The organism is Mycolicibacterium nivoides, from assembly GCF_003855255.1.
Lineage (GTDB): Bacteria > Actinomycetota > Actinomycetes > Mycobacteriales > Mycobacteriaceae > Mycobacterium > Mycobacterium nivoides.
Window position 1 is genome coordinate 230,687 of record NZ_CP034072.1, and the last position, 57,382, is coordinate 288,068.

Here is a 57,382-nt window from a genome sequence, read left to right on the forward strand (position 1 = left end):
ACCGGTTCGCCGGCCACGCCATCACGGCGGAGAAGGCGGCCGACAAGATCCTGGCCGGGGTGGCGCGCAACCGGTTCCTGATCTACACCTCGGTCGACATCCGCGCCCTGTACGCCTTCAAACGTGCCGCGTGGTGGCCGTACAGCGTGGCCATGCGACAGGTCAACGTGTTGTTCAGCCGGGCGTTGCGGCCGAAATCCGTGCAGCCCTAACGTTTTCCCCAATGCCAGGACGGCGTGTTGAGCATGCCGAAGCCTTCCACCTTCGTCTCACCCCACTGCTTGTAGAGCTCCACCTCGATCGCCGTGCTCCGCTCCTCGTCGGCGGCCGGCGTGGTGTCCAGGAAATCCAGCAGTGCACGTGAGTGTGTCACCACGACCACCTGGGACTGTTTGGCGGCGGCCTTGATGAGGGCGGCCAGCGGCCGGACCAGATCGGGGTGCAACGACGTCTCGGGCTCGTTGAGCACCATCAGCGACGGTGGCCGCGGGCTGGCAAGCGCCGTCGCCCACAGTAGGAAACGCAGTGTGCCGTCCGATAATTCGGCCGCGCGCAACGGTCGCAGCATGCCGCGCTGGCGTAGTTGCAGGTCGAACAGCCCGTCGTTGACCGCAACCGACACGGTGGCCCCGTCGAACGCGTCGGCCACCGCGCGGGCCAGATCGTCGAAGGTCGTTTCGACGATCGTCTGAACTGCCGCGGCCAGATCTGAGCCGTCGTCGGAGAGCACCGGGGTGCGGGTACCGACGTGGGGCTGGCGGGCGGGCGCTCCCGCGTCGACCCGGAATCCGTCGTAGAACCGCCAGTCGCGCAGCCGGTCCGAGACGGCCGACAGCTCCGGCAGTGCGTCCGGGTGTGCGTATTCGGCGAGCACGCTGCGGTAGGAAGGCAGCGAGCGGGTCAGCTCATCGAAACCTCGGCCCGATTGCGCGGCGACCTCGGCATACTCGCGGGTGCGGCTCACCAGCGTCGAGGCCGGACGCAGCACCGGCCCGGCGAACACCACTTCCCGTTTGATCTCGGGATCCTGGGCGAATGCCGACGGCTCGCCACCCGATCCAGCCATCTGCGGCAGGCCCAGATCCACCAGGTACCCGAAATCGTCTGCGGCGAAGCCGAGTTCGAGCGACACCGGGCGAGTCCGGACGGTGCCCTGGGTCTGCTCGTTCGGCTGTTCGGGGCCAGCCCACAAGACCGACTGCAGGCCGCCCTCGCGGGCCAGCGAGCCGATCACCTGGCCCCGGCCGCAGTCCGCCAGTAGCCGCAGCGCGCGATAGATCGATGACTTGCCGGTGCCGTTCGCGCCGGTGACCACCGTGAGGTCGGTCAGCGGCAGGATCACCTCCCGCAGCGAGCGGTAGCCCCGGATCGCGATGGTCTGCAGCATGGGTTCGAGGCTATTGGTCGACTGTGACAACTTGGCCGGTGGGAATCCCGTCCATGGACAGTTCCAGCCGAACACCCAGCAGCCGGATCGGTCGGTCCAGCTCGAACTGGTCGAAAACCGCCAGCGCCGTCTCGGTGATGACGCCGGCGTCGGTGCTCGGTGTGGCCAGCTTGCGGATCTTGGTGCGCGTGTAGAAGGTGCTGGTGCGCACGGTGACCGCCACCCGCGTGACGATGCGGCCCTGTTCGACCACCTCGTCGAGCGTCCGGCGGGTCAGCTCGCGGATCGCGTCGTCCATCTCGCCGCGCTCGGTAAGGTCGGCGGCGAAGGTGATGACGTGACTGCGGGACCGCGGGATCCAGGGCTCGGAGCTCACCTCGGTGTCACCGCCGCCTTTGGCGAGCAACAGGATCCACAGCCCGGTGCTGGGCCCGAACGCCGAGGTGAGCACGGTCGCATCGGTGGCGGCCAGATCGGCAACCGTGGTGATGCCCAGCGTGGCAAGCTTTTTCGTGGTCTTTGGGCCGACGCCCCACAGCGCATCGGGCGGACGGTCACCCATCACCGACATCCAATTGGCTTCGGTGAGCATGTAGACACCCGGGGCCTGATCTGCTCCTCGCGTGCGCGTCGGCTTGGCCAGCCCGGTCGCGACTTTCGCCCGTTGTTTGTTGTCACTGATACCCACCGAGCAGGACAGTCCGGTCTCGGCGGCGATGACGGTGCGGATGCGCTCGGCCAGCTCGACCGGATCGCTGACCTCGGCGCCGAGATAGGCCTCGTCCCAACCCCAGACCTCCAACGGATGGCCGAGATCGCGCAGCAGACCCATCACCTGTTCGGACGCCGCGTCGTAAGCCTCCGGGTCCGACGGCAGGAAGGTGGCGTCGGGGCATTTGCGGGCCGCCGTGCGCAGCGGCATGCCGGCGTGCACACCAAATTCACGTGCCTGATACGACGCGCAGGTGACCACCTTGCGGGGTTCGGTCGGATCGCCGCTGCCGCCGACGATGACGGGCAGGCCCTCGAGTTCAGGGTGACGGCGCAGCTCCACCGACGCCAGGAACTGGTCCAGGTCGACATGCAGCACCCAGGCGGTCATGGTGCTAGTGGCCACACAACTTGCGGGCGGTGTCCTGCCACGCCGCTGTGAGCTGGTCGAGGCTCCGGCCGTGGGAGAGTTGGTGGGCCAGGTAGTCGGGGTCCAGGAGCGCGATCAGGGCGTCGGCTTGGGCATCGAGATCACCTGTGGTGCCCGCGGTTTCGAGCAGCATCCGGACGTGGGTGCGGTGCAGGGTGAACGGGCCGGTGTAGCGCAGGGCGGGATCGCGGATGGCGTCGGACAGCAACGCTTGGTGGCAGTGCACGAAGCGGAGGCGATCCGCGCCGTAGGCCAGTAGCCGTTCCAGCGGGGGCGCGCCGGGTCCCAATGGGGGCGGGCCGAACATGAAGGCGTCCTGTTCGGCGGTCTCGTCCTCGTCGAGCAGCACCATCATCAGCCCGGCACGGCTGCCGAACCTTCGGAACACTGTGCCCTTCCCGACGCCTGCCTCTACCGCGATATCGTCGGTGCTGACCGCGTCGGGTCCGCGTTCGGCGATGAGCCGGCGCGCGGCATCGAGGATGAGGGCACGGTTTCGCGCGGCATCGCCGCGCTCCTGTGGCGCCGGGTCGATGCCCGCGAGCTGGGTCGGGCGGTCGGAGGCTGCCACAACTGCACTTTAACTCAGATGGAATTAATCGGACCACAGTCCGGTTGATCGTTGCGAGAATCGGGTCAGACGAACAAGGGAGTGGTGAACATGGCCGATGTGAAGGTCCTGGTATTGGTGGGAAGCCTGCGTGCAGCCTCGATCAACCGGCAGCTCGCCGAACTGGCGGTGGAGCAGGCGCCCGACGGGGTGGAACTGCGGATCTTCGACCGGCTGGGGGAGCTGCCGTTCTATAACGAGGACATCGACACCGACGATGTGGCCGAGTCTGTGGTCGCGCTGCGCGCGGCGGCCGCCGAGGCCGCCGCCGCGCTGGTGGTCACTCCCGAATACAACGGCAGCATCCCGGGTGTGTTGAAGAACGCGATCGACTGGCTGTCGCGGCCATGGGGCAACGGCGCGCTCAAGGACAAGCCACTGGCGGTGGTGGGTGCCGCGCTCGGGCAGTACGGCGGCGTGTGGGCGCACGACGAGACCCGCAAGTCCTTCGCCATCGCCGGGCCGCGCGTGGTCGAGGATCTCAAGCTCTCGGTGCCGTCCAAGACGCTCGACGACAAGCATCCGAGGGAGAACGCGGAGGTGGCCGCGGCGCTGCGCGACATTGTGGGCAAGCTCACAGTTGAGGTCGACTGAGGGTTCGTCTTCGCGTTTTGCCGTTCGCGCCGCTTTGCGGCAAAATCTTGCCGCCGGCTGGGTCACTGCGACCCGGCCGGCGGCTTTGCTATTGGGGGGTCTTGCGCTTTGCGGCGGCCTGGCTTGTCGGTGGCTGGTGGTACATCTGGGGCTGCGGCGCGACACGGTCTGTCAAGTCGGGCACGACACGCCGTCGGTGTGGTTGCTGGCAAGCTTACGACCTGGGAATTTCAGAAATGTTATTCAGAACATGTTGTATGGCTTCGAACTGTCGGCCACTAGGTGTAGTGTCTGTGAGACCGACAGGCCACCACAGTTCGGGAGCCGGCCGGAGCGTAGCGAATCCGGCCGAGTCGGTTTCAAGACCAGCCGGAGAGCGGCTTCGACCGGCAGGAATTTTGGCGGCCCGAAGGTCGCTGAACTTAAGCGAAACGTAAGACCCGATCAGTTGCCAGTCACCTGTCTAGATTTTTTCACTTTCCGCAAGAGGAGCCGTACCGAAGATGACCGTCACCGTGTACACCAAGCCCGCATGCGTGCAGTGCAACGCCACCTACAAGGCGTTGGAAAAGCAGGGCATCGAGTTCGAGAAGGTCGACATCACCCTCGACAGCGAGGCCCGCGACTACGTCATGGCGCTCGGCTACCTGCAGGCCCCGGTTGTGGTGGCCGGCAACGACCACTGGTCGGGCTTCCGGCCGGATCGGATCAAGGCACTCAGCACGGTCGCGGCCAGCGCGTAACGGAAGGTCATCAACGGGGAGGACGGAGAACACGATGAGTCATCTCGTCTACTTCTCCAGTGTCTCGGAGAACACCCACCGCTTCGTTCAGAAGCTCGGGTGGCCCGAAGACCGAGTCACCCGGATCCCGCTCCACGGCCGCATCGAGGTGAACGAGCCCTACGTTCTGATCCTCCCGACCTACGGCGGCGGCCGTGCCACCCCGGACATCAACAACGGTGGCTACGTACCCAAACAGGTCATCGCGTTTCTGAACAATGAACACAATCGGTCGTTGATCCGCGGCGTCATAGCCGCGGGCAACAACAACTTCGGTGCGGAATTCGCCTACGCGGGCGACGTAGTTTCGCGCAAATGCGGCGTGCCGTACCTGTACCGCTTCGAACTCATGGGAACTCCGGACGACGTAGAAGCCGTTCGCACGGGGTTGAAAGACTTTTGGAAGGACCAGACGTGCCACCAACCGTCACAGCTGCAGAGCCTGTAACCACCGCCGCGCACGCGCTTCCCGGCGAGACGGATTACCACGCTCTCAACGCGATGCTGAATCTGTACGACGCCGACGGCAAGATTCAGTTCGACAAGGATGTGCTCGCCGCGCGTGAGTACTTCCTGCAGCACGTCAACCAGAACACTGTGTTCTTCCACAGTCAGGACGAGAAGCTCGATTACCTGATCGAGAAGGAGTACTACGAGCGCGAGGTGCTCGATCAGTACAGCCGCAACTTCGTCAAGCAGCTGCTGGATCGCGCCTTCGCCAAGAAGTTCCGGTTCCCGACGTTCCTGGGTGCGTTCAAGTACTACACCTCCTACACGCTCAAGACCTTCGACGGGAAGCGTTACCTGGAGCGTTTCGAGGATCGCGTCGTGATGGTGGCGCTGACCCTGGCCGCCGGTGACACCGTGCTGGCGGAGAAGCTCGTCGACGAGATCATCGACGGCCGCTTCCAGCCGGCCACCCCGACGTTCCTCAACTCGGGCAAGAAGCAGCGCGGCGAGCCGGTGTCCTGCTTCCTGCTGCGCATCGAGGACAACATGGAGTCCATCGGGCGCTCGATCAACTCGGCCCTGCAGCTGTCCAAGCGCGGCGGCGGAGTTGCCTTGCTGCTGACCAATATTCGTGAGCACGGCGCGCCGATCAAGAACATCGAGAACCAGAGCTCGGGCGTCATCCCGATCATGAAGCTGCTGGAGGATTCGTTCTCCTACGCCAACCAGCTCGGTGCCCGCCAGGGTGCCGGCGCGGTGTACCTGCATGCGCACCACCCCGACATCTACCGGTTCCTCGACACCAAGCGCGAGAACGCCGACGAGAAGATCCGAATCAAGACGCTCTCGCTGGGCGTGGTGATCCCGGACATCACCTTCGAGCTGGCCAAGAAGAACGAGGACATGTACCTCTTCTCGCCATACGACGTCGAGAAGGTCTACGGCGTGCCGTTCGCCGACATCTCGGTGACCGAGAAGTACCACGAGATGGTCAACGACGGCCGGATCCGCAAGACCAAGATCAAGGCGCGCGAGTTCTTCCAGACGCTGGCCGAGCTGCAGTTCGAGTCGGGCTACCCGTACATCATGTACGAGGACACGGTGAACCGGGCCAACCCGATCGCCGGCAAGATCACCCATTCCAACCTGTGCTCGGAGATCCTGCAGGTCTCCACAGCCTCGGAGTTCAACGACGATCTGTCCTACTCCAAGGTGGGCAAGGACATCTCGTGCAACCTGGGGTCGATGAACATCGCGAAGACGATGGACTCACCCGACTTCGCCCAGTCGATCGAGGTGGCCATCCGCGCGCTGACCGCGGTGAGCGATCAGACCCACATCTGGTCGGTGCCGTCGATCGAGCAGGGCAACAACAGCTCGCACGCGATCGGCCTGGGGCAGATGAACCTGCACGGCTACCTGGCCCGTGAGCGGATCCATTACGGCTCCGAAGAGGGCATCGACTTCACCAACATCTACTTCTACACCGTGCTGTTCCACGCGCTGCGGGCGTCGAATCTCATTGCGATCGAACGTGGTACGAGCTTCGGCGGGTTCGAGGACTCGAAGTACGCGTCGGGTGAGTTCTTCGACAAGTACACCGAGCAGGCGTGGGAGCCGGCCACCGACAAGGTCCGGCAGATCTTCGCCGATGCGGAGATCCACATCCCGACGCAGGACGACTGGAAGCAGTTGAAGGAGTCGGTGCAGAAGCACGGCATCTACAACCAGAACCTGCAGGCCGTCCCGCCGACCGGGTCGATCTCCTACATCAACCACTCGACGTCCTCGATCCACCCGGTGGCGAGCAAGATCGAGATCCGCAAGGAAGGCAAGATCGGCCGGGTTTACTACCCGGCGCCGTACCTGACCAACGACAACCTGGAGTACTACCAGGATGCGTACGAGATCGGGTACGAGAAGATCATCGACACCTACGCCGCGGCCACCCAGCACGTGGATCAGGGGCTTTCGCTGACGCTGTTCTTCAAGGACACCGCCAACACCCGCGAGGTCAACAAGGCGCAGATCTACGCCTGGCGCAAGGGAATCAAGACGTTGTACTACATCCGGCTTCGCCAAATGGCTTTGGAGGGCACTGAGGTGGAGGGTTGCGTCAGCTGCATGTTGTGACGCTGTAAGCACGCACGTTCAATGGCCAGTTATTGCACGCAGATTGCGAAAAAGCGTGTGGTAACTGGCCATTCGACATTCGGGAGACTGTGTGTAGGGCATTGAGCGGCTCTGAGGAGGAATGACGATGGCCGCACTGGCAGGACAGCTGCTCTTCTTCGCGATGGTCGCGACGCTGATCGGCTGCGTGATCTGGGCGGTGTTCGTGATGCGCGAGCCGCGCCAGCCGCTTGAGGACGACGACGATGATGACGATGACGATGACGATGACGATGGTGAGTGGTGACCCGATTCTCCGCGGCGAACGTGAGCACACAGGGACGGCCACGATGCGGAGGCACTGGAGCGGCAGTGCCGCTGGCAAACACTGAGTTTCACTCGGCAGCTATTATCGCGCGGTGACCGATAACGGCGTTCCTCCTCAGTACTCGCATGACCCCCAGAACCCGTACGGGGCGCCCAACCCGTATGCGGCGCAGAACCCGTACGGGGCGCCCAACCCGTATGCCGCGCCGAACCCCTACGCGGCGCCTGCACCGGGCCCGGCGGCCTTCGAGGTGCCCGAGAAGTGGCGCAGCCGCTTCGACTTCTTCTCACGCTACGGCCAGCCCGCGTCTTCGCCCGAGGCGACGGCCGCGTTCAAACAGCTGTCGTTCGGTCAGCGGATGCGGCTCGGAGCGAACGGTCCGGCGTTCTTCTTCGGCCCGATCTACTTTGCGATCAAGGGACCTTGGCGTAAGGGCCTGAGCCTCTTCGGATTATCGTTCGTCGTGGGCTTCATCATCGCCCTGATCGAGTACGCCCTGAACTTCACCTTCCCGCCGGCCGCCTACGGCGCCGCGATCGGCGCGCTCTACTCCAGCACCGCGAACTGGGCCTACTTCCTCCATGTCACTCGCGGCAGTACCAGTTGGAACCCGTACGAGGGCACGCCGCTGTTCCGCCGGAAGAGCTGACGTCCGCATGCTCGGCCACGTGGCCGCGAGGTAGACCTCTGGCACGCAGCTCGGAGGGGGAGAAGGTGTTCCGATGTCGACAACCGTTGAGGCAATCCTTGTCACCGCTCTGGTTTTCGGGATCGTTGTCGCGATATTCGGCCTGATCTATGTGTGGGAGAAGTGGGGCAAAGGCACGCGACTTGAGCAGCGCATCGATCGCTTCTTTGATCGCGTCAGCGACATCTTCGACCGCTAGTGGGCTTCGGAATCAGCTTTCGCGAGCCTGCTCCGCACGCTGCGCCTTCAAGCGTCGCTGTTCGGCCAGCACGTTCCGATAGCTCTCGCGCTCGGCGACCAGCCACTCCGGCTTCTCCTCGAGCAGCTGATCGATCTGCTCGGTGGTAAGGGCATCCCCGACGCCACCGCGCGCGAGGCCGGCGATCGAGATGCCCAGCTTGGCCGCCACGAGATTCTTCGGGTGCGGCCCGTCCTTGCGCAGATCCTTGAGCCACTGCGGCGGGTCCGCTTGCAGGGCGGCGAGCTCGGCGCGGGTGATCGCGTTCTCCTGGAACTCCGCAGGCGTCGCGGGCAAATACACGTCCAGCTTCTTCGCCGCCGTGGCGGGTTTCATGGACTGCGCGTTCGGCCTGCTCATGGATTCAGCGTATCGGTAACCTGATGCGGTGACCCCGCAGTCCCTCACCCTCGGGTATGTCCCCGGCGGGACGCCCGCGAAGTGGGCTCGGATCTGGGCGGAGCGCCACCCCGACGTGCCGCTTCAGTTGTGCGCTGTCGACGCGGCCGACGCGGCCGACGCGGTACGGGCCGGCACCGTCGACGTGGCGTTGCTTCGGCCGTCCGCCGACATGTCCGGGCTGGCCCTCATCCCGCTCTACGAAGAGACGACGGTGGCGGTGGTCCCGACCGATCACCTACTCAGTGCCGTCGACGAGATCACCGCCGCAGACCTTGACGGTGAGCCGACGCTGCTGCCACTCGATGATGCGGTCGCCTGGGCGGGCGCTCCCGGTACCCTGGTCGATCACCGGCCGGAGACCACCAAGGATGCAATAGAACTCGTGGCGGCGGGGATGGGCGCTCTCATCGTTCCCCAATCGCTGGCGCGGCTGTATCACCGCAAGGACCTCACGTACCGCCCGATCGTCGATGCACCCACCTGCCCGGTGTCACTCGCTTTCCCAGAAGGTCCGCAGCCGGAACTGGTTGAGGAGTTCATCGGGATTGTGCGGGGCCGCAAACCCGGCTCTTCGCGGGGGCAGGCCCAGCCAGCACCGAAACGCACCGCACGAGAGAAGACTCTCGCGAAACAGGCCGCCCGTGCCGCCGCGGGCAAGGTCGCCCGCAAGCCTGGCCCGGCCAAACGTGGGCGACGCTGACGAATCGGGCAAAGTCGGTGCCGCCGAAGGCACAGATTGACATTCTGTGGAGAGCAAGATTCCAGAGATTTGCCAAATATGGGACACGTCGTTTGTGCGGAGATTATCGCGGCATTCGAATAACGGACGTAGGGTCGGATCCGAGGGCTCCGGCCTATTCTTTACATTGCTGACGACTGGGGACTGCTTTCCTAATTCGGCGAGCTCTGGCGTTAGCAGTCAGGGCTTTTCTGCGGCGGCTTCGCCTCGCGACGGGTCGATCGAAACCCGCCTTGGCTGGCTGTACCTGCTACGTAATCCAGGTCTATTGCGGACTACGTGTCGGACTTCTGTTGTGTACGCGATGTTTGCCGCAAAGGAAGGAGCAATTGACCGGTCAGCAGGCCTGTAATTGCGTATGAATTGGCGAGTGCAAGTTTTCGCGAACGATGGATAGGGCACTAACTTCCACATTATTCTCTCCTGGGTACGGGAGGTTGTCGGCGCCAGTTGTGACGGGTTCGAAGACCGTAGCCGTCGATTCTCGGGGGAGGAATCATGAGTGGAGACCCGTCACTGCGATTACTGTCGATCGACTTGCTCGACGACGACGAGCACGACAGCTTGGACGTCTGGGGCAACCGCGCAATCCTGACTCAGCCGGCGGCCGCGCCCGCTTCAATTCCGGAGTTGTTCTCGGCTCAGGTGACCCGGACCCCGGCTGCGGCGGCGTTGGTATGCGGGGAGCGGTCGTGGACCTACCTCGAGCTGGACCGGGCCACCAACATGCTGGCGCACCTGCTGGCCCGCCACGGAGCAGGCCCGGGCGAGACTGTCGCGCTGCTGTTCACCCGTTCCGCCGAAGCGATCATCGCGATTCTGGCCGTGCTCAAATCCGGGGCCGCCTATCTGCCGATCGATCCGGCGCATCCTGACGCGCGGATAGCCTTCATGATCGCCGATGCCGCGCCGGTCGCCACGATCACGACAACTGATCTGCGCCCGCGGGCGGCCGAATTCGACATCCCGGTAATCGAAGTCGATGGAGCTGCCCACGGCGGCCTGCCCGACAGTCGATTGTCCGATCCGGCCCCCGAGGATCTGGCGTACCTGATCTACACGTCGGGAACGACGGGTGTGCCCAAAGCTGTTGCCGTGACGCATCACAATGTCACCCAACTGCTCCAGTCGTTACCCGCCGTCTTGCCGTCCGTGTCGGAACAGGTTTGGTCACAATGGCATTCGCTGGTGTTCGACGTGTCGGTGTGGGAGATCTGGGGTGCTCTGTTACACGGCGGTCGGCTGGTGGTGGTGCCCGAGTCAGTGGCAAGCTCACCGGTGGACCTGCACGGCCTGCTGGTCACCCAGAAGGTCACGGTGTTGTGTCAGACCCCTTCCGCGGCAGGCATGTTGTCCCCAGACGGTCTGGACTCGACGACGCTGGTGGTGGCCGGTGAGGCCTGCCCGGCTGATCTGGTCAGGCGCTGGGCGCCTGGGCGCGTGATGATCAACGCCTACGGGCCAACGGAGACCACGATCTACGCGGCAGTCAGCGCGCCGCTGTCGGGACACACGAGCGTGGTGCCGATCGGCCATCCGGTGCCGCGTGGCGCGGCGTTTGTGCTCGACGAGTTCCTACGGCAGACGCCCGAGGGCGCGACGGGCGAGTTGTATGTGGCCGGGGCGGGGGTGGCGGTCGGATACATGCGGCGGAGCGGCCTGAGCGCATCGCGGTTTGTGGCCTGCCCGTTCGGTGCGCCGGGGCAGCGGATGTACCGCACCGGGGACCTGGCGCGATGGGACGGCAACGGGCAGTTGGAGTACCTGGGGCGTTCCGACGAGCAGGTCAAGATTCGTGGTTACCGCATCGAACTGGGCGAGATCCAGGCCGTGCTGGCGGAGTCGGACGGCGTGCACCAGGCCGTGGTGATCGCCCGGGAAGACCGTCCCGGCGACAAGCGCCTGGTCGGTTACATCACAGGCACTGCCGATCCGGCCGGGATTCGCACCGAAATGGCCAACCGATTGCCGGCGTACATGGTTCCGGCCGCTGTCGTGGCGCTGGAATCGTTGCCCCTGACAATCAACGGAAAGCTCGACCGGCGCGCCTTGCCGGCTCCGGAATATCGCAGCGGCGCAGATGAATTCCGGGCTCCGAGCACCGAGCTCGAGACGATTCTGGCCGAGATCTACGCCCAGGTGCTCGGCCAGGAGCGGATCGGCGTCGACGACTCGTTCTTCGCCCTGGGCGGAGACAGCATCCTGTCGATGCAGGTGGTGGCGCTGGCTCGGGTGCACGGCGTGCAGTTCCGGCCGCGTGATGTGTTCGTCGAGCAGACCGTGGCTCGGCTGGCGGCGGTGTGCCGTGCGGTTGGTGTCGATGACATCGTCGACGAGGGCCTCGGCCCGGTGGCTCCCACACCGATCATGCGGTGGTTGCAGACCGTCAAAGGGCCTGTCGGACAGTTCAATCAGGCAGTGGTGTTGCAAGCACCCGGGGAAGCGCCCGAGGGCGACCTGATCGCTGTGCTCCAAGCCCTGCTGGACCGCCACGCGACGCTGCGGCTACGGGTTCGGGTGGAAGAAGACGCCTGGTCGCTGAGCGTGCCCGATACGGGTTCGGTGGATGCCCGTGACTGTCTGCGAACCGTCGAGACGCTGTCGGACGAGGTGCTGGCGGCGGCGCGGAACCGACTTGACCTGTCTGCAGGCCGAATGCTCTCGGCATTGTGGATGCCAGCTACCGGGCAGCTGGCGCTGCTCATCCACCACCTTGCAGTCGATGGTGTGTCATGGCGAATCCTCTTGGAGGACTTCAATATCGCCTGGTCTCAATTGCGGCGTGGTGAACCGGTGCACTTGCCGCCCGGTGGGACTTCGTTCTCCCGGTGGTCAGCGGTACTGAACGACTACGCCAGTAGCGCCGAGGTGGTCGAGCTGTCAGACACCTGGCGGCAGGTGATGTCGAATCCACCCGCCTTGCCCGGAATCGACCCCGCCCGCGACACCTACGCCAACGCCGGGCACCTGTCGGTTTCGCTGGATCCCAAGACCACCATCCAGTTGCTCGGTGCGGTGCCTGCTGCGTTTCGCGCTGGGGTACAGGACATCTTGTTGATCGCATTCGGAATGGCATGGAACGAATTCCTGGGAGCCGGCGCGGCACCTGTCGGTATCGATGTGGAAGGCCACGGCCGGCACGAAGAGGTGGCCTCCGATATCGACCTGTCGCGCACCGTGGGCTGGTTCACCACCAGGTATCCGGTCTCGTTGTCGACCGGGAATCCGAGTTGGGAGCAGGTCGCCTCCGGAGCGGCCGTTGTCGGCCCGATCGTCAAAGCCGCCAAGGAGCAGTTGCGTGCCGTGCCGAACGGACTCACCTACGGACTGCTACGACATCTGAACCCAGAGGTGAATCTGGATGGTTCGGAGCCGACCATCGGATTCAACTATCTGGGGCGGGTCGGTGCCGGTGGGGCGGAGGACTCGGACGGTTTGTGGCGCATCGACCAGGAAGCGCTGGCTGTTGCTGACGCGGCATCGACGGTGGCCGTGCCGTTGATGCACACGGTGGAACTCAACGCGGGCACCCAGGACAGCGATGCGGGCCCGAGCCTCCGGGCCACGTGGACCTGGGCGCCGGCGCTCGTGGACGAGGCGCAAGTGTTTCGACTGAGCCAGTTGTGGTTTGAGGCGCTGACCGGGATCTGTATGCATGTGTCCTCCGGAGGCGGTGGCCTGACTCCGTCGGACATCGTGCCCGCCCGGCTGAGCCAGCAGGAAATCGACGAACTGGAGCAGCAGTACCGCATCGCCGACATACTCCCGCTGACCCCGGTCCAGAAAGGACTGCTCTTCCACACCGGCATCGGGCATGGGTCTGACGCCGCCGCAGCGGCTGACGTGTACACGGTGCAGTTGGATCTCACCGCCACCGGGGTACTGGATCGCGACCGGTTGCGCGACGCGCTGCACACGGTGGTGGGCCGGCACCCCAACCTGACGGCCAGGTTCTGCGTCCAGACGGGTGAGCCGGTGCAGGTTATTCCCGGCGATCCGGTGCTCGCCTGGCGGTACCTCGATCTGCGGGAAGACGACCGCAAGCCCGACGCCGAGGTCGACCGTCTGTGTGCAGCCGAACGGGCCGCGGTCTGCGACCTGCGCGGCCGGCCCGCATTTCGGGCGGCGCTGATCCGGACCGGGGGCACTGAGCATCGGATAGTTCTGACCTTTCACCACATCGTCATTGACGGCTGGTCGCTGCCGATCCTGATGCAGGAGATCTGCGCCAGCTATTTCGGGCAGCGGCTGCCGGTGACCGGGGCGTACCGGGACTTCGTGAGCTGGCTGGCCGGACGGGACCGCGACGCCGCGCGGGCGGTCTGGCGCCATGCGCTGGACGGGTTCGGGCATCCCACCCTGGTCGCTGCACCGGCAGATCCCGGGCCGCGTGGTGTGGAGTCCTATCGGATTTCAGCCGAAGTCACGAAAGCCGTTGGGGAACTGGCACGCTCATGTCACACCACCGTCAACACCGTGCTGCAGGCGGCGTGGGCGCAGCTGCTGATGACGCTGACCGGCCGGCGTGACGTGGTCTTCGGCACGGCGGTCTCGGGCCGCCCGGCGGAGTTGGCCGGGTCCGACACGATCGTGGGTTTGCTGATCAACACCGTGCCGGTCCGGGCCTACGCCACGGCGGATCACACCGTCGTCGATCTGTTGCGCCAGTTGCAGAGTGCCCACAACGACACCGTCGAGCACGAACATCTGTCGCTGAGCGAGATCCATCAGCTCACCGGTCACGACCGGCTGTTCGACACGCTGTTCCTGTACGAGAACTACCCGCTGGACCTCAGCGCCTTCGTCGGCGCCCAGGAATTGGCGTTCACCGGCTTCAGCACCCGCGAGTTCAACCACTACCCGCTGTCGGTGATCGTGATTCCCGGCCACGAGCTCGGTATTCGGGTGGAGTTCGACTCGGCGGTGTTCGACGTGGCGAGCATCGACTTGCTGATCGAGCGGTTCCGGCGACTGCTGGGCGCCATGATCGAGGAGCCAGGTCGGCCGTTGTGCGCCATCAATGTGCTCGATGCGGCCGAGCGCGAGCAGCTCGACGAGTGGGCACACCAAGAGGTGTTGTCCGAGCCGTTGGGCACACCCACCTCCATTCCGCAGCGGTTCGCCGAACAGGTGGCGCTGACCCCGCAGGCACCCGCGGTGACCTTCGAGGGCCGATCCATGAGCTATCGCGAGCTCGACGAGTCGGCCGACCGGCTGGCGAACCAGTTGGCGGTGAGCGGTGCGGGACCTGGTGAATTTGTGGCGCTGATGGTTCCCCGCTGTGCCGACGCGATCGTGGCGATGCTCGCGGTGCTGAAAACCGGGGCGGCATACCTGCCGATTGATCCTGCGGTACCGCCCGCCCGGTTGAGTTTCATGATCGCCGACGCCGCGCCGATCATCGCGGTCACCACGAGAGAACTGCGTCCGCGGTTGGACGGCTTCGACATACCGGTCATCGAAGCCGACTCCGCGACCGGTGTCGTCGGCCGCGCCGCCGAACTGCATGCGCCCGTGCCCGGCGACGTCGCCTACGCGATCTACACCTCGGGTACCACCGGAACTCCCAAAGGCGTTGCCGTCACCCATCACAACGTCACCCGGCTGTTCGATTCACTAGATGTCGGCCTCGCGTCGGCGCCGGGGCAGGTGTGGACGCAGTGCCATTCCTACGGTTTCGACTACTCGGTCTGGGAGATCTGGGGAGCCCTGCTACACGGAGCACGGCTGGTGGTGGTCGCCGACTCGGTAGCCGCGTCACCGCGGGAGCTGCATGAGTTGGTGATCACCGAAGGGGTCACCGTTCTGAGTCAGACGCCCGCCGCATTGGCGGCCCTCGAACAAGCGGGTCTGGAATCTACGGCGCTGATGGTGGCCGGCGAGGAATGCCCGTTGGAGGTGGTGGGCCGGTGGGCCCCGGGGCGGGTGATGGTCAACGGCTACGGTCCGACCGAGACCACGATCTATGCCGCGATCAGTGCTCCTTTGACGACCGGCACGGCCGTCGTCCCGGTCGGGTCGCCGGTGGCCGGGGCGGCGTTGTTCGTTCTGGACGACTGGCTGCGGCCCGTGCCGGCCGGCGTGGTGGGCGAACTGTACGTGGCCGGACTCGGTGTGGCTGTCGGATATGTCCGCAGGCCCGAGCTGACCGCATCGCGATTCGTGGCGTGCCCGTTCGGCGGGTCTGGAGCGCGCATGTATCGAACCGGGGATCTGGTCAGGTGGGGCGAAGACGGGCAACTGCAGTATCTGGGGCGATCGGACGAGCAGGTCAAGATCCGCGGTTACCGTATCGAGCTGGGTGAGATCCAGGCTGCACTGTCAGAACTCGACGGCGTGGTTCAGGCCGCGGTGGTTGCCCGTGAGGACCGTCCGGGCGACAAGCGTCTGGTCGGCTACGTCACCGAAACATCTAACGGGAGAGTCGATTCCGCCGAGCTGCGACGTACGCTGACCGATAGGCTTCCAGCGTACATGGTGCCGGCGGCCATCATGGTCGTCGATGCGCTGCCGCTCACGGTCAACGGCAAGCTCGACAAACGTGCACTACCCGCGCCGGAATTCCAGAGCACCGATCCGTACCGAGCACCGGCCACCGAGGCCGAGGCGACGGTGGCCGGCATCTATGCCCAAGTTCTCGGAGTCGAGCGGGTCGGAGTCGACGATTCCTTTTTCGAGCTGGGCGGTGACTCGATCTCAGCGATGCGGGTTGTCGCAGCGGTCAACACTGCACTGGATGCAGACCTCGCCGTACGCACATTGTTCGAAACGCCCTCGGTGAGCGGTCTGTGCCGGCAGCTGGACCGCGAGGCCGAATCGCGTGTCCTGCCGGGTGCCCGCGGAGGCGACTTCGAATCCGTGCACGGCACCGGGAGCAACGAACTGCGGGCCAGTGACCTGATGCTGGAGAAGTTCGTCGACGGGCCCACGTTGCGTACCGCCCCAACCCTGCCGCGCCCCGGCCGTAGGCCACAGACCGTGCTGCTGACCGGGGCCACAGGCTTCCTCGGCCGGTATCTGCTGCTGGACTGGCTCAGTCGCCTGCGCCGCGCCGACGACGCTGTCATCTGTCTGGTCCGCGCAGACTCCGACTCCGACGCGCGATGCAGGCTGGAGGCGACATTCGACACCGACCCCGTCCTGTACCGCCATTTCCGCGAACTGACCGACGGACGGCTCAAAGTGATCGCCGGCGACAAGGGCGAACCCAATCTCGGGTTGGACGAACCCACCTGGCGTCAGTTGGCCGAAACCGTCGACGTGATCGTCGATTCCGCGGCGTTCGTCAACGGAATCCTTCCCTACAGTGAGTTTTTCCAACCCAATGTGGTGGGCACCGCCGAACTGATTCGGTTCGCGATCACCACGAAGCTGAAACCGTACACGTTCGTGTCGACCGCCGATGTACGCCAGCAGATCGAGCCCTCGGCGTTCACCGAGCACGCCGACATCCGCGACATCAGCCCGGTTCGTGCGCTCGACGGTAGCTTCGCCAACGGTTACGGCAACAGCAAGTGGGCCGGGGAAGTGCTGCTGCGCGAGGCCTACGACCTGTGCGGCCTTCCGGTCGCGGTGTTCCGCTGCGACATGATCTTGGCCGACACCACCTACGCGGGCCAGCTCAACGTGCCGGACAATTTCACCCGGATGGTGCTGAGCGTCGTGGCCACCGGACTCGCGCCGGCGTCGTTCTATCAACTCGACCCCGATGGCAATCGTCAACGAGCCCACTACGATGCGTTGCCCGTCGGGTTCGTCGCCGAGGCGATCACCACGCTGGGCTGGCAGATGGCCCGTGCAGGCTCGGCCGACTTCGAGACGTATCACGTGATGAACCCGCACGACGACGGAATCGGCATCGACGAATTCGTCGACTGGCTGATCGAGGCCGGCTACCAGATCGAGCGCATCGCCGATTTCGGAGAATGGTTGCAGCGCTTCGAGACTGCCCTACGCGCGTTGCCCGAGCGCCAACGCAGGCATTCGGTGCTACAGATCTTGGCCTCGCAGTTCACAAGGGATTTGGAAGCCCCGGAGCCCACCCACGGATCCTATGGCCCGACCGATCGATTCCGGGCCGCGGTGCGGGAAGCCGGAATCGGTCCTGACACCGAGAATCCAGATATTCCAAGCATCTCACCGCCCATCATCACCAAATACGTCACCGAATTGGAGCGGTTCGGCCTGCTTCCGCCGCTCGAATCGTCGGCATAGCGGGTTGTGCTCCTGAGGTGGGACTCGGGAGTTCGGGAATCGCGAGCCGGTGCGCACGGTTCGTCCACATATGACAACAAACGGCGATGTTGCGTCCTTCGGTCCTAACGCGCCCGGATACGTGTGGAAGTCGGCAACGGACGTCGAACCGATCGAAGTCTCTCCCGGAATCACCGTGCAGCCGCTCTGGCGGGGAGCCAACGGTGCGAAGGCGGCGGTGACAACCATCGCGGCGGGCGCTGTCTGGGACGGCGAAGACCTACATGACCCCGGGCCCGAAGAGGTCTACGTCGTCTCGGGCGTCTTCAATGACGGCGTCAACGACTACACCGCGGGAACATTCCTGCACGCCCCGGCCGGGTCGTGGCATGTCCCGCAGTCTGCCGAGGGGTGTGTGCTGTTCCTTTTCTACCCAGAAGGCTAGGTAGGAACCAGCATGGTTAACCCCCGATAGCAGAACGCCACTCGTCGTACATGGCCTCGATCAGTATCGCGACTTCGTCGTAGGTCTCCCAGGTATCCGGTGTTTCGTATGTCGAGTCGTAACGGGCGACGACGGGCACATCGCCAAAACGCCGAAGGTAGGGGCGGTAAGCGGCTGAGGTGAACGCATTGCCTGTATCGGTCAGCATGAACGGATCGATCTGGTCGACACAGTGCCGGCGTAGATATTCACCCGGGGTGATCATCCGCTCGTGGAGCTCTGAGGGGGCATGGTCGGGCTGCGCCATGCCGTGCAATGCAAGCCATGCCATGAACATCCCGATGTGGGTGCTGGCGGCCGCCGGCACCAGCCCGTTTTCGATCGCCGTGTCGTGATGCCAGCCGGCGTCGTCGTACGTCATGGGTCGAGGCTATGCCCTGCGAGGCGTGCCCCGCTGCACAGATTCTCGTTCTGCGAGGCTCGACGAATCAGGCCGGGAGCGCCTTCACGATGTCTGATGCCGCCCGCGTCCACGCTGCGACGTCGGGTGGCGCGGGGATATTGCCGGCCACGAGCACCACATTCGCCAGATACTTGTCGGTGGCTACCCGCATCGCCGGGAAAGCGTCTGGGCGCGTGAGTGGTTCGATGATCATGCGCTGTCCGATGCCGGGAACTTCCGTGGCTCCCGGTTCGCCGATGTCGGCGAGGAGCTGCTTGGTGATGAGACCGGTGGACGGTGATTGAACCTTGATGGTCGCCGTGAACGACAGAACGCCACCGGCGGTGGTGTAGTAGTTGCAGCTGTGCCCGGCGGTTCCGTCGGACCTCTTGATCTCGGTGTCCCGACCGTCATCGATCTCGACGCCTGCCAGGTCCGACATCTGCCGACCGCTGAGCAGGCAGTCGGTGGGCAGGACATGTTCACGCCACATCCCGGTGGGCGAGCGCTGAGCTGGTGCATCGTGAACCCCGGCGACTGGTTGCCCGGTCACGACGTGCGAACAGGCAGCGGCACACGCGAAGGCCCCGAGGGCCACAGCGAATCCGCATTTCCTGCCGAATCGTCCTGGCAAATGCACGTTGCCACGCTATCCGATGGATAGAGGAGATCGGGGCACGTGCGGTGGCGGAAAAATCAATGGCGGTCGCCGTGGCCAGCCCGCACGCTTGAGGTATGGAGGCCCACCTGCATCAGTCACCGGCCGAGTTCGAATCGGCGGAGCGGTCCGTGTACCGCCCGGACCCCGTGCTGTTCACCTTGGAGCTGACGACACTGCACACGGCGCCCTGGCCCGCCGAGCGAATACTGCTGTCGGTAGCCAACGGAAACGGTGTCGCGGGTGCGGCGGTCCAGACGCGCGACTCGGTGCTGTTGGTGAACGGCCTGCCGCCCGAGACTGCGTTGGCCGCAGCCCAGGCGCTGGCTGGCGCAGGGACGAACCTGTCTGGGGTGCGCGGAACACCGGCGACGGCAACGTCTTTCGCTCAGGCGTGGCATGCGGTCACAGGTGTGCAAGCGAGTGAGTCATCCCGCGACGTGCTCTACCGGCTCGGTGAACTGGTACCTCCGAGTGGTGTGGCCGGCGACTGGCGAACCGCCGAAACCGGGGACGCGGAGACCGTCGTGCGCTGGCTGAACGAGTTCTTCATCGAGGCATTCGGCGAGCCATCGAATGTCGAGGCGAGTCGGGCGATGCTCACCTCGATCGTCGATGCCGGCGACCATGTCCTGCTGTGGGTGGTGGACGGCGAACCGGTCAGCATGGCGCGGGTGCGCGCTGCCGTCGCCGGCGCCTCTCGTATCGGCCCGGTCTACACCCCGCCCGGACACCGCGGCCACGGGTATGCGGCCGCGGTCACCGCCGCCGCCGCGCGATTCGCGCGCAGCGAAGGTGCCAGGGAGGTGGTGCTGTTCGCCGACACCGACAATCCGGTGTCCAACCGGGTGTATCAGCGCATCGGCTTCGTGGCCGTCGCCGAGGACGTGCGGTACACGCTGAGCGGAGACTGATCGACTGCTCGTGTGCCGTGGCAGGCGACGGTGCATGGCACGGCACGGCACGAGGAGGCACCGCTACGGTGTCGGCACCTCCGGCGGTGCCGGTGCCGGATCCGGCATGTGCCCTGGCTCGTCGGGAAGAACGGTCTCCGCACGTACCTCGTAGGTGTCGTTACTGTTGACCTTGTCTTCGACCCAGCCGCCGGGGTAATAGGTGCAGTTGGTGCCAAAGTAGGAGTTGGAGCAGCTGCTGGTCGGGTTCTGATAGTGACGGGGAATTCCGATGAGTCGGTGCCTGGTCCACGACCCGTCCGGTCGGAGCGGCTCGTCGCAGATTTGACGCGTCTCCGAACCAAGGAAGCCCCACGGGCGTTTCTCGCAGTTCGGCGGAATTTCGGCACTTGCGGCGGGCGCGTAGAGCGTTGTGGCGCCGAAGGCCATCCCCAGTCCTAGTAGGAGAAGAGCACGGCCGGTGCCGCTTACTGTCATGGCGATCCTTTTCGATTGTCGAAGATTGAAGGCAGCGTCAATTTAATCGAAAGTGATGTTTGCCGCGGGTGAATCGGCGCTGGAAGGAATGGGTGCGGCCGCCAGGGCGGGCCGTGTCTCGACCCGATGAATCCATCTGCCCCTACTTCGCCCCTGCGATGAAGCGCGGCCGGCCCGTCAGTCATCCGCAGATGCGGACGCTTTGAGGAGTTTTCTCCCGTAGTGACGGTCGGTCTACATCGGCCTATAGCGGCCGGCGCAGAAATGTGAAGCCTCTGCGACAACATCGCAGAGGCTTCACATTTGGTGCTCGGAACGGCTAGGTGTGCTGTGGGCTCTGCGCCTTCTTGTACAGCGACTTGAGCAGCAGGTCACGGAAGGTGTGGTTGTCCAACGCCTTCAGGCCCGCGCCCGCGACCGCAGGGATCCCCGCGAGCTTGTTGAAGAAGCGGCCGCGCCGGTATTCCCGACCCCACGCGGCGCGCATCCGCTGCTCGTAGTTGGTGAAGTCGTCTGGGCCGCCGTTGGTGAGCGCGGCGATCGCGCACTCGCCTGCGGTCAAGCCGGATTCGAGCGCCTTGGAGATACCCGCACCGGACACCGGCTTGCCCGCACCCAGCGAGTCACCGGCGAACAGCACGCCCGGACGCCACGGCGGCCACGCCGTGAAGCCCATCGGCAATCGCCAGGCCCGCACGCTCTTGTTCTTCTTGAGTTCCTCGATCGGCGGCAGTTCCCATTCGGCAGGCAGGGTCCGCATGAAGTCGCCGAGGAACTGGGTGGCGTTGATCGACTGCCAGTTCTTGTAGCTGTTCACGTAGCCCAGGCCGATGTTGAACCGGCCCCCGCCCATCGGGAAGATCCAGCCGTACCCGGGCAGCTGATCACCCTGGAACATCAGCTTGAGGTAGATCTCGAAGGCATCGCTGTCGGGGCGGTTGGCGTGCATCTCGGACCGGATGGCGATGGCCGAGTAGCCGTTGTACTCCGAGTCGATCTTCAGCGCGCGCTTGATGGGGGAGTAAGCGCCATCGGCCGCGATGACCGCGTCGCCGTAGACCTTCTCACCGCTCTTGAGCACCACTCCGACCACGCGGCCCTTGGCGTCGAACTCGGGTCCGGCGACCTCGGCGCCCTGGCGCACCTCCGCGCCGGCCGACTCGGAGTGCTTGAGTAGCAGTGTGTCCAGTTCGGTCCGACTCACGGTGTGGCCGTGGTCGGGCATGCCGGGACGCCGAGGGAAGGACAGATCCCACTCGCTGGGGCTGTACACGGTCACCTTGTTGACCCGATGGAACTTGGAAACCTCGTCGGCCAGGCCCATCTTCTGCAGGTAGCTCACCGCGCGGGCGGTCAGCCCGTCGCCACAGGGCTTGTCGCGGGGGAACTCTGCCTTGTCCAGGACCAACACCTTGGCGCCGGTCTGAGCGGCCTGCCACGCCGCGGCTGACCCCGACGGGCCGCCACCTGCTATGACCAGGTCGTATCGCTGCGTCATGAGCCTCGTCTCATCGGTTGACTGTGGCTGCGATAGTACCCAAGCGAGCTGTCGGGGGCTTGACGGGCGAACGCCCGGGTCAAACGGTACAACCGCGTGTTGTGAGGCGGTCTGGGCAGGTCAGCGCTATCAGGGCGGGTACAGTGATCGCGTGCGGCGAACGTCGAGATCACATTCCAGCGATAGCCCGGGCGTCAAGGTTGACGCCCGTAGCGAGCGCTGGCGTGAGCACCGAAAGAAGGTGCGGTCGGAAATCGTCGACGCCTCGTTCCGGGCGATCGACCGGTTGGGCCCCGAGGTCAGCCTGCGGGAGATCGCCGAAGAGGCCGGTACGGCCAAGCCGAAGATCTACCGTCACTTCGCCGACAAGTCCGACCTGTTCCAGGCGATCGGCGAGCGGCTGCGCGACATGCTGTGGTCGGCGATCTTCCCGGTGATCAACCTCGGTGCCGATCCGGCCCGGGAAGTCATCCGCCGCAGCGTCGAACAGTACGTGCTGCTGGTCGACGAACACCCCAACGTGCTGCGGTTCCTGATTCAGGGCCGATTCGCCGAACAGAGCGAATCGACCATGCGCGCACTCAACGAGGGCCGCGGCATCACGCTGGCGATGGCCGACATGTTCTCCAACGAGCTGCGCGAGATGGAGCTGGACGGGGCCGCGATCGAACTGGCGGCGTTCGCCACCTTCGGTGCGTGCGCATCGTCCACGGACTGGTGGCTGGGCACCGAAGAGGACAGCCCGCGCCGGATGCCGGCCGAGGAGTTCGTCAACCACCTGACCACGATCATGGTCGGTTCCATCAACGGCACCTGTGAATTGCTCGGCATCTGGATCGACCCGGATCTGCCGCTTCACGAGGGTGTCCAGCGTCGCCAGCACGCCAGCTGATCACCTCGTTGACAGTCGGGTCCCAGGTCCGGAGACTGGGGAATATCCGGTACCGCCGTTCCCAGAAAAGGACCTGAGCTATGACGGCTGCCCAACCCTCGCCGCAGGGTCAGCAACCAATCCGCACCCGCGCCCTGATCATCGGCAGCGGGTTCTCGGGGATGGGGATGGCGATCGAGCTGCAACGCCGCGGCGTCGATTTCCTCATCCTGGAGAAGGCCGACGAGTTCGGCGGGACATGGCGCGACAACACCTACCCGGGGTGTGCCTGCGACATCCCGTCGCACATGTACTCGTTTTCCTTCGAGCCGAAGGCCGACTGGAGCCACATGTGGTCATTCCAGCCCGAGATCCAGGACTACCTGCTGGGCGTGGCCTCCAAGTACGGGCTGCGCCGATACACCCGGTTCAACACCCATGTGGACCGCGCGCACTGGGACGACCAGGAGCTGCGCTGGCACGTGTTCAGCGACAGCGGCCAGGAATTCATCGCCCAGTTCCTGGTCTCTGGCGCAGGCGGCCTGCATATCCCGCAGATTCCCGACATCGAGGGACGCGAGGAATTCACCGGTGCGGCTTTCCATTCCGCGGAATGGGACCACAGCGTCGACCTCACCGGCAAGCGGGTCGCGGTGATCGGCACCGGTGCCAGCGCCATCCAGATCGTGCCCGAGATCGTCCGGGACGTCGCCGAGCTGCACCTCTACCAGCGCACCCCGGCATGGGTCATGCCGCGGGTGAACAACAAGTTCCCGCAATGGATTCGGCGCACGTTCAGCTATGTGCCCGGCACCCGCGCCGCGATGCGCGCCGCCATCTACTGGATCCACGAGGGCGTCGGCTTCGCCATGACGCAGCAGCCGCGGCTGCTCAAGATCGGCGAGGCGATGGGCCGCTACAACATCAACCGCAGCATCAAAGACCCCGAGCTGCGCCGCAAACTCACGCCGAGCTACCGCGCCGGGTGCAAGCGAATCCTCAACTCCGACACCTACTACCGCGGGATCGCCAACCCCAAGACCCAGGTGATCACCGAGTCGATCACCCGGATGACCCCCACCGGCATCGTGACCGCCGACGGCGTCGAGCACCCGGCCGACGTCGTGGTGTTCGCCACCGGCTTCCACGTCACCGACTCCTATACCTACGTCGACATCAAGGGTGCCGGCGGCGAGGACCTGGTGGACCGCTGGAACCGCGAGGGAATGTCCGCCCACCGCGGCATCGCGGTCGCGGGGATGCCCAATCTGTTCTTCCTGCTGGGGCCCAACACCGCACTGGGGCACAACTCGGTGGTGTTCATGATCGAGCAGCAGATCCGCTACGTGGGTCAGGCGATCGCTGCCGTCGACAAGGCCAGGGCCGAGGCGCTCTCACCCAGCCCTGCCGCCCAGGCGGAGTTCAACGCCGAGCTGCAACGCGATCTGGCCGACACGGTGTTCAACACCGGAGGTTGCCGGAGCTGGTACATGGACGCCCACGGCGTCAACCGCACCCTGTGGAGCGGCATGACCTGGCAGTACTGGCTGGCAACGCGCAAGCTGGACCCGAAAGAGTTCGATTTCATCCATGAGGCGAGCGACACGAAAACACTAGATGCTGGGGTCCCAGCAGGTGCTTAGCCCCAGGGGTAGTGTCGTGAGTGCTGTTCGGCAAACAAAACGACCTGGTGAAAAGGGGTTCCGGTGAGCGAAGGCATGAAGCTGATCGACCGTGTCTCAGCGATCAACTGGAACCGTCTCCAGGATGAGAAGGACGCCGAGGTCTGGGATCGGCTCACCGGAAATTTCTGGTTGCCGGAGAAGGTGCCGGTGTCCAACGACATCCCGTCGTGGGGCACGCTCACCGCGCACGAGAAGCAGCTCACCATGCGGGTGTTCACCGGCCTGACGCTGCTGGACACCATCCAGGGCACGGTCGGCGCGGTCAGCCTGATCCCCGATGCGCTCACCCCGCACGAGGAAGCCGTCTACACCAACATCGCCTTCATGGAGTCAGTGCACGCCCGCAGCTACTCCAACATCTTCTCGACGCTGTGCTCGACGGCCGAGATCGACGACGCGTTCCGCTGGTCGGAGGAGAACCCGAACCTGCAGCGCAAGGCCGAGATCGTCATGCAGTACTACAAGGGTGACGAGCCGCTCAAGCGCAAAGTGGCCTCCACGCTGCTGGAGAGCTTCCTGTTCTACTCGGGCTTCTACCTGCCGATGTACTGGAGCAGCCGGGCCAAGCTGACCAACACCGCCGACATGATCCGGCTGATCATCCGCGACGAAGCCGTGCACGGCTACTACATCGGCTACAAGTACCAGCGCGGGCTGGCCCTGGTCGACGAGGAAAAGCGTACGGAGCTCAAGGATTACACCTATGAGCTGCTCTTCGAGCTCTACGACAACGAGGTCGAGTACACCCAGGACCTCTACGACGAGGTCGGGCTGACCGAGGACGTCAAGAAGTTCCTGCGCTACAACGCCAACAAGGCGCTGATGAACCTCGGCTACGAGGCGCTGTTCCCCAAGGACGAGACCGATGTGAACCCGGCGATCCTGTCCGCGCTCTCGCCGAATGCCGACGAGAACCACGACTTCTTCTCGGGGTCGGGCTCGTCGTATGTCATCGGCAAGGCTGTCAACACCGAAGACGAGGACTGGGACTTCTAGCTAGTTGGCGTACGGGTTGCGCCCCTCGCCGGTGTTGAGCAGCAGCGGGTTGTTCACATCGAGGGCATGGCTGCCGCCCGGGCTGAGGACGAAACCCGCTCCGTCATACGAGTTGCTGCACACCGTCACCGTGCCGTCGGTCCCGCACGTCACATCGCGGAAGCTGATGCGTGATCCGGGCAGCAGCCGGTTCGGCAGCTTGTCGAACACGAACAGCGGCCGGTTGTCGCTGACGAACGTGGGCAACCCCCGTTGTCCGCCCGTGACCGCGTTGGCCCCGTCTGGTGCTGCGGGCAGCGGGCCGCTGCAACCGTAATTGCCCGACCCGCGACTGATGGCGCATGCGATATCGCCCGGCACCGCAAATGCGTAGTACTCGCCGTTCTGCATCGCGAAGTCCGACGGCTTCACCGGCGTCAGGGCGTTGAGATTGAGCGGCGGTGGGGGTGGAGGCGGCGGCGGGTCCGCCGCAGCCACGCCGGGGAAACCCACGCCGGCGCCGATCGCCGCGCTCATCAGGGCCGCCAGCATCATTGTGCGCATCACGTCACCATAAGGCGTCACCACCTGGCACGCAGTACTGCCCGGGCGCAAAGTGCCTGCTTCGGTGACCGCGCTTTTCGATCGCTCACTCAGCGTTCGCCCAGTGAGCTGACAGTTGGCGTTGATATGAAATGAGCTGATGTACCAGCTCATTGCGCAGATCTCGCTGATACACGGCTGGTTCCCCGTCGTCGTGCAGCTGATCGCCGCGCTGCTGCTGGGAACCGCCGTGGGCTGGCGTTCGCCGCGCTGGCGCCTACGGATGTTGCCGGCGCTGGTGGCCGCGGCCGCGGTGCTGGCGGGCGTGACCTACTGGTACATCGATTCGATCGGGGTGGCCGGCAACGCCGGCCCGCCGGCGTTGTGGGTCTGGATCGCGCTGACCGCGCTGGCCGTCGGTGTGGCGCTTCTGGGGTGGCTGAGTGCCCGGTGGTGGCGGCGCACCGCGTCGGTGGCGGCGATCGGGGTGTGCGGGCTGGCTTGTGTACTGACACTCAACATGTGGGTCGGATATTTCCCGACCGTGGACGCCATGTGGAAGCAGCTCACGTCGAGTCCGCTGCCGGGGCAGACGGACCGGTTGACCGTGACGAAGATGCAGCTGGCCCACTTCCGGCCCACCAGCGGGGTCCTGGTCCCGGTGACCATCGATTCGACGGCGTCAGGCTTCACGCACCGCGGTGAACTCGTCTACCTACCGCCGGCCTGGTTCGCCAGCAACCCACCGCCGCGACTGCCGGCAGTGATGATGATCGGCTCGCAACTGAACACCCCGGCCGACTGGCTGCGGGCGGGCAACGTCCTGGGCATCATCGACGGATTCGCGGCCGCCCATGACGGCAATGCGCCGGTGTTCGTGTTCGTCGATGCCACCGGTTCGTTCACCAACGACACCGAGTGCGTCAACGGGACCCGGGGCAACGCCGCCGACCACCTCACCAAAGACGTTGTTCCGTATCTGATCTCGAACTACGGCGTGCGCGCCGACCGCGACGGGTGGGGGATAGCGGGCTGGTCGATGGGCGGCACCTGCGCGGTGGACCTGACCCTGATGCACCCGGATATGTTCCGGTCGTTCGTCGACATCGCCGGCGATCTGCGACCGAACACGGGAGACAAGACGCAGACGATCAACCGGCTCTTCGGCGGGGACACCGACGCCTGGGCGGCCTACGATCCGGTCACCATCCTGCGTCGCCACGGTCCGTACTCCGATGTCACAGCGTGGTTCGAGGTGCCCGTTTCCCAGCGCGGCGGAACCACTCACGATCCCACGGCGAATCCCGAGTCGCAGGATGTCGCTGCCACCACGCTGTGCAACGCGGCACGTACCGATGCGATCGCTTGCTCGGTGCAGACGGCTCCGGGCCGGCATGACTGGGCATTCGCCGCCAATGCCTTTGGCGCCGCACTACCGTGGCTGGCCGGTCAGCTGAACACGCCCGGCGTGGCAGCGACCGACCTGCCGCCGTCGACGGTGGGGCAGCAACCCACCAACGTCCAGGCCGCGCCGCGTTAGTTTGACTGGACGAGCAGACGCATAGGTACCCGAGAACGGTGAATTTTGGGTACTTCTGAGTCTGCTCGGCGAGACTACCGGCCCCGCGCCGGCTGAGCAGCAGTGGACGCCGAAGAGGACGGCAGCGTCGACGGACGCTCGATGATCGTCGAATTGGGCCCGCCCACCCGGTAACTGGCGCCACGGTGCTCGTCGGCGAGACGGTCTCCGTGGCCCAGCAGCTTGTTGCGCAGGCTGCCCGGTGCGTACGTCGACTGGTAGGCGCCGCGCTCGGTGAGGACCGGGACGACGTGCTCGATGAACTCCGCGAAGGATCCGGGCGTGATCGCGTAGGCCAGGTTGAAACCGTCGACGTCGGTCTCCTCGACCCACTCCTGCAGGGTGTCGGCGACGTGCACGCCGGACCCGACGATGCGCGGTCCCATGCCGCCGATCTCACCCCACTCGGCGATGTCGCGCACGTTCCACTCACCGCCCTTGTCCGAGGCGGACTGAAAGGCCTTGACCGCCGACAGGATCGCGTTGGAATCGACATTGCCGATCGGCTCGTCGAGGCCGTAGCGGGCCAGGTCCACGCCCATCCAGCCGGACATGAACACCAGCGCGCCCTCGGGATCGCCGTAGGCCAGGTATTCGGCATGCCTGGCGTGGGCCTCTTCGTCGGTTTCGCCGGTGATGATCGTGGTGAGGTTGAAGATCTTGGCCGAGTAAGGATCCCGGCCCGCCAACTCGAGTTCTGCCCGGATCGTGGAAACCGTCTCGCGTAGAAGAGCTTTGGTGGGCGCCGCGGTGAAGATCGCCTCGGCGTTCTCGGCGGCGAATCGCACCCCGCGCGGTGAGGAACCGGCCTGGTAGATGACCGGGGTGCGCTGCAGCGACGGCTCGGCCAGATGTACTCCCGGCACGCTGAAATGTGTACCGGCATGGCCGATGTGGTGCACCTTGGCCGGGTCGGTGAAGACCCCGCGCTCGGCGTCACGCACCACCGCGTCGTCTTCCCAGGAGCCTTCCCAAAGCTTGTAGAGCACCTCGAGGTACTCGTCGGCATGGTCGTAGCGTGCGTCGTGTGCCGGCTGGTCCGTCTGGCCCATGTTGCGTGCTGCGGCAGGCAGATACCCGGTGACGACGTTCCAGCCCACCCGGCCGTTGGTCAGATGATCGAGGGTCGACATGCGCCGGGCGAACGGATAAGGATGCTCGAATCCGGTTCCGGTGGTGATCCCGAACCCCAGGTTCTCGGTCACGAGAGCCATCGCCGACACCAACAGCATCGGGTCGCCCACCGGGATCTGCGCGGCCTGGCGGATCGCCGCCTCGTCGCTGGCTCCGTACACGTCGTAGGTGCCCAGCACGTCGGCGATGAACAAGCCGTCAAAACGGCCGCGTTCCAACAACTTCGCGAGTTCGGTCCAGTAGGTGATGTCCCTGTAGCGCCAGGACTGGTCCTCTGGGTGGCGCCACAGGCCCGGCGACTGATGGGCGACGCAGTTCATGTCGAAGGCGTTGAAGCGGATCACACGAGTCACTGTGCCGAGCATGCCGGGATGCAGCGAAAAGGTCAGTGGTTGCGCTCAGCGGGATTGTTTTTGGCGATGAACCACGAATGAATGGCCCACCAACTGTCGGCTCCTCCAGTGGTGGGTTTGCCGGTCAGCCGCGAAACTTACCGCGTGTCAACAAAGTCGCTGCTGATCTCGGTCCTGAACTGGTTGCGTGCCGGTTACCCGGAAGGAGTGCCGGGAACCGATCGGGTGCCCCTGCTCGCGCTGTTGCGGGCCACGCCACTCACCGAGGAGCAGGTGGCCGAGGTCGTGCGCAATATCGCTGAGGCCGCCGCGCCCGCCGACGTTGACGATCCCATCGAACGCGACGAGATCGCGGAGTTCATCGCCGAAGTCACCGACCACGATGCGGGTCCGGAGAACATTGCACGGGTGGCGGCCAAACTGGCCGCCGCGGGTTGGCCGTTGGCCGGCGTCGAACTGCAGTCGGACGCGGGCCAGGACTCAGAGGCCGGATAACGCGTTACGCCGCGGATTGCGGTCACATAGTGACCGCAATCCGCGGCGTTGACGACTGGGATCTAGCCGCGCAGCGAGGCGGTGTCGATCACGAAGCGGTACCGCACATCGCTGGCCAGTACACGCTCATAGGCCTCGTTGATGTAATCGGGCTGGATGACCTCGATCTCCGGGGTCACGTTGTGCTCGGCGCAGAAGTCGAGCATCTCCTGGGTCTCCGGGATACCGCCGATCATCGAACCGGACAGGCTGCGGCGGTAGGCGCCCAGCGGGAAGAACGGGACCACCAGCGGCTTCTCCGGCGCGCCCAGCTCCACCAACGTGCCGTCGGTCTTGAGCAGGCCCAGGTAGGCGCCGAGGTCGAGATTGGCCGACACGGTGTTGAGGATGAGGTCGAAGCTGCCGGCCAGCTTGCGGAAGGTATCGGGGTCGCTGGTCGCGTAGTACTCGTCGGCGCCCAGCCGCAGGCCGTCTTCCATCTTCTTCAGCGACTGCGACAGAACGGTGACGTGCGCACCCATGGCGTGCGCGAGCTTGACGCCCATGTGGCCCAGGCCGCCGAGTCCGATCACGGCGATCTTCTTGCCCGGACCGGCGTCCCAGTGGCGCAGCGGCGAGAACAGCGTGACGCCGGCGCAGAGCAGGGGAGCGGCCTTGTCCAGCGGGATGCTGTCGGGGATGCGCAGGACGTAGTTCTCGTCGACGACGATCGCGCCGCTGTAGCCGCCGTAGGTCGGGGTGCCGTCGCGCCCCGTCGCGTTGTAGGTGCCGATCATGCCGCCGCCGGTGCAGTACTGCTCCAGCCCGGCCTTGCAGTTGTCGCACTCCCGACAGGAATCGACGAAACAACCGACGCCGACGTGGTCGCCGACCTTGTACTTGGTGACCTCCGAGCCGACCGCGGTGACGACACCGGCGATCTCATGACCGGCCACGACGGGGTAGTTGGGGGTGCCCCACTCGCCCTTCACGGTGTGGATGTCGGAATGGCAGATGCCGGCGAAATGGATGTCGAAGGCCACGTCATGGGGCCCTACCTCACGGCGGGTGATGGTGGTCTTGGCCAGCGGTTCGGTCGCCGAATTGGCGGCATAGGCATAAACAGTGCTCATCAAAGCCCTCTTTGCTCGTCGTCTGTGCGTATCCCGGAAAAGATTAGTCCGGTTAACTGACTACTGCCTGAGACGGCAGTGCGTAGCGTGCAACGACGCAGGCGGCGGCGATAATCCCGCTACCAGGTGTGACATATCTCCCGGGGCAACGCCGGGCGTGGGTCACAACCCGGGCGCGCGGAACGCCCCGTTGAAGGAGGTGCGTTCACATCGGATCAGCCCGGCCAGGGTGTAGGGATCGCGGGCGATGACATCCTCGACCTCCTCTTCGCTGAGGTCCCCGGTGACGAGCACCGCTCCGGTCGCCGATTCCAGACGTCCGGCCAGCACGATGCGGCCCGCGGCCACTTCCTCCTCGAGCCACGCGATGTGGGCGGGGCGGGTCTGGTCGACGACGTCGATGGGTTGCACGTAAGTGGTGGTGAGGACGTGGAACATGCCATGCAGACTACGGGTCGGATGAGCTGTTCTCGTTATGCCTGTCGATTTCGCGGTGGCTACGCGAACGCAGGGCCGCGGCCGCATCGTCGGGGATGCCCAGGACGCGCATACAAGCATCTGCCACGTGGAACGGCATCTCGCAACGTTCCGGACCGGGCGGCATCGACCACACGTTGACCAACGATTCGACGAGCCGGAACGGGAGGTCGGCGGCCGCTTCATGAACGCCGGTCCGCCGGCTCAGCGCGCGACTCACAGACAGATAGTGCAGCCGAAGCCGCTCCCGGTCCGACCAGAACGGTTCAAGCTTGGCTTCACGCAGTTCGGGCAACAGATAGAGCGCACCGAGATTCCACCGGCCGGACATCAGTTGGGCGCCGTCGAACGCCGCCAAGGCGTGCAGATGTTCATCGGCGGTCAATGCGGGTTCGGTGCCCAGCAGGCTCGGGATGAACCCGAGGGTCGGCGCAACGGTCTGCTCGAGCAGCGCGCACAGGATGTCGTCCTTGGTCTTGAAGTAGTGGTAGAGGGACGCCTGGCGGACGCCGACCGCTTCGGCGATCGCCCGCGTCGATGTTCCCGCGTAGCCGGTAGCGGTGAACAATTCGCCTGCGGCGTCGAGGATTTCGTCACGAGCGGTGTGCCCCTGCCGGCGCTGGGCGTGTACCCGTGGTCTTCCTGCCATAGGGCCATGGTTGGCTCTTCGGCCGCGAAGGGCCAGCGCACGGGGTATCGGTCACTCGATAGAAACGCGTGACACGTGACGGTTACCGGGCCCGTCAATTCCTTTACACCTCATTAACGCCTGCGACACCCAGCGACGCGGCCTCCGGTGAAAACTGTCGCTCGACAGGCTGCGGCACACGGAGGTGGCGCGGAATTGCCAAATCGCTTCTGGGAGGCCCACGATGGCTGAGGTCACGATCGACATGACCTTCCCCGCGGATCTCGGCGCAGATGACCCCGCGACTGACGACTCGGCGATACGCGCTGAGACGGTGTCACTCTCACCGCCACAGCAGGTTGCCGCCATCGACGACCTGCGCGTCACCTTTCGCCGCAACGGCCGCGACGTCCACGCGTTGCGCGGAGTCTCTCTCGCCATCGCCCCGGGCGAGATAGTCGGCCTGGTCGGTGAATCCGGTTCCGGCAAAACGGTTCTTGGCTTCACGATGCTCGGCCTGCTGCCCAAGAGCGCCAAGATCGACGGTTCGGTCCGGGTGGCGAACTCCGACATGGTCAACGGCGGAACCAAGGCGCTGCGCAAGGTGCGCCGCCTCGACCTCGGAGCGGTGTTCCAGGATCCGATGACCTCGCTCAACCCGACGATGCGGATCGGCAAGCAGGTGGCGGAGGCGGCAGGCAGCGAGCAAGAGGCGCTGCGACTGCTCACCGCGGTCGGCATCCCGGAACCCAAGCGCCGGATGCGGGCGTACCCGCACGAACTCTCCGGCGGGTTGCGTCAGCGCGTGATGATTGCGATGGCGGTCGCGGGTGACCCCGAACTCGTCATCGCCGACGAACCGACCACCGCGCTCGACGTCACCGTTCAGGCCCAGGTGTTACGGCTGCTGCAGCGGTTGCGAGACGAGATCGGTTGCAGCATCGTGCTGATCACCCACGACCTGGGCGTTGCCGCGCAGATCTCGGACCGCATCGCGGTGCTCTACGCGGGGCGTATCGCCGAGATCGGCCCCGCCGCCGACGTGCTGGCCCGCCCCGCCCATCCCTACACCAAAGGACTCCTCGGCAGCCGGCTCACCCTGGACACCGCACGGGACCGGAAGCTCGCGGCGCTGCCCGGCGCGGTGCCCAGCCCGGCGTCACCTTTGCCCGGATGTGCCTTCGGGCCGCGGTGTACCGCGGCCACCGGAGAATGTTCGACGTCACTGCCGGAACCCGTTGTCGTTGCACCCCAACGGGTCAGCGCTTGTATCCGGCCGATGGCGGACATCGGCGGTACGGTGGCATCGTCGGCCGTCGGCGAGCTGTTCCCGGTCAAGGAGCCTGCCAGCGACGAGCAGCCACCTGCCGTGGCGCTGGCCAATGTCGCCAAGACATTCGCGGTGTCTCGGCGGTGGCTGGACCGTTCGGCCGACAATCACGGAAAGCTGCACGCGCTGCGCGGCGTGACCATGCGTGTGCGCCAGGGCGAATCCGTGGCACTGGTCGGGGAGAGCGGTTCGGGCAAGTCGACACTGTTGCGGATCATCGCCGGACTGGAGACTCCGACCTCGGGATCTGTTCAGGTGGCCGGCGGTCAACGCCCGCAGATGGTCTTCCAGGACGCGGGTGCCTCACTGACACCGTGGCTGTCCGTCGGTGAGCTGATCGCCGAGCGGTTGCGGGCCACAAAGATGTCGGCGGCTCAGCGCCGTACCGCCGTGGCGGAGGTACTCGAACGGGTCGGTCTGCCGGTCGAGGTGGCCAAAGCGCGCTCGGGAGAGCTGTCCGGCGGTCAGCGCCAACGGGTTTCGCTGGCGCGGGCCACCGTCGTGCCGCCGTCGGTGTTGCTGTGCGACGAGCCGACCAGCGCGCTCGACGTGTCACTGGCGGCGTCCGTCCTCAACCTGATCGGGGATCTGCGCCGCAGCCTGGACATGTCCGTCGTCTTCGTCACCCACGATCTGTCCGTCGCCCGGGTGGTGGCCGACCGGATTGCCGTGATGTACCTGGGTCGCATCGTCGAGATCGGACCCGCGGATCGTGTGATCGGCGACCCGGCCCATCCGTACACCCAGGCACTCGTCGATGCGATCCCCGACCTGGGCCGCGAATCACACGTGCTGCCCGGCGAACCGGCCAGCCCATTGTCCCCGCCGGATGGCTGCGCATTCCACCCCCGATGTCCGATCGCGGTACCGGCCTGCGGCGGTAGCGAACTCGACGTCCGGTTGGAGGGCACACCGGGCAACCCTCATCACGTTGCGTGCATCGAAAGGCGGGCGGTCTGATGGCGATAGCCGTTGCGTTCCCCACGCTGGCCGACGGGCGGACCCGCCTGCGGTTGTCGTGGTCGTGGCCACGGTCCACGGTGCTCAACTGGGCCGGATTCTCGATGGTGATCGTGTTGACGATGCTCGTCATCGCGGTGCCGCTGATCGCCCCGCACGACCCGCTCACACCGGTGGGGATGCCGCTGCAAGCGCCGGGAAAGAACGGGTTCTTGCTCGGCACCGACAGCGTCGGCCGCGACATCCTGTCCCGCGTTCTCTACGGCGCGCGGTCCAGCTGGTTCGCGGCGCTGGTCGTGGTCGCCGTCGGCCTGGCGATCGGCGGGCTCGTCGGCCTGATCGCCGGCGCGTCGGGAGGCTGGATCGACTCCCTGTTGATGCGCATCACCGACGCGTTCCTGTCCTTGCCCGCCCCGGTGCTCGCGATCGCCGTGGTCGCCGCGCTCGGACCGAGTTTCGTGCACACCCTGATCGCGGTGTCGATCGTCTGGTGGCCGTTCTACGCCAGACTGGTACGCGGCGAGGTTGCGCGCATGGCCGCCCGCCCACACGTCGAGGCCGCCAAACTGGCTGGGGTGAGCCGGTTCCGGCTCGCGACGCGCCACCTGCTTCCGGGTGCGGTGCCGAATGCCCTCGTCGCCGCCAGCCTGGATCTGGGCACCCTGATCCTCACCGTGGCCGCACTGTCGTTCCTCGGGCTCGGGCAGGCCGCGCCTGCGCCTGAGCTGGGTGCCGACTCGGCCCGAAACCTCAGCTATTTCCTGCAGCAGTGGTGGATCCCGGTGATGCCGGGTCTCGGTGTCCTGGTTCTGGCGCTCGTCGGAAACATCGCCGGGGACTGCCTGCGCAACCTGATGAAGAACCGGTGAGTGAGAGGAGTTCTTGAGTGAAGACTTTCGTTGCTTCCCGCCTGAGTGCGATGGTGGCGATCCTGATCGCCCTTACCGGAGTGATGTTCGTTCTCCAGCACGTCTCGCCGCTGGACCCCGTGAAGGCGCAGTTGGGCGCGCAGGCTTCGGCGCAAGCGGTCGCCGCCAGGCGCGAGGAACTCGGTTTGAACCAGCCGGTGCTCGTACAGTTCTGGCACTACCTGACCAATGCGGTGACCGGTGATCTGGGAACCTCCTACCGCACCCGTCACCCCGTGTTGTCGGACCTCGGCAGCTTCCTGCCTGCCACCTTGGAACTCGCGATGTTCGGGATCGCCATCGCACTGGTGCTGGCGGCCCTGCTGGCATTCAGCACCACGTTGAAGTGGCCTGGTGCCCAGGTACTTCGGGCGGTCTTGTTCACCGGCGCGGCGGCACCGATGTTCCTGCTCGGCATCCTCGGGCTGATCGTGTTCTACCAGAACCTGGGGTGGGTTCCGGCCAATGGGCGTATCGCGGTGGCGAATCCACCCACCGGGCCGACGGGCCTGCTCACCGTCGACGGACTTGTGCACGGCCGCTTCGACGTGGTGGTCGATGCCGTGCAGCACCTGATGCTGCCCGCCCTCGTGATCGCGATCGGGCCCGCTGTGGCGATCGGGCGGGTGCTGCGCAGCAGCCTGATGACCGATATCGACAGCGACTACGCGCGGACAGCCCGGGCCAAGGGGTTGTCCGAGGGCCGGATCATGACGCGCCACGTGCTGCGCAACTCGGTCGGGTCTGCTTTGTCGATGACCGGTCTTCAAGTGGGCCTGATGTTCTCGGGCGTGCTCGTTGTGGAGCAGGTGTTCGGGTGGCCCGGCATCGGCCAGTACATCGCGCAGAGCATCCCGGTCGCCGACTTCCCGGCCATCGCCGGCGTCACCTTGATGTTGGGTGCGCTCTATGTAGTCATCAACACCGCCGTGGACCTGCTCCAGGCGGCAGCCGATCCCCGTATCGCAGTTATAGGAGGTTAGGTGCCCAAACAGCCACTCATCGTGGGTAATCCAGTTCTTGTCGTGGTCGACATACAGGAGGGCGGTGCAATGTCGGCGCAGGACGCCGGGATTCCGGTGATGCCCGGTCATGCCGAGCGCGTCGCCGTCGCCGAGAAGCTGCTCGCCGCAGCGCGTGCGGCGGATGTACCGGTGGTGTTCTTCCAGGAGGTGCACCGGCCCAGCGGCATCGACTTCGGCCGCGAGCTCGACGGCACCGAGGGCGTCCACTGCGTCGAGGGTCAGCCCGGCACCGACCTGGAACCCACCCTGCGGCCGCTGCCCGACGAGTTCCACATCGTGAAGCGGCGTTACTCCGGTTTCATCGGAACGGATTTCGAGATCGTGCTGTCAGGCCTCAAGGCCTCGACGCTCATCCTCATCGGCGGACTCACCGACGTGTGTGTGCACTACACCTTCGCCGATGCGCATCAGCGTGACTTCTACGTCCGCGTCGTCACCGACTGCGTGGGCGGGTCGTCGCAGTACCGGCACGATGCCGCGCTCGATGCCATGGAGTACCTGCAGACCGGTGCACTACGAACCTCCGACGAGATCCTCGCCGCCTTCTCCGAACTCGCCACGTCCCAACCCCTTCTCGAAGGAGCCGCCCGATGATCAAGCGATGGAAGACCATGGCCGCCGTGAGTGCGGCGGCGGCATTGCTGCTGAGCGCCTGCGGAGGTTCGGATTCCGGGAGCGGCACACCCAGCGCGGCGCCGACCGACAAGGTGCTGCACCTGTCGTTCCTGCAGGACCCGGGCCAGCCGCCCGACCCTGACATCTACTACGCCGGCCAGGGTCTGCTGCTGACCACGAATATCTACGAGGGCCTGCTGCAGTACAAGGCGGGGACCGACAAGCCCGTGCTGGAACCTCTGCTGGCCACCGAGTGGAAGGTGTCGCCGGACAACAGGGTCTTCGATTTCAAACTGCGCGAAGGCGTCAAGTTCCATGACGGCACCCCGTTCACCGCGGAAGCTGTCAAGGCGTCCTTCGATCGCAGACTGGCGGTCAACCAGGGGCCGGCCTACATGGTCAAGGACGTGGAATCGGTTACCCCACACGGTGATTACGACGTCACCGTCACCCTGAAGGCGCCCAACGCGGCGTTTCTCGACTATCTCGCGTGCGCGTACGGGCCCAGGATGCTGAGTCCTCAGGGACTCCAGCAGAACGCGGGCTCCGATCACGCACAGAGCTACCTGACCAACCACGATCTGGGGACCGGCCCGTACACGCTCACCGCGGCCGAGGTCGGATCGCGCTACGCGTTGGCGTCATTCCCGGAGTATTGGGGCGCCAAGCCGTACTTCGAGAAGGTCGAGATGCCGGTGATCACCGACGTTTCGGCGCAACAGCTCCAGTTCAACAACGGGCAGCTTGCCGCGATCCTGCATGACCTGCCCTCGTCAGCGGTCCAGTCCTATTTGGACAACAAGGCATTCGCGAACTACTCGCTGCCGACCATGATGTCGAACTACCTGTACGTGAACCCGCACAAGGGCATGATGACCGATGCGAAGAACCGCACCGCGGTGCTGCAGGCGATCAACGTCGACGAGCTGGTCAAGCAGACGTACTTCGGGCGCGGCGATGTGGCCGGACAGATCTATCCGCCCAACATGATGGCCTCGGACTTCGCCAATCAGGATGTGGCTCACGATCCGTCGGTGCTCAGCGGCATCGCAGGGGGACTGCCCGCCGACCAGAAAGCCATCACGATCGGCTATGACTCGAGTAATCCCGACAATCAGCTGGTCAGCAATCTGCTCCAGACACAGCTTGCCGCTGCGGGATTGACCGCAAAGGTTCAGGCCTACCCGACGTCAGAAATCTACGGCTGGGTCGGTACCGACGGTCAGTCGGCTCCGGAGATCTTCACCGCCCTGGCCTGGCCGGACGCGCCCTCGCCGTACACCTGGGGGCACATCTCGTGGGATCCCGACGGCGGGCTGAACTACCTGGGCTGTTCGGCACCACCGGTCACCGATGCGTTGGCCAGTGGCTTGCCCACCGGTGACTCCGCGGTGTTCTCGCGGGCCGGGCTGGAAGCTGTGAAGACCGGCTGCTGGCTCAACATCGCCGACGTCAACGACTTCATGGTGGCCCAGCCCTGGCTCAAAGGTGTCGAACAGTCCCACGTGGTGACCAACCCCAACTCCCTGCGGCTCGCCGCGCTGTCGGTGGGCTGATGGCGACGCTGGTCCGCAAGAGCGGAGTCCGCCACATCATCCTGCTCACCCTGGGTTGGGAGGAACTTCCGAAATCGGTGTCGGTGTACGGGGCCCCGGCCGCGGAGCGCATGCGCGAACCCGTTCCGGGCGTGTTGCTCCAGACCGATGGGGGCTGGGTGCTGCTCGACACGGGATTCAACACCGCGCTCGTGCGTGACCCCGCGTTGTACCGGCGGTTCTTCCCGACGGTGGAATACCGACCGGTGCTACCGGGGCCCGGCGAGCCGATCGAGCAGCGGCTCGCCGAGGTCGGGGTGGACTTCGACGACATCCACACCGTGGCGGTGAGCCATCTGCACCACGACCATGCCGGCGGGCTCAAGCTGTTCGCAGGCAAGGTCCCGGTGCACGCCCAGCGCCGCGAGCTCGAATACGGTCTGTCGAACCACCCTGAGCCGGAACGCAATGCGATCGTCCGGGTGGACTTCGACGATCCGAACATCGACTGGCGGCTGGCCGACGGCGAGGCCACGATCGCCCCCGGCATCTCCGCGATCCCGACGTACGGACACACGCCAGGGCATCAGAGTTTCGCGGTGGAGCTCGACGAGTCCGTCGGCGGAGGCGGGTTCGTGTTCGCGTTCGATGCCGCGGATCTGACCGAGAACATCGAGCACGAGCTCCCGATCGGCGGGTTCATCGACGTCGAGCCCGAGGAAACGGTCGAACCGATCCGCAAGCTCAAGAAGCTGGCGCGCGACAAGCGATATCAGTTGATTCCCGGCCATGACCCGGAGGTGTGGCCGGGCCTGACCGAGCACTTCCACGAGCGCTTCGGGCCCGTCACCTCGGAAGCCCATCATGGCTGACCTCGTGCTCCGGGCGCAGCGGGTCCTGCTGGACGGCGAGCTGCGGCCGGCGTCCGTGGCCGTCACCGGCGGAGTCATCACGGACGTCGGGACTGTGGATGCCGATGCGCGGGCACCGATCCAGATCGATGTCCCGGCCCACGCGGTGCTGCTGCCCGGCTTCGTCGACACCCATGTCCACGTCAACGAACCGGGCACGGATTGGGAGGGATTCGAAACGGCGACCGCTGCGGCGGCCGCTGCCGGGATCACCACCATCGTGGACATGCCGCTGGATTGCCGTCCGGTGACGACCACAGTGGCGGCGTTGCGGACCAAACAGGCAGTGGCCGAAGGGAACTGCCGTGTCGACGTCGGGTTCTGGGCGGGCGTGGTGCCGGAGAATCTGGGGGAGTTGGAGTCGCTGGCAGCCGCGGGCGTCCGCGGGTTCAAATGCTTCCTCGCCGACTCCGGCAACCCCGACTTCGGGTACCTGACTCCCGGGCAGTTCCGTACCGCGATGAGCCGGATCGCCGAAGTCGGTTCGGTGCTGTTGGTGCACGCCGAAAGCCATCGGGTGATCGCCGGCAGCGCACCGCCGCACGGGCGGCACTACTCATCATTCCTGCGATCCCGTCCCGATGCCGCCGAAGAGGATGCGGTGGAACTGGTGCTCGATACCGCGGCCGCGAGTGGCGCGCGAGCCCACATCGTGCATGTGTCGAGCGCGAACGTGCTGCCGATGCTTGCCGACGCCAAACGCGCGGGCGTCGCGGTGACAGCCGAGACCTGTCCGCACTACCTGACGTTCACCGCGGAGGCGATTCCCGACGGCGGCACCGAGTTCGCCGCCTGCCCACCTGTCCGAGACGCCGCCAACCGTGACCGGCTGTGGGACGGCCTGCTGGACGGGACCCTGGACATGGTGGTGTCGGATCATTCACCGTGTTCCCCGAAGCTCAAGGCGGACGGGGATTTCGGGCGGGCCTTCGGCGGTGTCAGCTCATTGCAGGTCGGGCCGAGCGCGGTGTGGGCACATGCGGCGCAACGAGGGTTCGGACTGCCCGATCTGAGCCGCTGGATGGCGCAGCAGCCCGCCGCGCTGGCCGGGTTCGCCGACCGGGGGAGCATCGCACCTGGTCTGCGGGCCGACCTGTGCGCCTTCGATCCCGATGCGGAAACACCCGTGCACAGCGATGATCTTCGCCACCGTCACCGCGTGAGCCCGTACGACGGCGTGACGGTCCGGGGAGCGGCGCTGCAAACCTGGGTGGCCGGCGTGCCGGTGCTGGAGACGGTGGCGGCATGAGGATTCTGATACTCAATCCCAACACCTCAGGGTCGATGACCGCCGAGGTCGCCGCAGCGGCCGCCGAAGTGGCTCATACCGACACCGAGATCATCTGTCTGGCACCGCGGTTCGGCAGCGTGGCGATCGACTCGGCCGCCGAGAGCTACCTGGCTGCCGTCGGCATGATGGACCTGGTCGTCAGGCTGACCCAAGCCGGCGAATTCGATTTCGACGCCGTCGTCGTGGCCGGATTCGGTGAGCACGGCAGGGATGCACTCGCCGAAATGCTGACCGTGCCGGTGTTCGACATCGCCGAATGTTCGGCTCACGTCGCGCATCTGATCGGCCGGAGGTTCTCCGTCGTGACCACGCTCGCCCGATCGATCGCCCCGATCGAAGACCGGCTGCTGCTGGCCGGGCTCGACGCACACTGTGCGTCGGTGCGGGCCTGCGGACTGGACACCGCCACGGTCGATGCCGATCCGGAAGGCGCGATCCAGGCCATCGTGGATGAGGCAGCGCGAGCGGTCACCGACGACGGGGCCGACGTGATCTGTCTGGGGTGTGCGGGGATGTCCGGGGTCGTCGACGCGGTCACCGCCAAGCTGGGCGTGCCCGTCGTCGACGGGGTTGCCGCGGCGGTCGGTCTCGCCCAGGCCGTGGTCGGACTGGGGTTGTCGACCAGCAAGGCCGGGGTCTACGCACCGGGCCCGGACAACCCGCGCAGCCACTGGCCCATCTCACATGCCCTTGGAGTGGACGGATGATCCCGGCAGTACCAGGTGTGGACCTCGCCTCACGGGTCGTCGGCGGCAGCGTGGTGGCCGCCAGCGACGAGTCGTTCGGCTTCAAGGAGCGGCTGGTCGATCCGGCCGAACCGGCGTTCGTGCCGGGCACCTTCGATCTGCGCGGGGAGATCGTCGACGGCTGGGAGACCCGCCGCCATGCCGGGCCCGGTGGCGACTGGGCGATCGTGCGTCTCGGTTCGCCGGGGCGGCTGTGCGCCGTCGATGTCGACACCCGCTTCTTCTCGGGCAACCATCCGCAAGCCTGCCGCCTGGACGCGGCTGTGCTCGCACCCAGCGCCGACGCGACGGATCCCGACGTGCAATGGACCACCATCGTGGAACCCACCGCGTTGAAACCCGATTCGAACAACCTGATGACGGTGACCGACCGCCGTCGCTGGACGCACATACGGCTGTCGCTGGCGACCGACGGTGGTGTGGCTCGGTTGCGTGCCTATGGCGAGGTGATACCCGACCCGGCGTTGTGGTCCGACGTCACCATCGAGGTATCCGGCCTGGAGCAAGGCGGCCGCGTCGAATGGTGCAGCGACGCGTTCTATTCCGACGCCGGTTCGCTGGTGGCCCCCGACCGGCCGCGCAACATGGGCGATGGCTGGGAAACGCGCCGCCGCCGGGACATCGGCCCGGAGGATCACGACGCGGTGGTGATCTCCTTCGCCGTACCGACCGATCTGAAGCGCATCGAGATCGACACGTCCTACTTCGTGTTCAACGCGTCGCCGGAGGTGGCCGTTCTCGGCGCCGGGGTACGTGCGGACGACGAACGCGGCTGGGCGGCGGTGCAATTCGACATTCCTGTGCTCAGCCGCGTGCGACTGGCCGCCGACGCCAGGCAGGTTTTCGTGGTTGATGCCCGTGGCGTCACCGCATTGCGGGTGCAGGCGTATCCCGACGGCGGCATCGCCAGGGTGCGCGCGTCGGGCACACCGACCGTCCAAGGGCTGCAACAGCTTCGAGAGAAGTGGACGGAGTGCTCGTGAGCGATGTTCTGGCGTCGGACTGCGCGGGATTGTGGCGGCGCACCTTGCTGATCGAGGCCGACGGAACGCGTGACACCGGGACGGACGTCGTGTGGTTGCAGGCCGGTAGCGCCTACGTCGACTCCCGCGGCTTCGGTGGTGAGCTGGTCCAGCGGGGCACCGTGTTCTCCTGGCGACGTGACGTCGAGCTGGTGCCGTCGGGCCCTGCTCCCGACGAGGGTGAGATGCGCTGGGACGGGGACACTCTGATCGAGACCGGCGTGCATGAAGACTACGTCGAGCATTGGGTGCGCGATCCCGGTCCGACAACCCCTCGCGGCGGGTTTTTCCTGCGTGCACCCGACGGAGGCCAGGCCCTCCTGGTGCGGGTCGGGCCGATCTTCGGGTGGCTGGGCGCCGGTGAGGCGGTGATCGACACGGTGGGCGGACCGCGATGGGCCGCACTCGCCGTCGAATTGGAAGGTCAGCAGATTCAGGCCAACGGCGTGCTCTGGGTCGTGGAACGAACTGAAGGGACAGTGAATCTGTGAGTGGCACAACATCGTTGGCGGCGTTCATGTCCGTGCCGATCATCGACATCAGCGGGCTGCGTTCGCCCCGGCGTGACGAGCGGGAACGGGTCGCGGCCGAGATCGGCGCGGCGGCCCGCGAAGTCGGCTTCTTCTACATCAGCGGATCCGGCATCGAGGAGTCGGTGTTCGAGCGGATGCTCGCTGCCACCAAGCAGTTCTTCGCACTGCCGCTGGAGGAGAAGATGCGCAGCTATATCGGGCTGTCGCAGTGTCACCGCGGTTATGTGCCGGTAGGGGAGGAGGGCCTCGAATCCGACAGCCCTCCCGACCTGAAGGAAGCCTTCGACACCGCGCTCGACCTGCCGGCCGACGACCCCGACCATCTGGCGGGCAACCCGATGCTCGGACCGAACACCTGGCCCGATCTGCCCGGATTCGCCGAAGCGGTGACGCCCTACTACCAGGCTGTGATCGACGTTGGCCGGCAACTGTTGTGGGCGTTCGCGGTGGCGCTGGGGGAGGACCCCGAGGTGTTCTCCCGGCACGCCACGAAGACACCCAGCCAACTGCGGTTGATGCACTACCCGTACAACGCCGACGCGCAGGACGGACAGGGTATCGGCGCACACACCGACTACGAGTGCTTCACGCTGCTCAAGCCCACCGCGCCCGGCCTGGAAGTGCTCAACGGCGCCGGCGAGTGGATCGACGTGCCACCGGTGGACGGGACGTTCGTCGTCAACATCGGAGATCTGCTCGAACTGTGGACCAACGGAACGTTCGTGGCGACCAGTCACCGGGTGCGCCGCGTGGCGCAGGAGCGCTACTCGTTCCCACTGTTCTTCAACGTCGACTATCACACCGAGGTGAAACCGCTGCCCCGGTTCGTCGCGACCGACGGGCCCCAGCGCCAGCCACTGCGAGCCGGTGAGCATCTGTTCGCTCAGACCGCGCAGACCTTCGCGTATCTGCGCCGCCGGATGCAGGCGGGGGAACTGGTGCTACCCGACGGGTCCCTGGCCACCGGGCAATTCGGTCAGCAGGCCGTGTACGGAGTCGATGGCCGGATCAGTTGATCGGGGCGTTCACCCAGCGCAGGTCATCGAGGATGCCGCGGGCGGCCACGATGTTCTGACCGGTCTGCCAGACCTCGTTGTTCACCACGAACACCCGGTTGTCCTTGGCGGCGGACAGGGCCCGCCACGCCGGGCTCTGCAGGATCTTGGGTGCGTTGTCCCTGGCCGCCTCGGATGCGAACGAGACGTAGACGATGTCCGCGTCGGCGATGCGGTAGTCGGCGTCGGTGGTGCCGAGCTCCTCGTAGGGTTTGTCGGTAAACCGTTGCGCGGCAGGTCGATCCAATCCGACTGCGGCCAGCACGCTGCCGGCGAAGGTGTCAGTGCCGTACACGCGGACGGTGTTCTCGGTCAGCTGCACCACCGAGGCCTGGAAGTGCCCGGCGTCATTCTGCGCTCCGGCGTCGCGGGCGGCATCGTCGAATTTCGCGATCAGGTCCGCCGCGGCGTCCCTGCGACCCGTCGCCTCGCCCACCGCACGCAGTGTGTCGCGCCAGGCGGCCCCGGGCGCCCCGGTGAACACGGTCGGGGCGATCGCCGACAGCGCGCCGAACGACGCCGGAGTGAGGCTCGCGGAGCCGAGGATCAGTTCGGGGTTGGCCGACTTGATGGCCTCGAGGTCCGGCGCGTTCCGGGAACCGGCCGGGGCGACCCCGTGCACGACGGCTCCCAGATAGGAGGGCTGCTCGGACGAACCGTCCGGAAGTGCGGCCGCGACGATGCGGGACTGCAGACCCAGCGCGCACAACGCATCGAGCTGGTCCCCGGACAGCGCGACGATGCGCTGCGGATCGCCGCGCACCTCGGTGGACTCCGAGATATCCGAGCTGTTCGCTCCGCCTCCTCGGGCATTGCGGACGTCGCGCGCCGACTGATCGGCCGCGGCCGGCTCGGCCGCGCAGGATTCGTCGGGGCGGCGCTGATTGCCCAGCACGCCGGAATCGGCGATCTTGGTGACACTGGTCGTCATCGACGTCTGCGCCTGCTGCGTCTGCTCGGCAGAGCCGCACCCGCTGGCGAGGGTCGCGGCCGCGGCGATCACCGCGACTACGGCGCGGGGTCGGTTGGTCAGCACCGGGCGACCGTAACATTCACCGCTTTGTCGCTGGTCAGGACCTCGCGGCCGAAAGACGCGACGCTGCGGCGCCACGCAGTACGACAGTTTGTAGGACCCAGGGACGCCGAGGCCGCCGGGAGCGTTAGGATTCAGTTCGATAAGCGGGATTTCCCGACGAATCTTTGGAGGATCTCTTGGTAGCCGAAGCGCCCCCAATCGGAGAACTCGAGGCACGTCGTCCTTTTCCGGAACGGATGGGCCCCAAGGGCAACCTGATCTACAAGCTCATCACCACGACCGATCACAAGCTGATCGGCATCATGTACTGCGTCGCCTGCTTCGCCTTCTTCTTCATCGGCGGGCTGATGGCGCTGTTCATGCGTACCGAACTGGCGATGCCTGGCCTGCAGTTCCTGAGCAATGAGCAGTTCAACCAGCTGTTCACCATGCACGGCACGGTGATGCTGCTGTTCTACGCCACCCCGATCGTGTTCGGGTTCGCCAACCTGGTGCTCCCGTTGCAGATCGGCGCGCCCGACGTGGCGTTCCCGCGGCTGAACGCCCTGTCGTTCTGGCTGTTCCTGTTCGGCGCGCTGATCGCCCTTGGCGGCTTCATCACGCCGGGCGGTGCCGCGGACTTCGGCTGGACGGCCTACTCGCCGCTGACCGACGCCATCCACTCGCCGGGAGCCGGCGGTGACCTGTGGATCCTGGGCCTGGCCGTCGGTGGTCTTGGCACCATCCTCGGTGGCGTCAACATGATCACCACCATCGTCTGCATGCGTGCGCCCGGTATGACCATGTTCCGGATGCCGATCTTCACCTGGAACATCCTGGTGACCTCGATCCTGGTGCTGATCGCGTTCCCGATCCTGACCGCGGCGCTGTTCGGCCTGGCCGCCGACCGCCACCTGGGCGCACACATCTACGACCCGGCCAACGGCGGTGTCCTGTTGTGGCAGCACCTGTTCTGGTTCTTCGGTCACCCCGAGGTGTACATCATCGCGCTGCCGTTCTTCGGCATCGTGTCCGAGATCTTCCCGGTGTTCAGCCGCAAGCCGATCTTCGGTTACACCACGCTGATCTACGCCACCATCAGCATCGCGGCCCTGTCCGTCGCGGTGTGGGCACACCACATGTACGCCACCGGTGCGGTCCTGCTGCCGTTCTTCTCCTTCATGACGTTCCTGATCGCGGTCCCGACCGGTATCAAGTTCTTCAACTGGATCGGCACGATGTGGAAGGGCCAGCTGACATTCGAGACGCCGATGCTGTTCTCGGTCGGCTTCCTGATCACCTTCCTGCTGGGTGGCCTGTCCGGCGTGCTGCTGGCCAGCCCGCCGATCGACTTCCACGTCACCGACAGCTACTTCGTCATCGCGCACTTCCACTACGTGCTCTTCGGCACCATCGTGTTCGCCACCTACGCGGGCATCTACTTCTGGTTCCCGAAGATGGTCGGACGTCTGCTCGACGAGCGCCTGGGCAAGCTGCACTTCTGGCTGACCTTCATCGGTTTCCACACCACGTTCCTGGTGCAGCACTGGGTCGGTGACGAGGGCATGCCGCGCCGCTACGCCGACTATCTGCCCACCGACGGGTTCACCACGCTCAACGTGATCTCCACGATCGGTGCCTTCATCCTGGGCATCTCGACGCTGCCGTTCGTGTGGAACGTGTTCAAGAGCTGGCGCTACGGCGAGCCCGTGACCGTCGATGATCCCTGGGGTTACGGCAACTCGCTGGAGTGGGCGACCTCGTGCCCGCCGCCGCGGCACAACTTCACCGAGCTGCCCCGGATCCGTTCGGAGCGCCCGGCGTTCGAGCTGCACTACCCGCACATGGTCGAGCGGATGCGTGCCGAGGCCCACGTCGGCCGCACGCATCATCCAGAGCTCGAGTCTGCGGACAGCTCCAGCTGACGGGTGGCAGCATCCGGGGGTGAGCACGTCGAGGATGTTTCGATGATCGGTGCTCCGCGAGAGCGCTCGTCGGTACTGATCACCGTCACCGGAGTCGATCAGCCCGGTGTCACATCGGCGCTGTTCGAGGTGCTCGCCCGCCATCAGGTCGAACTACGCAACGTCGAACAGGTCGTGGTCCGCGGCCGGCTCACCCTGGGTGTGCTGGTCGCGGCGCCGGCCGAGACGGTCGACGGCGATGCGCTCCGCAGCGACGTCGAGACGGCGATTCACCGGCTCGGCCTGGACGTGACGATCGAGCGCAGTGACGACATGCCCGTCATGCGCGAGCCTTCGACCCACACCATCGTGGTGCTGGGCCGCCCGATCACCGCCGAGGCGTTCAGTGTGGTGGCCCGTGCGGTCGCGGGTCTGGGCGTCAACATCGACACGATCCGCGGAGTGTCCGACTATCCGGTGACCGGCCTGGAACTCCGGGTCTCTGTGCCGGCCGGAGCCGCGTACAGCCAACTGCAGTCGGCGTTGGCCCAGGTGGCCGTCGACGAAGGCGTCGACATCGCACTCGAGGACTACAGCCTGGCCCGGCGGGCCAAGCGGCTCATCGTCTTCGACGTCGACTCCACCCTGATCCAGGGTGAGGTCATCGAGATGCTGGCCGCCCGGGCCGGTATGGAAGCCCAGGTGGCCGCCGTCACCGAGGCGGCGATGCGCGGCGAACTGGATTTCGCCGAATCCCTGCACCGCCGGGTGGCGACCCTGGCGGGTCTGCCCGCCTCCGTGCTCGACGATGTCGCCGAACAGGTGGAGCTGACGCCCGGTGCCCGGACCACCATCCGGACCCTGCGCCGGCTCGGCTTTTACTGCGGTGTGGTGTCAGGCGGCTTCCGACAGGTCATCGAGCCGCTCGCGCACGAACTCATGCTCGATTACGTGGCCGCCAACGAACTGGAAGTCGTTGACGGCAAGCTGACCGGGCGGGTCATCGGCCAGGTCGTCGACCGGCCCGGAAAAGCCAAGGCGCTTCGCGATTTCGCCCAGCAGGTCGGCGTGCCCATGGAACAGACCGTGGCCGTGGGCGACGGGGCCAACGACATCGACATGCTGGCGGCAGCGGGCCTCGGTGTCGCGTTCAACGCCAAACCCGCGTTGCGTGAGGTCGCCGATGCGTCGCTGAGCCATCCCTACCTGGACACGGTGCTGTTCATCCTCGGTGTCACCCGCGGTGAGATCGAGGCCGCCGACGCCCAGGACGGCGTGCTGCGCCGCGTCGAGATCCCCGAGGACTGACATCGCGGAGGGTGAACCGGCAGCCACCCTGAAGTAGGGTGTGGGCATGGCGAACCTGAAGCACACGGTCGTGGTTGGCGCGTTCGCCGTTGCGGCAGTCCTGGGACAGTTGGCGGTCGCGGCCCCGGCCGAGGCCAAGCGATGCCCGTCGGGGACGGTGCAGACAAAGTTCGAGGGTGTGTGCGTGGCCGGTTCGTCCGGCGGCGGGATGGGCGCGGTGGCGCCGCCCGTGATGGCGCCGAGCGCCGGGGGAACCAACATCACGAACCAGCCGGGCCAGCTGCCGACGGTGAACGGGATTCCGTGCACCATCGAGCATTACAGCACCTGCTACGCGATGTCGCAGCAGCCTTGATCGCCGACTAGACCACCAGCGTCTGTGGCTGCGCGCTGAGCGTGCCGGTGATGCTGTGCCAGGCCCGCACCAGTAGATTCACGGCCTCTTCGAGTTCAGGTTCCGGCAGCGCATAGGGCAGCCGGATGAACCGCTCCAGCGTGCCGTCGACACCGAACCGCGGCCCCGCGGGCACATCCAGACCCAGCCGCATCGCCGCGGCCGACAACGCCGTGCTCATCGGCGCGGGGAGCTTCACCCACAGTGACATTCCGCCGCGGCCGTGCCCGGGCTGCCAGTCCGGGAGTTCCCGGGCCAGCAGTGCCACCAGGAACTCCCGCCGCGCCCGGATGATCTCGCGCCGTTCCGGCAGTACCTCCGTGCGCATCGCGAGCAACCGCGCTGCCGCGAGTTGTTCCAGGATCGGGGTGCCGAGGTCCACCGAGGGCCGGATCGCGGCGATGGTGGCCAGCGTGCCGCGCTCGGCGCGGATCCAGCCGACCCGCAGGCCGCCCCAGAACGACTTCGACATCGAGCCGATGGTCAGCACCAGATCATTGCGGGGTACCGAGGCCGCCAGCGGCTCGGGCGGCGCGGCGTCGATCCACATGTCGACGATCGATTCGTCGACGATGGTGCGGGTGCGGGTATCGGAAATGATCTGCCCCAACCGCTCTCGCTCGGCGGCCGGCAGGGTGAACCCGGTCGGGTTGTGGCTGTCGGGAACCAGGTAGGCCAGGCTCGGGGCGAGCTGCCGCAGCGCGGCCTGCACGGCGTCGAGCTCCCAGCCGTCTTCGGTGAGCGCGACCGGCACCGCTCGCGCTCCCGCGGTCGAGATCGCCGACAGCGCACCGTGGTAGGTGGGTTGCTCGACGAGTACCCGGTCGCCGGGCTGGGTGTGGCTGGCCAGGATCAGTCCGATGGCGTGCTGGGCGCCGCTGGTCACCATGATCTGACTCGGATCGGTGGGCAATCCTCTGGCGCAATATCTTTCGGCGATCGCCGCGCGCAGTGGACCGACGCCCATCAGTTCGTGACCGGGCTCGCGCAGATACGGCGCGATATCGCGGGCGGCTTCGGCGAACGCCTCCAGTACGGCGGTGCCGGGTGCGGACAGTGCGGCGGCGGCCAGGCTCACGGTCGGTGTGGTGGCGTCGGGCTCGATGTGGCCGGCGGCCGGCAGGGCGGTGATGCTGCGGGCCCCGCGACGGGCGTGCAGATAGCCGTCGTCGCGCAACTGGGCGAAGGCCGCGGTGACCGTGGTGCGAGACACCCGCAGCGACTCCGCCAGCGCCCGTTCGCTGGGAATGCGTGATCCGACCGGGACCCGGCCGTCCACGATCAGCAGCCGAATGGCGTCGGCCAGGCCGAGATAGGCAGGTCCACTTTGGCTAGAGGTGCGCCAGTTACCCAGTTCGCGGGCCAACAGGTCTACATCGAGGGCGCGAGCGGCCATATCTGTCGACATAATCAGGCCAGTATGTGCTAACTGGATATTGATAAGCAAGCCACATGGCCATGATCATGGATGCATGGCTCGGAACTGGATTTCCCGATTGGCGGAGAATCTCCGCCGTGTGTACGACGCCGGCAACTACGCCCGAGAGTGCGATGTCGACGCCCGCCGGGTGCGCAGCGAGCTCGACGCGATCCGCGTCCGATTCCCCGATCACTCATGAGGGCGGGATTCAAACGTGGTGCCCTGCTCCTGATCGGCCTCTGCGGCTACGGCGCGTCGATGGCGATGATGGTGCGCGCCGGGCTCGGCCTCGATCCGTGGGACGTCTTCCACCAGGGTCTGACCCGGCACACGCCGCTGTCCCTCGGGATGGCCTCCGCCGTCGTCGGCGTCGTCGTCCTGCTGGCCTGGATCCCGTTGCGTAACCGGCCCGGGATCGGGACCGTCGCCAACGTCATCGTCATCGCCGTCACGGTGGACGCCACGTTGGCCGTCCTGCCCGCGCCCTCGGCACTGCCGGTTCGCATCGCGATGATGATCGGCGCCGTCGTGCTCAACGCCATCAGCACCGTGCTCTACATCGGTGCCGGCCTGGGCCCCGGACCCCGCGACGGCCTGATGACCGGACTCGTTGCCCGCACCGGGTTGTCGGTGCGATTGGTGCGCACCGGAATTGAGGCGACCGTACTGGCCGTTGGCTGGCTGATGGGTGGCACCGTCGGGATCGGCACCGTCGTCTACGCGGTCGGGATCGGGCCGCTCGTGCAGCTGTTCCTGCGGCTGATGCCACGATCACTGTTGTTCCACGATTTCAGCGGCGGGCGTGCCCGAGCGGATCGGAAACCGGTCACTACGATGAGCGAGTGGCCTCAGGGGAACGCACCGACTCGACAATCACCGATGACGAAGACGGAACCGACCCCGACCTGTTGATCGACTTCGCCAGGGTGACCCTGCGGCGCGGCGGCAACACCCTGGTCGGGCCCATCACCTGGGCCGTCGAACTCGACGAACGCTGGGTGGTGATCGGCCCCAACGGTGCAGGCAAGACCTCGCTGTTGCGGATCGCCGCCGCCACCGAACACCCGTCATCGGGCACGGCCTACGTGCTCGGCGAACGGTTGGGCCGCACCGACATGTCCGAGTTGCGGGCTCGGGTCGGCCTGAGCAGCTCGGCACTGTCGCAGCGGATCCCCGACAGCGAGGTGGTGCGCGACTTGGTGGTGTCTGCCGGCTACGCCGTGCTGGGCCGCTGGCGCGAGGACTATGAGGACGTCGACTACGCCCAGGCCATCGACATGCTGGAGAGCGTCGGTGCCGAACACCTGGCCGAGCGGACCTACGGGACGCTGTCGGAAGGCGAACGCAAACGGGTCCTGATCGCCCGGTCGCTGATGACCGACCCCGAACTTCTGCTGCTCGACGAGCCCGCGGCCGGCCTCGATCTGGGCGGCCGCGAAGAGCTGGTGGCCCGGTTGACCGACCTGGCTGCCGACCCCGATGCACCGGCCATGGTCCTGGTCACCCATCATGTCGAGGAGATTCCGGTCGGATTCAGCCACGCGCTGATCCTCTCGGAAGGCAAGGCGGTTGCTTCGGGTCTGCTGACCGAGGTGTTGACTGCTGAGAACCTCTCCAAGGCGTTCGGCCAGTCGATCGCCCTGGACACGATCGACGGGCGCTACTTCGCCCGGCGAACCAGGACCCGAGCGGCGCACAGGAGGCGTGAATGACAGGCAGCGACGATCCGTTGGTGCCCCGGCCGGCGGCGACCGTGATGCTGGTCCGCGATGTGCGCCGCGGTGGCTCAGCGGACATCGAAGTGTTCATGATGCGCAGGCATGCGGCGATGGAGTTCGTGGCCGGGGTGATGGTGTTCCCGGGCGGGGGAGTCGACGACCGCGACCGCAATGCCGACATCGCCTGGTTCGGACCCGAACCGAGCTGGTGGGCGGAGCGCCTCGGTGTGGAAACCGGGCTGGCCGAGGCGCTAGTGTGCGCCGCGGCCCGGGAGACCTTCGAGGAGTCCGGTGTGCTGTTCGCCGGGCCTCACAGCGATTCGGGCGATCCGGGCATAGTCTCCGACGCCTCGGTGTACGGCGATGCTCGTGCCGCCCTGGCCAACCACTCACTGTCCTTCGCCGACTTCCTGCGCGACGAGAAACTCGTCCTGCGCGCCGACCTGCTCCGGCCGTGGGACAACTGGATCACCCCCAAAGAGGAACGCACGCGCCGCTACGACACCTTCTTCTTCGTCGGCGCGCTGCCCGAGGGCCAGCGGGCCGACGGCGAGAACACCGAAACCGATCGGGCGTTCTGGAGCACCCCGCAGGCGGGTCTCGACGACTTCGAGCAGGGCAACTCGTTCCTGCTGCCGCCGACCTGGACCCAGCTCAACTCTCTCCACGGCCGTTCCGTCGCCGACGTGCTGGCAACCGAACGCAAGATCGTCGCCACCGAGCCCAACCTCTCCCTCGGCGAAGGGAGCTGGCAGATCGAGTTCTTCGACAGCGGCCGTTACAACGCGGCCAGAAACCACCGGTCCCCGTTGGGCCGGGGTGACGCGCCCGAGGAATCGGGTTCGGCGGGCAGGAGCGAAGCGACCGGGGAATCGACTCAGTGAACGAGTTCGTCAGTGTGATCACCGGGGTGCCCGAGCAGGACGGCGTCGGCACCTTGATGTTGTCACGGCCCCCGACCAACGCCCTGACCCGGCAGATGTACCGCGAGATCATCGCGGGCGCCCACGAGCTCGGCGAACGCACCGACATCTCGACAGTGATCCTGTTCGGCGGGCACGAGATCTTCTGCGCCGGCGACGACGTTCCGGAGCTACGCACGCTGAACACGGGCGAGGCCGCCGCCGCGGACGCGGCATTGCGCGAGTGCATCGAGGCCGTCGCCGCCATCCCCAAGCCCACGGTGGCCGCGATCACCGGCTATGCGCTGGGCAGCGGGCTGACCCTGGCGATGGCCGCCGACTGGCGGGTCAGCGGCGACAACGTCAAGTTCGGAGCGACCGAGATCCTGGCCGGCCTGGCTCCCCGCGCCGGCGGCGGTGCGCGGCTGGCCGAGGTCATCGGCGCCAGCAAGGCCAAGGAACTGGTGTTCAGCGGCCGGTTCGTCGGCGCCGAGGAGGCGCTGGAACTCGGGCTGATCGACCAGATTGTGGCACCCGACCACGTCTACGACGAGGCGCTGGCCTGGGCGCGGCGATTCGTCGACCATCCGGTGGACGTGTTGGCCGCGGCGAAGGCCGCCGTCGACGGACAGGTGGACCGGCCCTGACAACCACCCCACCCGGGCCGTTAGGCTGCCCTGCATGACTGACATCAAGGATTCCGGTATCGACGCCGATATTGCCGGCATGCCGACTCCTAACCCGCACGCCACGGCCGAGCAGGTCGAAGCCGCGATGCATGACAGCAAGCTCGCGCAGGTGCTCTACCACGACTGGGAAGCCGAAACCTACGACGAGAAGTGGTCGATCTCCTACGACCAGCGGTGTATCGACTACGCCCGCGGCCGCTTCGACGCCATCGTCCCCGAATCCGAGCAGCGTGAGCTGCCGTACGACCGGGCCCTCGAGCTCGGCTGCGGTACCGGATTCTTCCTGCTCAACCTGGTCCAGTCCGGTGTGGCGCGGCGTGGTTCGGTCACCGACCTGTCCCCGGGCATGGTCAAGGTCGCCACTCGCAACGGTCAGTCACTCGGCCTGGACATCGACGGACGGGTCGCCGACGCCGAGGGCATCCCGTACGAGGACAACACCTTCGACCTGGTGGTCGGGCACGCCGTGCTGCACCACATCCCTGACGTCGAGCTCTCGCTGCGTGAGGTGGTCCGGGTGCTCAAGCCGGGCGGCCGTTTCGTCTTCGCCGGTGAGCCCACCACGGTCGGCAACAAGTACGCCCGTGAGCTGTCCACCCTGACCTGGCACGCCACCACCAACCTGACCAAGCTGCCCTGGCTGAGCAACTGGCGCCGGCCGCAGGCCGAACTCGACGAGTCCTCCCGCGCCGCGGCGCTGGAAGCGGTCGTCGACCTGCACACCTTCGACCCGGCCGATCTGGAGCGGATGGCCACCAACGCCGGTGCGGTCGAAGTGCATACCGCCAGCGAGGAATTCACCGCGGCGATGCTCGGATGGCCGGTACGCACCTTCGAGGCCGCGGTGCCGCCGGGGCGCCTGGGCTGGGGCTGGGCCAAGTTCGCGTTCAACAGCTGGACCACGCTGAGCTGGGTTGACTCCAACGTCTGGCGCCGCGTGGTGCCCAAGGGCTGGTTCTACAACGTGATGGTCACCGGGGTTAAGCCGTCGGGAGATTAGGTCCCGACGCTGCTTGACACAGAAGCTGTCGCATACCTGCGCTCGGAGGCGGGAGCGCAGGCCCTGGGTGAGGTGTCCGGGCGCCGCCTCGCCGGGGCCAGTCTGGTCAGCGACATCGCTGCTGTCCGAACACAATTCGGTGACCGTGCCGGAATTCTGGTGGAAACCGTACAGCTGAGGCGCCGGGCCGCGGCCAAGTTCGACGACCCGGGGCAGTGGCTGTTCACCGACGAGGCGCTGCAACAGGCCACGGCCGCGCCGGTGGCCGCCCACCGGGCGCGCCGGCTGACCGGGGCGCGGGTGCACGATGCCACCTGCTCCATCGGCAGTGAGCTTGTGGCACTGCGTGATCGCGCCGCACAGCTGGTCGGCAGCGACCTAGATCCGGTGCGGCTGGCGATGGCGGCCCACAACGCCGGGGGCATCGACCTGTGCCGAGCCGACGCGCTGGCACCGGTCACCCGCGACACCGTGGTGATCATCGATCCGGCCCGTCGCTCCGGTGGGCGGCGACGCTTCGACCCGCGGGCCTACACCCCGGCGCTCGACGCGGTCCTGGACGTCTACCGTGGCCGGGACCTCGTGGTGAAGTGCGCTCCGGGAATCGATTTCGACGCGCTCGCCGAGATGGGGTTCGGCGGGGAGATCGAGGTGACCTCGGTCGGCGGCAGCGTGCGCGAAGCCTGCCTGTGGTCACCCGGGCTGACCGAACCCGGTGTCCGCCGGCGGGCCAGCTTGCTCGAAACCGGGGAGGAGATCAGCGACGGCGAACCAGACGACTGCCCCGTCGCCCCGGCCGGGCGCTGGATCGTCGACCCCGATGGTGCGGTGGTGCGCGCCGGGCTGGTGCGCCACTACGCGGCGCGGCACGGACTGTGGCAGCTCGACCCCGACATCGCCTATCTGTCCGGTGACGAGTTGCCCGCCGGGGTGCGCGGTTTCGAGGTCCTCGAACAGCTGCATTTCCAGGAGCGGCGGCTGCGGGCCGCGCTGGCGGCCCGATCGGTGGGGGCACTGGAGATCCTGGTTCGTGGCCTCGACGTGGATCCCGATGCGCTGCGGGCCCGGATGCGGCTGCGCGGCACCGAGCACCTGGCTGTGGTGATCGCCCGGCTCGGTTCCGGGGCGGCCAGCCGGGCAACGGCATTCATTTGTCGCCCGTCGCGATGACCGCCAAGTAATCTGGTCCCAAACACGCCGGTGGATCCACCGGTGTGAGTTGATCGCCTGCGAGGACGACTGACGATGCGAATTCCCCCTGTGACAGCGCTGCTGGTGGCCGGTGCGCTGCTCGGCTGGCTAGGAGTGCCCGTGGCGGCCGCGCAGTCGGCCTGCGCCGACCTGGGCGGCAACGTCGACGGCGACCAGATCTGTCAGGTGCACACCGCCAATGCCACCTACAGACTGGATTACACGTTCCCCGTCGGCTATCCGGATCAACAGGCCGTCGCCGCCTACCTGATCCAGACCCGCGACGGCTTCGTCAATGTCTCGGACATGCCCGGCTCGCGCGATCAGCCCTACGTCCTGGACGCCAAGGGCACCGCCTACAGCTCCGGCACACCCGCGCACACCCAGAGCCTGGTGTTCGAGGTGTATCAGAACGTCGGCGGTGCTCACCCGCAGACCTGGTACAAGACGTTCAACTACAACGTGGCGACCCGGGCACCGATCACCTTCGACAACCTGTTCAAGCCGGGCTCCCGGCCGCTGGACGTGATCTTCCCGATCGTGCAGCGCGAATTGCAGAAACAGTCCGGGGTCGAACAGGCCATCACACCGGCGGTCGGCCTGGATCCCGTGCACTATCAGAACTTCGCGATCACCGATGACTCGGTGATCTTCTTCTTCGGGCAGGGTGAACTGCTGCCCGAAGCCGCCGGAGCCAGCCAGGCCAGCGTCCCGCGGTCGGCCGTGGCGGCGCTGCTGGCCTGACGCACGGTCAGTCCGGGGCGAACCCGTACACCTGACCGTCACTGGTCGCGGTGACGATTCGATGGTCGTTACCGATCGACACCCCGACAGGCCAGCCGGTGGCCTCCGGCACGGGATAAGCATTGAGGGTGTGCCCGTCGGCGGTGTCGAATACCAACAGCGTCTGGCCGTGCCCGCCCTCGCGGGCAACCGTGTAGCCGACACCGTCCGCACGGCTCGACGTTGTCAGCGGCACGACATCGTCACGGGTCCAGGCCACCTCGCCCTGGTCCCCGGCATCGCGCACCGCGGTCAGTTTGGCGTCCGGCCCGCCGCCGGCCACGATCAGCCCGTCGGGTGACACCGATGGCGGGGTCTGGGCCAGATAGTTCAGTGGCACCGACCATTTCGGCGAACCGTCGGCGGAGTTGAGTGCCCACAGCTTCTGGTCGCGTCCGTTGACGTACACCGTCGAACCGTCGGCGGACAACACCGGACTGGCCAGCGGCCCGCGGCCCACGGCGGTGCTGGTCCATTCCTGCGTCAGCAGCGTCTGCTCACCGGGGTGATAGCGCAATCCGATCAGCACCGGTGCCTCCGCCCCGGGCTGCCACACGCTGAGCACCACGATGCCTGCCTGATGGGAAAACGCGGGTGCGGCCGCCACCGGGCACCGCGACCGGGCCGGCTGGCAGTCGCCGAGACCGCGCTGCGAATCGGTCGGGTCCACACCGGAGACCAGATCCAGCGGTGTTCCCACAACCGTGCCCCGGTGCGCGTCGAACACCAGCACCTGACCCAGATGGGTGACCACAAGCAGTTGGCCGTCATCGAGGAGCCTGGGCGTGGTCGGCATGCCGATCACGGGCTGGCGCCAGCGGATCCACTGTGTCGGCGGGAAGGACAGGATGGTGCCGGGCTGCCCGACATAGACGTTGTCGAATCCGTCGAACAGGGGACTGGACCAGCCGCCGCCCAGCACCAATCGCGTACACCAGCGCTGGCGGGCGTTGTTGTCGGCCTCCCACACCATCAACGAACAGCCGCCAGCCGTCTGCGCGTTGACCGCCAGGCGGTTGTCCGCGCTCAACGCCACCTGGGCACCCAGCTCACCCTTGACCGACCGGCTCCACTCCAACCGGAGCGTCTCGGGACCACGAGATCGGGTGTAGCTGCTGTTGGCGGCGTCGCCGTACTGCGCCGACCACCCTTGTGCGGCGTGAGCGTCCACCCAGGA

The 57,382-nt window shown here is 66.2% G+C and carries 55 protein-coding genes (2 of these 55 cut by a window edge); 39 read left to right on the top strand and 16 right to left on the bottom strand.

The features are described 5' to 3' along the window. Window positions 1–212, top strand: partial view of an SDR family oxidoreductase gene (locus tag EH231_RS01150; RefSeq protein ID WP_090424945.1) — the final stretch only. It extends 670 nt beyond the left edge of the window; the window shows 212 of its 882 coding nt (coding positions 671–882); the start codon falls outside the window, past its left edge; it ends in the stop codon at window positions 210–212. On the opposite strand, the gene EH231_RS01155 is transcribed toward EH231_RS01150, so the two are convergent. From EH231_RS01155 to EH231_RS01165, 3 genes are read right to left on the bottom strand one after another with little or no spacing between them, the layout of a single operon-like run. Beyond that, the gene (locus EH231_RS01155; RefSeq protein ID WP_090424946.1) at window positions 209–1,387 is read right to left on the bottom strand and encodes an AAA family ATPase; all 1,179 of its coding nucleotides are present in this window, start codon (window positions 1,385–1,387) and stop codon (window positions 209–211) included. The two genes, EH231_RS01150 and EH231_RS01155, sit on opposite strands and share 4 nt — an antisense overlap. A gap of 10 nt (window positions 1,388–1,397) precedes the next feature. Next, complete coding sequence (locus tag EH231_RS01160; RefSeq protein ID WP_090424947.1) at window positions 1,398–2,489, bottom strand: DNA polymerase IV; 1,092 nt, start codon at window positions 2,487–2,489, stop codon at window positions 1,398–1,400. Window positions 2,490–2,493: 4 nt separating this feature from the next. Further along, entirely contained in the window at window positions 2,494–3,099 is a 606-nt protein-coding gene (locus EH231_RS01165; RefSeq protein WP_090424948.1) for a TetR/AcrR family transcriptional regulator, read from the bottom strand. A gap of 90 nt (window positions 3,100–3,189) precedes the next feature. On the opposite strand from EH231_RS01165, the gene EH231_RS01170 reads away from it, so the two are divergent. The 7 genes from EH231_RS01170 to EH231_RS33720 all read left to right on the top strand — a co-directional run bounded on the left by EH231_RS01170 (window position 3,190) and on the right by EH231_RS33720 (window position 8,291). Next, the gene (locus EH231_RS01170) at window positions 3,190–3,732 is read left to right on the top strand and encodes an NAD(P)H-dependent oxidoreductase (protein WP_090425959.1); all 543 of its coding nucleotides are present in this window, start codon (window positions 3,190–3,192) and stop codon (window positions 3,730–3,732) included. Between the two features lie 503 nt (window positions 3,733–4,235). Beyond that, window positions 4,236–4,475: a redoxin NrdH gene (locus tag EH231_RS01180; protein ID WP_044517322.1), complete on the top strand. Its 240-nt coding sequence runs from the start codon at window positions 4,236–4,238 to the stop codon at window positions 4,473–4,475. A gap of 34 nt (window positions 4,476–4,509) precedes the next feature. Beyond that, window positions 4,510–4,962, top strand: a complete 453-nt coding sequence (gene nrdI / locus EH231_RS01185; RefSeq protein WP_090424949.1) for a class Ib ribonucleoside-diphosphate reductase assembly flavoprotein NrdI — start codon at window positions 4,510–4,512, stop codon at window positions 4,960–4,962. Window positions 4,963–5,015: 53 nt separating this feature from the next. After that, on the top strand, window positions 5,016–7,097 hold the full coding sequence (gene nrdE / locus EH231_RS01190) for a class 1b ribonucleoside-diphosphate reductase subunit alpha (protein ID WP_234927568.1): 2,082 nt from the start codon (window positions 5,016–5,018) through the stop codon (window positions 7,095–7,097). A 127-nt stretch (window positions 7,098–7,224) separates the two neighbouring features. After that, on the top strand, window positions 7,225–7,383 hold the full coding sequence (locus EH231_RS33715; protein ID WP_164480723.1) for a hypothetical protein: 159 nt from the start codon (window positions 7,225–7,227) through the stop codon (window positions 7,381–7,383). 112 nt (window positions 7,384–7,495) lie between these two features. Further along, on the top strand, window positions 7,496–8,053 hold the full coding sequence (locus EH231_RS01195) for a DUF2628 domain-containing protein (protein WP_090424951.1): 558 nt from the start codon (window positions 7,496–7,498) through the stop codon (window positions 8,051–8,053). Window positions 8,054–8,126: 73 nt separating this feature from the next. Continuing rightward, the gene (locus tag EH231_RS33720; protein ID WP_164480724.1) at window positions 8,127–8,291 is read left to right on the top strand and encodes a hypothetical protein; all 165 of its coding nucleotides are present in this window, start codon (window positions 8,127–8,129) and stop codon (window positions 8,289–8,291) included. 12 nt (window positions 8,292–8,303) lie between these two features. Here the strand turns inward: EH231_RS33720 and EH231_RS01200 are convergent, their stop codons facing one another. Then, the gene (locus tag EH231_RS01200) at window positions 8,304–8,690 is read right to left on the bottom strand and encodes a DUF5997 family protein (RefSeq protein WP_090424952.1); all 387 of its coding nucleotides are present in this window, start codon (window positions 8,688–8,690) and stop codon (window positions 8,304–8,306) included. A 28-nt stretch (window positions 8,691–8,718) separates the two neighbouring features. On the opposite strand from EH231_RS01200, the gene EH231_RS01205 reads away from it, so the two are divergent. From EH231_RS01205 to EH231_RS01215, 3 genes are all read left to right on the top strand, one after another. Continuing rightward, a complete protein-coding gene (locus tag EH231_RS01205) occupies window positions 8,719–9,432 on the top strand; it encodes a LysR family substrate-binding domain-containing protein (RefSeq protein WP_124711717.1) in 714 nt (237 codons plus the stop codon). 537 nt (window positions 9,433–9,969) lie between these two features. Further along, the gene (locus tag EH231_RS01210; RefSeq protein ID WP_124711718.1) at window positions 9,970–17,685 is read left to right on the top strand and encodes a non-ribosomal peptide synthetase; all 7,716 of its coding nucleotides are present in this window, start codon (window positions 9,970–9,972) and stop codon (window positions 17,683–17,685) included. A gap of 70 nt (window positions 17,686–17,755) precedes the next feature. Next, on the top strand, window positions 17,756–18,109 hold the full coding sequence (locus EH231_RS01215; RefSeq protein ID WP_090424955.1) for a cupin domain-containing protein: 354 nt from the start codon (window positions 17,756–17,758) through the stop codon (window positions 18,107–18,109). A gap of 16 nt (window positions 18,110–18,125) precedes the next feature. On the opposite strand, the gene EH231_RS01220 is transcribed toward EH231_RS01215, so the two are convergent. Then, window positions 18,126–18,530, bottom strand: a complete 405-nt coding sequence (locus EH231_RS01220) for a DUF7832 domain-containing protein (protein WP_090424956.1) — start codon at window positions 18,528–18,530, stop codon at window positions 18,126–18,128. A 67-nt stretch (window positions 18,531–18,597) separates the two neighbouring features. Then, entirely contained in the window at window positions 18,598–19,104 is a 507-nt protein-coding gene (locus EH231_RS01225) for a hypothetical protein (protein WP_124711719.1), read from the bottom strand. A 182-nt stretch (window positions 19,105–19,286) separates the two neighbouring features. Here EH231_RS01225 and EH231_RS01230 point away from each other — a divergent pair, with 182 nt between their 5' ends. Continuing rightward, on the top strand, window positions 19,287–20,123 hold the full coding sequence (locus EH231_RS01230) for a GNAT family N-acetyltransferase (protein WP_124711720.1): 837 nt from the start codon (window positions 19,287–19,289) through the stop codon (window positions 20,121–20,123). A gap of 63 nt (window positions 20,124–20,186) precedes the next feature. Here EH231_RS01230 and EH231_RS01235 read toward each other — a convergent pair whose 3' ends face one another. Next, window positions 20,187–20,552: a CDGP domain-containing protein gene (locus EH231_RS01235; RefSeq protein WP_090424959.1), complete on the bottom strand. Its 366-nt coding sequence runs from the start codon at window positions 20,550–20,552 to the stop codon at window positions 20,187–20,189. Window positions 20,553–20,919: 367 nt separating this feature from the next. Beyond that, on the bottom strand, window positions 20,920–22,098 hold the full coding sequence (locus EH231_RS01240; RefSeq protein ID WP_124711721.1) for an NAD(P)/FAD-dependent oxidoreductase: 1,179 nt from the start codon (window positions 22,096–22,098) through the stop codon (window positions 20,920–20,922). 151 nt (window positions 22,099–22,249) lie between these two features. On the opposite strand from EH231_RS01240, the gene EH231_RS01245 reads away from it, so the two are divergent. From EH231_RS01245 to nrdF, 3 genes are all read left to right on the top strand, one after another. Then, complete coding sequence (locus tag EH231_RS01245) at window positions 22,250–22,990, top strand: TetR/AcrR family transcriptional regulator (RefSeq protein WP_090424961.1); 741 nt, start codon at window positions 22,250–22,252, stop codon at window positions 22,988–22,990. An 80-nt stretch (window positions 22,991–23,070) separates the two neighbouring features. After that, complete coding sequence (locus EH231_RS01250) at window positions 23,071–24,612, top strand: flavin-containing monooxygenase (RefSeq protein WP_124711722.1); 1,542 nt, start codon at window positions 23,071–23,073, stop codon at window positions 24,610–24,612. A gap of 75 nt (window positions 24,613–24,687) precedes the next feature. Beyond that, window positions 24,688–25,650: a class 1b ribonucleoside-diphosphate reductase subunit beta gene (gene nrdF / locus EH231_RS01255; protein WP_003881215.1), complete on the top strand. Its 963-nt coding sequence runs from the start codon at window positions 24,688–24,690 to the stop codon at window positions 25,648–25,650. Here nrdF and EH231_RS01260 read toward each other — a convergent pair whose 3' ends face one another. Next, window positions 25,651–26,193: a hypothetical protein gene (locus EH231_RS01260; protein ID WP_164480725.1), complete on the bottom strand. Its 543-nt coding sequence runs from the start codon at window positions 26,191–26,193 to the stop codon at window positions 25,651–25,653. Between the two features lie 139 nt (window positions 26,194–26,332). On the opposite strand from EH231_RS01260, the gene EH231_RS01265 reads away from it, so the two are divergent. Then, window positions 26,333–27,712, top strand: a complete 1,380-nt coding sequence (locus EH231_RS01265; protein ID WP_124711723.1) for an alpha/beta hydrolase — start codon at window positions 26,333–26,335, stop codon at window positions 27,710–27,712. Window positions 27,713–27,786: 74 nt separating this feature from the next. Here EH231_RS01265 and EH231_RS01270 read toward each other — a convergent pair whose 3' ends face one another. Next, window positions 27,787–29,238: an LLM class flavin-dependent oxidoreductase gene (locus EH231_RS01270; RefSeq protein WP_124711724.1), complete on the bottom strand. Its 1,452-nt coding sequence runs from the start codon at window positions 29,236–29,238 to the stop codon at window positions 27,787–27,789. Between the two features lie 144 nt (window positions 29,239–29,382). Between EH231_RS01270 and EH231_RS01275 the strand changes: the two genes are divergently transcribed. Continuing rightward, complete coding sequence (locus EH231_RS01275; RefSeq protein WP_090425967.1) at window positions 29,383–29,733, top strand: DUF3349 domain-containing protein; 351 nt, start codon at window positions 29,383–29,385, stop codon at window positions 29,731–29,733. Window positions 29,734–29,795: 62 nt separating this feature from the next. Here EH231_RS01275 and EH231_RS01280 read toward each other — a convergent pair whose 3' ends face one another. From EH231_RS01280 to EH231_RS01290, 3 genes are all read right to left on the bottom strand, one after another. Further along, a complete protein-coding gene (locus EH231_RS01280; protein ID WP_090424964.1) occupies window positions 29,796–30,845 on the bottom strand; it encodes an NAD(P)-dependent alcohol dehydrogenase in 1,050 nt (349 codons plus the stop codon). A gap of 162 nt (window positions 30,846–31,007) precedes the next feature. After that, the gene (locus EH231_RS01285; RefSeq protein ID WP_090424965.1) at window positions 31,008–31,283 is read right to left on the bottom strand and encodes a YciI family protein; all 276 of its coding nucleotides are present in this window, start codon (window positions 31,281–31,283) and stop codon (window positions 31,008–31,010) included. A 10-nt stretch (window positions 31,284–31,293) separates the two neighbouring features. Beyond that, a complete protein-coding gene (locus EH231_RS01290) occupies window positions 31,294–31,971 on the bottom strand; it encodes a TetR/AcrR family transcriptional regulator (RefSeq protein ID WP_124711725.1) in 678 nt (225 codons plus the stop codon). Window positions 31,972–32,194: 223 nt separating this feature from the next. Between EH231_RS01290 and EH231_RS01295 the strand changes: the two genes are divergently transcribed. Genes EH231_RS01295 through EH231_RS01345 form a run of 11 tightly spaced genes read left to right on the top strand, consistent with a single transcriptional unit; the run spans window position 32,195 to window position 43,842 of the window. After that, window positions 32,195–34,240 (top strand): dipeptide ABC transporter ATP-binding protein, encoded by a 2,046-nt coding sequence (locus tag EH231_RS01295; RefSeq protein ID WP_241177860.1) that lies wholly within the window; start codon window positions 32,195–32,197, stop codon window positions 34,238–34,240. Beyond that, window positions 34,240–35,109: an ABC transporter permease gene (locus EH231_RS01300; RefSeq protein WP_170856222.1), complete on the top strand. Its 870-nt coding sequence runs from the start codon at window positions 34,240–34,242 to the stop codon at window positions 35,107–35,109. The genes EH231_RS01295 and EH231_RS01300 overlap by 1 nt, the downstream gene beginning before the upstream one ends. 17 nt (window positions 35,110–35,126) lie before the next feature. Continuing rightward, entirely contained in the window at window positions 35,127–36,131 is a 1,005-nt protein-coding gene (locus EH231_RS01305) for an ABC transporter permease (protein ID WP_090424967.1), read from the top strand. Beyond that, window positions 36,132–36,767: a cysteine hydrolase family protein gene (locus tag EH231_RS01310; protein ID WP_124711726.1), complete on the top strand. Its 636-nt coding sequence runs from the start codon at window positions 36,132–36,134 to the stop codon at window positions 36,765–36,767. Continuing rightward, the gene (locus tag EH231_RS01315) at window positions 36,764–38,344 is read left to right on the top strand and encodes an ABC transporter substrate-binding protein (RefSeq protein WP_090424969.1); all 1,581 of its coding nucleotides are present in this window, start codon (window positions 36,764–36,766) and stop codon (window positions 38,342–38,344) included. The genes EH231_RS01310 and EH231_RS01315 overlap by 4 nt, the downstream gene beginning before the upstream one ends. Further along, window positions 38,344–39,195, top strand: coding sequence for an N-acyl homoserine lactonase family protein (locus tag EH231_RS01320; protein WP_124711727.1), 852 nt, complete (start codon window positions 38,344–38,346; stop codon window positions 39,193–39,195). Before EH231_RS01315 ends, EH231_RS01320 begins: the two co-directional genes overlap by 1 nt. Beyond that, on the top strand, window positions 39,188–40,483 hold the full coding sequence (gene allB, locus EH231_RS01325) for an allantoinase AllB (protein WP_124711728.1): 1,296 nt from the start codon (window positions 39,188–39,190) through the stop codon (window positions 40,481–40,483). The genes EH231_RS01320 and allB overlap by 8 nt, the downstream gene beginning before the upstream one ends. Further along, on the top strand, window positions 40,480–41,232 hold the full coding sequence (locus tag EH231_RS01330) for an aspartate/glutamate racemase family protein (RefSeq protein ID WP_124711729.1): 753 nt from the start codon (window positions 40,480–40,482) through the stop codon (window positions 41,230–41,232). Before allB ends, EH231_RS01330 begins: the two co-directional genes overlap by 4 nt. Then, window positions 41,229–42,254, top strand: a complete 1,026-nt coding sequence (gene alc, locus EH231_RS01335; RefSeq protein WP_124711730.1) for an allantoicase — start codon at window positions 41,229–41,231, stop codon at window positions 42,252–42,254. Before EH231_RS01330 ends, alc begins: the two co-directional genes overlap by 4 nt. Next, complete coding sequence (locus EH231_RS01340) at window positions 42,251–42,784, top strand: hypothetical protein (protein ID WP_124711731.1); 534 nt, start codon at window positions 42,251–42,253, stop codon at window positions 42,782–42,784. Before alc ends, EH231_RS01340 begins: the two co-directional genes overlap by 4 nt. Further along, the gene (locus EH231_RS01345) at window positions 42,781–43,842 is read left to right on the top strand and encodes an isopenicillin N synthase family dioxygenase (RefSeq protein WP_090424974.1); all 1,062 of its coding nucleotides are present in this window, start codon (window positions 42,781–42,783) and stop codon (window positions 43,840–43,842) included. The genes EH231_RS01340 and EH231_RS01345 overlap by 4 nt, the downstream gene beginning before the upstream one ends. Here the strand turns inward: EH231_RS01345 and EH231_RS01350 are convergent. Further along, window positions 43,835–44,917, bottom strand: a complete 1,083-nt coding sequence (locus EH231_RS01350) for an iron-siderophore ABC transporter substrate-binding protein (RefSeq protein WP_124711732.1) — start codon at window positions 44,915–44,917, stop codon at window positions 43,835–43,837. The two genes, EH231_RS01345 and EH231_RS01350, sit on opposite strands and share 8 nt — an antisense overlap. A gap of 176 nt (window positions 44,918–45,093) precedes the next feature. On the opposite strand from EH231_RS01350, the gene ctaD reads away from it, so the two are divergent. From ctaD to EH231_RS01365, 3 genes are read left to right on the top strand one after another with little or no spacing between them, the layout of a single operon-like run. Then, window positions 45,094–46,821 carry an aa3-type cytochrome oxidase subunit I gene (ctaD, locus tag EH231_RS01355; protein ID WP_124711733.1) on the top strand — a complete coding sequence of 576 codons (1,728 nt, stop codon included), beginning with the start codon at window positions 45,094–45,096 and terminating at the stop codon, window positions 46,819–46,821. Window positions 46,822–46,863: 42 nt separating this feature from the next. After that, complete coding sequence (gene serB, locus EH231_RS01360) at window positions 46,864–48,108, top strand: phosphoserine phosphatase SerB (protein WP_164481127.1); 1,245 nt, start codon at window positions 46,864–46,866, stop codon at window positions 48,106–48,108. 46 nt (window positions 48,109–48,154) lie between these two features. Beyond that, on the top strand, window positions 48,155–48,463 hold the full coding sequence (locus tag EH231_RS01365) for a hypothetical protein (RefSeq protein ID WP_036439478.1): 309 nt from the start codon (window positions 48,155–48,157) through the stop codon (window positions 48,461–48,463). A 7-nt stretch (window positions 48,464–48,470) separates the two neighbouring features. On the opposite strand, the gene yczR is transcribed toward EH231_RS01365, so the two are convergent. Next, the gene (yczR, locus tag EH231_RS01370; RefSeq protein WP_124711734.1) at window positions 48,471–49,910 is read right to left on the bottom strand and encodes a MocR-like transcription factor YczR; all 1,440 of its coding nucleotides are present in this window, start codon (window positions 49,908–49,910) and stop codon (window positions 48,471–48,473) included. Between the two features lie 64 nt (window positions 49,911–49,974). Between yczR and EH231_RS33725 the strand changes: the two genes are divergently transcribed. The 8 genes from EH231_RS33725 to EH231_RS01405 all read left to right on the top strand — a co-directional run bounded on the left by EH231_RS33725 (window position 49,975) and on the right by EH231_RS01405 (window position 56,166). Continuing rightward, window positions 49,975–50,121: a hypothetical protein gene (locus tag EH231_RS33725; RefSeq protein WP_090424977.1), complete on the top strand. Its 147-nt coding sequence runs from the start codon at window positions 49,975–49,977 to the stop codon at window positions 50,119–50,121. Continuing rightward, complete coding sequence (gene yczE / locus EH231_RS01375) at window positions 50,118–50,834, top strand: membrane protein YczE (protein ID WP_090424978.1); 717 nt, start codon at window positions 50,118–50,120, stop codon at window positions 50,832–50,834. Before EH231_RS33725 ends, yczE begins: the two co-directional genes overlap by 4 nt. Next, window positions 50,765–51,634: an ABC transporter ATP-binding protein gene (locus tag EH231_RS01380; protein ID WP_205263301.1), complete on the top strand. Its 870-nt coding sequence runs from the start codon at window positions 50,765–50,767 to the stop codon at window positions 51,632–51,634. Before yczE ends, EH231_RS01380 begins: the two co-directional genes overlap by 70 nt. Beyond that, window positions 51,631–52,524 (top strand): NUDIX hydrolase, encoded by an 894-nt coding sequence (locus EH231_RS01385; RefSeq protein ID WP_124711735.1) that lies wholly within the window; start codon window positions 51,631–51,633, stop codon window positions 52,522–52,524. The genes EH231_RS01380 and EH231_RS01385 overlap by 4 nt, the downstream gene beginning before the upstream one ends. Next, on the top strand, window positions 52,521–53,189 hold the full coding sequence (locus tag EH231_RS01390; RefSeq protein WP_124711736.1) for an enoyl-CoA hydratase: 669 nt from the start codon (window positions 52,521–52,523) through the stop codon (window positions 53,187–53,189). Before EH231_RS01385 ends, EH231_RS01390 begins: the two co-directional genes overlap by 4 nt. A gap of 34 nt (window positions 53,190–53,223) precedes the next feature. Then, on the top strand, window positions 53,224–54,231 hold the full coding sequence (locus EH231_RS01395; protein WP_090424981.1) for a class I SAM-dependent methyltransferase: 1,008 nt from the start codon (window positions 53,224–53,226) through the stop codon (window positions 54,229–54,231). 9 nt (window positions 54,232–54,240) lie between these two features. Continuing rightward, window positions 54,241–55,401, top strand: a complete 1,161-nt coding sequence (locus EH231_RS01400; RefSeq protein WP_124711737.1) for a THUMP-like domain-containing protein — start codon at window positions 54,241–54,243, stop codon at window positions 55,399–55,401. A gap of 75 nt (window positions 55,402–55,476) precedes the next feature. Then, a complete protein-coding gene (locus EH231_RS01405) occupies window positions 55,477–56,166 on the top strand; it encodes an esterase (protein WP_090424983.1) in 690 nt (229 codons plus the stop codon). A 7-nt stretch (window positions 56,167–56,173) separates the two neighbouring features. Here the strand turns inward: EH231_RS01405 and EH231_RS01410 are convergent, their stop codons facing one another. Then, window positions 56,174–57,382, bottom strand: the 3' portion of a protein-coding gene (locus EH231_RS01410; protein ID WP_124711738.1) for a BamB-related PQQ repeat family beta-propellar protein. Its footprint extends 75 nt past the window's final position; only the last 1,209 of its 1,284 coding nucleotides appear in the window; its start codon lies off the right edge, out of view; its stop codon occupies window positions 56,174–56,176.

Bases quoted from the DNA above. Each gene is read 5' to 3' on its own strand.
- EH231_RS01155 (WP_090424946.1), bottom strand. From the start codon at position 1,387: ATGCTGCAGACCATCGCGATCCGGGGCTACCGCTCGCTGCGGGAGGTG.
- EH231_RS01160 (WP_090424947.1), bottom strand. From the start codon at position 2,489: ATGACCGCCTGGGTGCTGCATGTCGACCTGGACCAGTTCCTGGCGTCG.
- EH231_RS01170 (WP_090425959.1), top strand. From the start codon at position 3,190: ATGGCCGATGTGAAGGTCCTGGTATTGGTGGGAAGCCTGCGTGCAGCC.
- EH231_RS01180 (WP_044517322.1), top strand. From the start codon at position 4,236: ATGACCGTCACCGTGTACACCAAGCCCGCATGCGTGCAGTGCAACGCC.
- nrdI (WP_090424949.1), top strand. From the start codon at position 4,510: ATGAGTCATCTCGTCTACTTCTCCAGTGTCTCGGAGAACACCCACCGC.
- nrdE (WP_234927568.1), top strand. From the start codon at position 5,016: ATGCTGAATCTGTACGACGCCGACGGCAAGATTCAGTTCGACAAGGAT.
- EH231_RS33715 (WP_164480723.1), top strand. From the start codon at position 7,225: ATGGCCGCACTGGCAGGACAGCTGCTCTTCTTCGCGATGGTCGCGACG.
- EH231_RS33720 (WP_164480724.1), top strand. From the start codon at position 8,127: ATGTCGACAACCGTTGAGGCAATCCTTGTCACCGCTCTGGTTTTCGGG.
- EH231_RS01200 (WP_090424952.1), bottom strand. From the start codon at position 8,690: ATGAGCAGGCCGAACGCGCAGTCCATGAAACCCGCCACGGCGGCGAAG.
- EH231_RS01210 (WP_124711718.1), top strand. From the start codon at position 9,970: ATGAGTGGAGACCCGTCACTGCGATTACTGTCGATCGACTTGCTCGAC.
- EH231_RS01215 (WP_090424955.1), top strand. From the start codon at position 17,756: ATGACAACAAACGGCGATGTTGCGTCCTTCGGTCCTAACGCGCCCGGA.
- EH231_RS01220 (WP_090424956.1), bottom strand. From the start codon at position 18,530: ATGACGTACGACGACGCCGGCTGGCATCACGACACGGCGATCGAAAAC.
- EH231_RS01230 (WP_124711720.1), top strand. From the start codon at position 19,287: ATGGAGGCCCACCTGCATCAGTCACCGGCCGAGTTCGAATCGGCGGAG.
- EH231_RS01235 (WP_090424959.1), bottom strand. From the start codon at position 20,552: ATGGCCTTCGGCGCCACAACGCTCTACGCGCCCGCCGCAAGTGCCGAA.
- EH231_RS01240 (WP_124711721.1), bottom strand. From the start codon at position 22,098: ATGACGCAGCGATACGACCTGGTCATAGCAGGTGGCGGCCCGTCGGGG.
- EH231_RS01250 (WP_124711722.1), top strand. From the start codon at position 23,071: ATGACGGCTGCCCAACCCTCGCCGCAGGGTCAGCAACCAATCCGCACC.
- nrdF (WP_003881215.1), top strand. From the start codon at position 24,688: ATGAAGCTGATCGACCGTGTCTCAGCGATCAACTGGAACCGTCTCCAG.
- EH231_RS01260 (WP_164480725.1), bottom strand. From the start codon at position 26,193: ATGCGCACAATGATGCTGGCGGCCCTGATGAGCGCGGCGATCGGCGCC.
- EH231_RS01265 (WP_124711723.1), top strand. From the start codon at position 26,333: ATGTACCAGCTCATTGCGCAGATCTCGCTGATACACGGCTGGTTCCCC.
- EH231_RS01280 (WP_090424964.1), bottom strand. From the start codon at position 30,845: ATGAGCACTGTTTATGCCTATGCCGCCAATTCGGCGACCGAACCGCTG.
- EH231_RS01285 (WP_090424965.1), bottom strand. From the start codon at position 31,283: ATGTTCCACGTCCTCACCACCACTTACGTGCAACCCATCGACGTCGTC.
- EH231_RS01290 (WP_124711725.1), bottom strand. From the start codon at position 31,971: ATGGCAGGAAGACCACGGGTACACGCCCAGCGCCGGCAGGGGCACACC.
- EH231_RS01295 (WP_241177860.1), top strand. From the start codon at position 32,195: ATGGCTGAGGTCACGATCGACATGACCTTCCCCGCGGATCTCGGCGCA.
- EH231_RS01300 (WP_170856222.1), top strand. From the start codon at position 34,240: ATGGCGATAGCCGTTGCGTTCCCCACGCTGGCCGACGGGCGGACCCGC.
- EH231_RS01315 (WP_090424969.1), top strand. From the start codon at position 36,764: ATGATCAAGCGATGGAAGACCATGGCCGCCGTGAGTGCGGCGGCGGCA.
- EH231_RS01320 (WP_124711727.1), top strand. From the start codon at position 38,344: ATGGCGACGCTGGTCCGCAAGAGCGGAGTCCGCCACATCATCCTGCTC.
- allB (WP_124711728.1), top strand. From the start codon at position 39,188: ATGGCTGACCTCGTGCTCCGGGCGCAGCGGGTCCTGCTGGACGGCGAG.
- EH231_RS01330 (WP_124711729.1), top strand. From the start codon at position 40,480: ATGAGGATTCTGATACTCAATCCCAACACCTCAGGGTCGATGACCGCC.
- alc (WP_124711730.1), top strand. From the start codon at position 41,229: ATGATCCCGGCAGTACCAGGTGTGGACCTCGCCTCACGGGTCGTCGGC.
- serB (WP_164481127.1), top strand. From the start codon at position 46,864: ATGATCGGTGCTCCGCGAGAGCGCTCGTCGGTACTGATCACCGTCACC.
- EH231_RS01365 (WP_036439478.1), top strand. From the start codon at position 48,155: ATGGCGAACCTGAAGCACACGGTCGTGGTTGGCGCGTTCGCCGTTGCG.
- yczR (WP_124711734.1), bottom strand. From the start codon at position 49,910: ATGTCGACAGATATGGCCGCTCGCGCCCTCGATGTAGACCTGTTGGCC.
- EH231_RS33725 (WP_090424977.1), top strand. From the start codon at position 49,975: ATGGCTCGGAACTGGATTTCCCGATTGGCGGAGAATCTCCGCCGTGTG.
- yczE (WP_090424978.1), top strand. From the start codon at position 50,118: ATGAGGGCGGGATTCAAACGTGGTGCCCTGCTCCTGATCGGCCTCTGC.
- EH231_RS01385 (WP_124711735.1), top strand. From the start codon at position 51,631: ATGACAGGCAGCGACGATCCGTTGGTGCCCCGGCCGGCGGCGACCGTG.
- EH231_RS01395 (WP_090424981.1), top strand. From the start codon at position 53,224: ATGACTGACATCAAGGATTCCGGTATCGACGCCGATATTGCCGGCATG.
- EH231_RS01405 (WP_090424983.1), top strand. From the start codon at position 55,477: ATGCGAATTCCCCCTGTGACAGCGCTGCTGGTGGCCGGTGCGCTGCTC.